At 50.7% G+C, this 57,671-nt stretch carries 56 protein-coding genes (2 of these 56 running past the window's edge); 48 read left to right on the top strand and 8 right to left on the bottom strand.

The genetic code is table 11. From position 1 onward, the window contains the following. The 4 genes in view from J4760_RS01180 to pyrE are tightly spaced (at most 7 nt apart) and all read left to right on the top strand, a layout consistent with a single transcriptional unit that may run on beyond the window. On the top strand, nt 1-612 hold the 3' portion of the coding sequence (locus J4760_RS01180) for a dihydroorotate dehydrogenase electron transfer subunit (RefSeq protein WP_237604521.1). It extends 138 nt beyond the left edge of the window; the window shows 612 of its 750 coding nt (coding positions 139-750); the start codon falls outside the window, past its left edge; its stop codon occupies nt 610-612. Further along, nucleotides 609-1,529: a dihydroorotate dehydrogenase gene (locus J4760_RS01185; protein ID WP_237604522.1), complete on the top strand. Its 921-nt coding sequence runs from the start codon at nt 609-611 to the stop codon at nt 1,527-1,529. The genes J4760_RS01180 and J4760_RS01185 overlap by 4 nt, the downstream gene beginning before the upstream one ends. A 7-nt stretch (nt 1,530-1,536) precedes the next feature. After that, nucleotides 1,537-2,238, top strand: coding sequence for an orotidine-5'-phosphate decarboxylase (gene pyrF, locus J4760_RS01190; RefSeq protein ID WP_370637537.1), 702 nt, complete (start codon nt 1,537-1,539; stop codon nt 2,236-2,238). Next, entirely contained in the window at nt 2,239-2,853 is a 615-nt protein-coding gene (gene pyrE, locus J4760_RS01195) for an orotate phosphoribosyltransferase (protein WP_304621014.1), read from the top strand. It abuts the gene before it with no gap. 44 nt (nt 2,854-2,897) lie between these two features. On the opposite strand, the gene J4760_RS01200 is transcribed toward pyrE, so the two are convergent. Together J4760_RS01200 and pulA are read right to left on the bottom strand one after the other, a co-directional pair. Beyond that, the gene (locus J4760_RS01200; RefSeq protein ID WP_237604524.1) at nt 2,898-4,541 is read right to left on the bottom strand and encodes a phospho-sugar mutase; all 1,644 of its coding nucleotides are present in this window, start codon (nt 4,539-4,541) and stop codon (nt 2,898-2,900) included. 23 nt (nt 4,542-4,564) lie between these two features. Next, nucleotides 4,565-6,634 carry a type I pullulanase gene (gene pulA / locus J4760_RS01205; protein WP_145285225.1) on the bottom strand — a complete coding sequence of 690 codons (2,070 nt, stop codon included), beginning with the start codon at nt 6,632-6,634 and terminating at the stop codon, nt 4,565-4,567. A 158-nt stretch (nt 6,635-6,792) separates the two neighbouring features. Between pulA and glgB the strand changes: the two genes are divergently transcribed. The 4 genes from glgB to glgA are packed head-to-tail and all read left to right on the top strand — an operon-like array spanning nt 6,793 to nt 12,406. Continuing rightward, the gene (gene glgB / locus J4760_RS01210; protein ID WP_237604525.1) at nt 6,793-8,727 is read left to right on the top strand and encodes a 1,4-alpha-glucan branching protein GlgB; all 1,935 of its coding nucleotides are present in this window, start codon (nt 6,793-6,795) and stop codon (nt 8,725-8,727) included. Then, the gene (locus J4760_RS01215) at nt 8,720-9,877 is read left to right on the top strand and encodes a glucose-1-phosphate adenylyltransferase (protein WP_237604526.1); all 1,158 of its coding nucleotides are present in this window, start codon (nt 8,720-8,722) and stop codon (nt 9,875-9,877) included. Before glgB ends, J4760_RS01215 begins: the two co-directional genes overlap by 8 nt. After that, nucleotides 9,870-10,973 carry a glucose-1-phosphate adenylyltransferase subunit GlgD gene (gene glgD / locus J4760_RS01220; RefSeq protein ID WP_237604527.1) on the top strand — a complete coding sequence of 368 codons (1,104 nt, stop codon included), beginning with the start codon at nt 9,870-9,872 and terminating at the stop codon, nt 10,971-10,973. Before J4760_RS01215 ends, glgD begins: the two co-directional genes overlap by 8 nt. A 26-nt stretch (nt 10,974-10,999) precedes the next feature. Then, nucleotides 11,000-12,406 carry a glycogen synthase GlgA gene (gene glgA, locus J4760_RS01225; RefSeq protein WP_237604528.1) on the top strand — a complete coding sequence of 469 codons (1,407 nt, stop codon included), beginning with the start codon at nt 11,000-11,002 and terminating at the stop codon, nt 12,404-12,406. 39 nt (nt 12,407-12,445) lie between these two features. On the opposite strand, the gene J4760_RS01230 is transcribed toward glgA, so the two are convergent. Next, a complete protein-coding gene (locus J4760_RS01230) occupies nt 12,446-14,149 on the bottom strand; it encodes an Rqc2 family fibronectin-binding protein (RefSeq protein ID WP_237604529.1) in 1,704 nt (567 codons plus the stop codon). A gap of 140 nt (nt 14,150-14,289) precedes the next feature. On the opposite strand from J4760_RS01230, the gene gmk reads away from it, so the two are divergent. The 11 genes from gmk to J4760_RS01285 all read left to right on the top strand — a co-directional run bounded on the left by gmk (nt 14,290) and on the right by J4760_RS01285 (nt 27,220). Beyond that, nucleotides 14,290-14,913 carry a guanylate kinase gene (gene gmk / locus J4760_RS01235; RefSeq protein ID WP_145285240.1) on the top strand — a complete coding sequence of 208 codons (624 nt, stop codon included), beginning with the start codon at nt 14,290-14,292 and terminating at the stop codon, nt 14,911-14,913. Further along, nucleotides 14,913-15,107 (top strand): DNA-directed RNA polymerase subunit omega, encoded by a 195-nt coding sequence (rpoZ, locus tag J4760_RS01240; protein WP_145285243.1) that lies wholly within the window; start codon nt 14,913-14,915, stop codon nt 15,105-15,107. The genes gmk and rpoZ overlap by 1 nt, the downstream gene beginning before the upstream one ends. A 38-nt stretch (nt 15,108-15,145) precedes the next feature. Further along, nucleotides 15,146-16,336 carry a bifunctional phosphopantothenoylcysteine decarboxylase/phosphopantothenate--cysteine ligase CoaBC gene (coaBC, locus tag J4760_RS01245; protein ID WP_237604530.1) on the top strand — a complete coding sequence of 397 codons (1,191 nt, stop codon included), beginning with the start codon at nt 15,146-15,148 and terminating at the stop codon, nt 16,334-16,336. Then, entirely contained in the window at nt 16,336-18,717 is a 2,382-nt protein-coding gene (gene priA, locus J4760_RS01250) for a primosomal protein N' (protein ID WP_237604531.1), read from the top strand. The genes coaBC and priA overlap by 1 nt, the downstream gene beginning before the upstream one ends. Before the next feature lie 12 nt (nt 18,718-18,729). Continuing rightward, on the top strand, nt 18,730-19,671 hold the full coding sequence (gene fmt / locus J4760_RS01255) for a methionyl-tRNA formyltransferase (protein ID WP_145285251.1): 942 nt from the start codon (nt 18,730-18,732) through the stop codon (nt 19,669-19,671). Beyond that, nucleotides 19,672-20,970: a 16S rRNA (cytosine(967)-C(5))-methyltransferase RsmB gene (gene rsmB, locus J4760_RS01260; protein WP_237604532.1), complete on the top strand. Its 1,299-nt coding sequence runs from the start codon at nt 19,672-19,674 to the stop codon at nt 20,968-20,970. It begins immediately after the preceding gene. Then, entirely contained in the window at nt 20,970-22,073 is a 1,104-nt protein-coding gene (gene rlmN / locus J4760_RS01265; protein ID WP_145285257.1) for a dual-specificity RNA methyltransferase RlmN, read from the top strand. Before rsmB ends, rlmN begins: the two co-directional genes overlap by 1 nt. A gap of 2 nt (nt 22,074-22,075) precedes the next feature. Continuing rightward, nucleotides 22,076-22,819, top strand: a complete 744-nt coding sequence (locus tag J4760_RS01270; RefSeq protein ID WP_145285260.1) for a Stp1/IreP family PP2C-type Ser/Thr phosphatase — start codon at nt 22,076-22,078, stop codon at nt 22,817-22,819. Further along, complete coding sequence (gene pknB / locus J4760_RS01275; RefSeq protein WP_237604533.1) at nt 22,816-25,125, top strand: Stk1 family PASTA domain-containing Ser/Thr kinase; 2,310 nt, start codon at nt 22,816-22,818, stop codon at nt 25,123-25,125. The genes J4760_RS01270 and pknB overlap by 4 nt, the downstream gene beginning before the upstream one ends. Nucleotides 25,126-25,190: 65 nt before the next feature. Further along, nucleotides 25,191-26,462 (top strand): cytochrome P450, encoded by a 1,272-nt coding sequence (locus J4760_RS01280; protein WP_237604534.1) that lies wholly within the window; start codon nt 25,191-25,193, stop codon nt 26,460-26,462. Nucleotides 26,463-26,530: 68 nt separating this feature from the next. Then, nucleotides 26,531-27,220: a sirohydrochlorin chelatase gene (locus J4760_RS01285; protein WP_237604535.1), complete on the top strand. Its 690-nt coding sequence runs from the start codon at nt 26,531-26,533 to the stop codon at nt 27,218-27,220. A 56-nt stretch (nt 27,221-27,276) separates the two neighbouring features. Here the strand turns inward: J4760_RS01285 and J4760_RS01290 are convergent, their stop codons facing one another. Further along, nucleotides 27,277-27,582 (bottom strand): rhodanese-like domain-containing protein, encoded by a 306-nt coding sequence (locus J4760_RS01290; protein ID WP_145285271.1) that lies wholly within the window; start codon nt 27,580-27,582, stop codon nt 27,277-27,279. Between the two features lie 88 nt (nt 27,583-27,670). Between J4760_RS01290 and rsgA the strand changes: the two genes are divergently transcribed. Genes rsgA through J4760_RS01310 form a run of 4 tightly spaced genes read left to right on the top strand, consistent with a single transcriptional unit; the run spans nt 27,671 to nt 30,528 of the window. Further along, the gene (rsgA, locus tag J4760_RS01295) at nt 27,671-28,537 is read left to right on the top strand and encodes a ribosome small subunit-dependent GTPase A (RefSeq protein ID WP_237604536.1); all 867 of its coding nucleotides are present in this window, start codon (nt 27,671-27,673) and stop codon (nt 28,535-28,537) included. A gap of 1 nt (nt 28,538) precedes the next feature. Continuing rightward, on the top strand, nt 28,539-29,183 hold the full coding sequence (gene rpe, locus J4760_RS01300) for a ribulose-phosphate 3-epimerase (protein ID WP_145285276.1): 645 nt from the start codon (nt 28,539-28,541) through the stop codon (nt 29,181-29,183). 4 nt (nt 29,184-29,187) lie between these two features. Further along, nucleotides 29,188-29,811: a thiamine diphosphokinase gene (locus J4760_RS01305; RefSeq protein WP_145285279.1), complete on the top strand. Its 624-nt coding sequence runs from the start codon at nt 29,188-29,190 to the stop codon at nt 29,809-29,811. 15 nt (nt 29,812-29,826) lie between these two features. Continuing rightward, nucleotides 29,827-30,528: a DUF554 domain-containing protein gene (locus tag J4760_RS01310; RefSeq protein WP_145285282.1), complete on the top strand. Its 702-nt coding sequence runs from the start codon at nt 29,827-29,829 to the stop codon at nt 30,526-30,528. Between the two features lie 41 nt (nt 30,529-30,569). Here the strand turns inward: J4760_RS01310 and rpmB are convergent, their stop codons facing one another. Further along, the gene (gene rpmB / locus J4760_RS01315) at nt 30,570-30,758 is read right to left on the bottom strand and encodes a 50S ribosomal protein L28 (protein WP_145285285.1); all 189 of its coding nucleotides are present in this window, start codon (nt 30,756-30,758) and stop codon (nt 30,570-30,572) included. 412 nt (nt 30,759-31,170) lie between these two features. On the opposite strand from rpmB, the gene J4760_RS01320 reads away from it, so the two are divergent. From J4760_RS01320 to rplS, 21 genes are all read left to right on the top strand, one after another. Further along, entirely contained in the window at nt 31,171-31,539 is a 369-nt protein-coding gene (locus J4760_RS01320; protein ID WP_145285288.1) for an Asp23/Gls24 family envelope stress response protein, read from the top strand. Nucleotides 31,540-31,560: 21 nt separating this feature from the next. Continuing rightward, entirely contained in the window at nt 31,561-33,198 is a 1,638-nt protein-coding gene (locus J4760_RS01325; RefSeq protein ID WP_237604537.1) for a DAK2 domain-containing protein, read from the top strand. A gap of 60 nt (nt 33,199-33,258) precedes the next feature. Continuing rightward, nucleotides 33,259-33,924, top strand: a complete 666-nt coding sequence (sdaAB, locus tag J4760_RS01330) for an L-serine ammonia-lyase, iron-sulfur-dependent subunit beta (protein ID WP_237604538.1) — start codon at nt 33,259-33,261, stop codon at nt 33,922-33,924. Between the two features lie 11 nt (nt 33,925-33,935). Next, the gene (gene sdaAA, locus J4760_RS01335; protein ID WP_145285296.1) at nt 33,936-34,808 is read left to right on the top strand and encodes an L-serine ammonia-lyase, iron-sulfur-dependent, subunit alpha; all 873 of its coding nucleotides are present in this window, start codon (nt 33,936-33,938) and stop codon (nt 34,806-34,808) included. Beyond that, nucleotides 34,808-36,781, top strand: a complete 1,974-nt coding sequence (gene recG / locus J4760_RS01340; RefSeq protein ID WP_237604539.1) for an ATP-dependent DNA helicase RecG — start codon at nt 34,808-34,810, stop codon at nt 36,779-36,781. Before sdaAA ends, recG begins: the two co-directional genes overlap by 1 nt. Next, the gene (locus J4760_RS01345; protein ID WP_237604540.1) at nt 36,778-37,446 is read left to right on the top strand and encodes a sortase; all 669 of its coding nucleotides are present in this window, start codon (nt 36,778-36,780) and stop codon (nt 37,444-37,446) included. The genes recG and J4760_RS01345 overlap by 4 nt, the downstream gene beginning before the upstream one ends. Nucleotides 37,447-37,573: 127 nt before the next feature. Then, nucleotides 37,574-38,146, top strand: coding sequence for a transcription factor FapR (gene fapR, locus J4760_RS01350; protein WP_145285305.1), 573 nt, complete (start codon nt 37,574-37,576; stop codon nt 38,144-38,146). Beyond that, nucleotides 38,139-39,122 (top strand): phosphate acyltransferase PlsX, encoded by a 984-nt coding sequence (gene plsX / locus J4760_RS01355; protein ID WP_145285307.1) that lies wholly within the window; start codon nt 38,139-38,141, stop codon nt 39,120-39,122. Before fapR ends, plsX begins: the two co-directional genes overlap by 8 nt. Further along, a complete protein-coding gene (gene fabD, locus J4760_RS01360; RefSeq protein WP_237604541.1) occupies nt 39,119-40,024 on the top strand; it encodes an ACP S-malonyltransferase in 906 nt (301 codons plus the stop codon). Before plsX ends, fabD begins: the two co-directional genes overlap by 4 nt. Next, nucleotides 40,017-40,754: a 3-oxoacyl-[acyl-carrier-protein] reductase gene (gene fabG / locus J4760_RS01365; RefSeq protein WP_145285312.1), complete on the top strand. Its 738-nt coding sequence runs from the start codon at nt 40,017-40,019 to the stop codon at nt 40,752-40,754. The genes fabD and fabG overlap by 8 nt, the downstream gene beginning before the upstream one ends. 34 nt (nt 40,755-40,788) lie before the next feature. After that, entirely contained in the window at nt 40,789-41,025 is a 237-nt protein-coding gene (locus J4760_RS01370; protein WP_145285315.1) for an acyl carrier protein, read from the top strand. 108 nt (nt 41,026-41,133) lie between these two features. After that, a complete protein-coding gene (gene rnc / locus J4760_RS01375; protein ID WP_370637538.1) occupies nt 41,134-41,901 on the top strand; it encodes a ribonuclease III in 768 nt (255 codons plus the stop codon). Then, the gene (gene smc, locus J4760_RS01380; protein ID WP_237604543.1) at nt 41,901-45,455 is read left to right on the top strand and encodes a chromosome segregation protein SMC; all 3,555 of its coding nucleotides are present in this window, start codon (nt 41,901-41,903) and stop codon (nt 45,453-45,455) included. Before rnc ends, smc begins: the two co-directional genes overlap by 1 nt. Further along, nucleotides 45,452-46,570 carry a signal recognition particle-docking protein FtsY gene (gene ftsY, locus J4760_RS01385; RefSeq protein ID WP_237604544.1) on the top strand — a complete coding sequence of 373 codons (1,119 nt, stop codon included), beginning with the start codon at nt 45,452-45,454 and terminating at the stop codon, nt 46,568-46,570. The genes smc and ftsY overlap by 4 nt, the downstream gene beginning before the upstream one ends. Nucleotides 46,571-46,590: 20 nt before the next feature. Continuing rightward, nucleotides 46,591-46,902 carry a putative DNA-binding protein gene (locus J4760_RS01390; RefSeq protein ID WP_237605029.1) on the top strand — a complete coding sequence of 104 codons (312 nt, stop codon included), beginning with the start codon at nt 46,591-46,593 and terminating at the stop codon, nt 46,900-46,902. Between the two features lie 12 nt (nt 46,903-46,914). Further along, nucleotides 46,915-48,261, top strand: coding sequence for a signal recognition particle protein (gene ffh / locus J4760_RS01395; protein WP_237604545.1), 1,347 nt, complete (start codon nt 46,915-46,917; stop codon nt 48,259-48,261). Nucleotides 48,262-48,358: 97 nt separating this feature from the next. Beyond that, nucleotides 48,359-48,634: a 30S ribosomal protein S16 gene (rpsP, locus tag J4760_RS01400; protein WP_145285326.1), complete on the top strand. Its 276-nt coding sequence runs from the start codon at nt 48,359-48,361 to the stop codon at nt 48,632-48,634. 6 nt (nt 48,635-48,640) lie between these two features. Beyond that, a complete protein-coding gene (locus tag J4760_RS01405; protein WP_145285329.1) occupies nt 48,641-48,868 on the top strand; it encodes a KH domain-containing protein in 228 nt (75 codons plus the stop codon). Between the two features lie 54 nt (nt 48,869-48,922). Then, nucleotides 48,923-49,417, top strand: coding sequence for a ribosome maturation factor RimM (gene rimM / locus J4760_RS01410; RefSeq protein WP_237604546.1), 495 nt, complete (start codon nt 48,923-48,925; stop codon nt 49,415-49,417). Next, entirely contained in the window at nt 49,414-50,085 is a 672-nt protein-coding gene (gene trmD / locus J4760_RS01415; RefSeq protein ID WP_237604547.1) for a tRNA (guanosine(37)-N1)-methyltransferase TrmD, read from the top strand. Before rimM ends, trmD begins: the two co-directional genes overlap by 4 nt. Before the next feature lie 130 nt (nt 50,086-50,215). After that, a complete protein-coding gene (gene rplS, locus J4760_RS01420; RefSeq protein WP_145285337.1) occupies nt 50,216-50,563 on the top strand; it encodes a 50S ribosomal protein L19 in 348 nt (115 codons plus the stop codon). A 40-nt stretch (nt 50,564-50,603) separates the two neighbouring features. Here rplS and J4760_RS01425 read toward each other — a convergent pair whose 3' ends face one another. From J4760_RS01425 to J4760_RS01435, 3 genes are read right to left on the bottom strand one after another with little or no spacing between them, the layout of a single operon-like run. Continuing rightward, entirely contained in the window at nt 50,604-53,222 is a 2,619-nt protein-coding gene (locus J4760_RS01425) for a YfhO family protein (protein ID WP_237604548.1), read from the bottom strand. A 4-nt stretch (nt 53,223-53,226) separates the two neighbouring features. Beyond that, nucleotides 53,227-53,610 carry a GtrA family protein gene (locus tag J4760_RS01430; RefSeq protein WP_145285343.1) on the bottom strand — a complete coding sequence of 128 codons (384 nt, stop codon included), beginning with the start codon at nt 53,608-53,610 and terminating at the stop codon, nt 53,227-53,229. Further along, on the bottom strand, nt 53,588-54,541 hold the full coding sequence (locus tag J4760_RS01435) for a glycosyltransferase family 2 protein (protein WP_145285345.1): 954 nt from the start codon (nt 54,539-54,541) through the stop codon (nt 53,588-53,590). The genes J4760_RS01430 and J4760_RS01435 overlap by 23 nt, the downstream gene beginning before the upstream one ends. A gap of 105 nt (nt 54,542-54,646) precedes the next feature. Between J4760_RS01435 and ylqF the strand changes: the two genes are divergently transcribed. The 4 genes from ylqF to sucD form a co-directional block, all read left to right on the top strand. After that, nucleotides 54,647-55,498: a ribosome biogenesis GTPase YlqF gene (gene ylqF / locus J4760_RS01440; RefSeq protein ID WP_237604549.1), complete on the top strand. Its 852-nt coding sequence runs from the start codon at nt 54,647-54,649 to the stop codon at nt 55,496-55,498. Beyond that, entirely contained in the window at nt 55,495-56,259 is a 765-nt protein-coding gene (locus tag J4760_RS01445) for a ribonuclease HII (protein ID WP_145285351.1), read from the top strand. Before ylqF ends, J4760_RS01445 begins: the two co-directional genes overlap by 4 nt. Nucleotides 56,260-56,340: 81 nt before the next feature. Then, a complete protein-coding gene (gene sucC / locus J4760_RS01450) occupies nt 56,341-57,510 on the top strand; it encodes an ADP-forming succinate--CoA ligase subunit beta (RefSeq protein WP_145285354.1) in 1,170 nt (389 codons plus the stop codon). 17 nt (nt 57,511-57,527) lie between these two features. Beyond that, nucleotides 57,528-57,671 carry the beginning of a succinate--CoA ligase subunit alpha gene (gene sucD, locus J4760_RS01455; protein WP_237604550.1) on the top strand. It continues 765 nt past the right edge of the window, so the window shows 144 of its 909 coding nt (coding positions 1-144); the start codon lies at nt 57,528-57,530; the stop codon falls past the right edge of the window.

Below are 57,671 nucleotides of genomic sequence, written 5' to 3' on the forward strand. Positions count from 1 at the left end.
CATGTGCTGAGACGTCCGATTTCGATTGCCGATATCGATCATGAACATTCACGGTTCACCATCATATACCGTGCCGAAGGCGAGGGGACAAGGAAGCTTTCGAAGCTTCGGGCAGGGGATGCTGTAGATGTCCTCACTCCCCTTGGCAACGGCTATCCACTCGAGCAGAATGACCATGTACTGATCATCGGTGGCGGCATCGGCGTGCCTCCGCTGTATGAGCTGTCAAAGCAGCTGAACCGGATGGGAGTCAGAACGACACACGTCCTCGGTTTCAACTCGAAGAAGGATGTCTTCTATGAAGACAAGTTCAGAGCACTCGGTGAAACGCATGTCGCAACAGCAGATGGCTCCTATGGTACGGAAGGGTTCGTCACGGACGTGATCCGCACGCTCGATCAGCAGTTCGACTGCTTCTATGCCTGTGGTCCTAAAGTCATGCTCAAAGTATTGAGTGAAACCATGGATATGGACGGCTACATTTCGCTTGAAGAACGCATGGGCTGCGGCTTTGGTGTATGCTACGCCTGCGTATGCGAAACGGCGGAAGGCGACTGGATCAAGCTGTGTACAGAAGGTCCTGTTTTCAGGAAGGGAGAGATTGTACTATGAACAGCAGTGCATTGAACATCACTCTTCCGGGACTTGATCTTAAAAATCCGATCATGCCCGCTTCCGGATGCTTCAGCTTCGGGGAGGAGTTCTCAAAGCTCTATGACTTGTCTGATCTCGGTGCCATCATGATCAAAGCGGCGACACATGAGGCAAGAACCGGCAACCGGACACCGCGTGTCGCGGAGACTTCAAGCGGCATGCTGAATGCCATCGGACTGCAGAATCCAGGTGTCGACCACATTTTGGAACATGAGCTCAAGTTTCTCGAACAGTTCGATGTGCCGATCATCGCCAACGTTGCCGGCAGCGAAGTCGACGACTATGTCATTGTAGCCGACAAAATATCCAAGGCTCCCAATGTTAAAGCCATCGAACTCAACATCTCCTGCCCGAACGTCAAGGAGGGCGGCATCCAGTTCGGTACCGACCCGGAGACCGCCAGACGTCTGACGTCCCGTGTCAAGGAAGTGTCTGATGTACCGGTATATGTAAAACTTTCACCCAATGTGACAAGTATTGTGGACATGGCGAGAAGCGTCGGTGATATAGCCGATGGACTGACAATGATCAATACGCTGGTCGGCATGCGGCTCGATGACCGTGGACGCCCGATCCTCTCGAATATCACCGGAGGTCTCAGCGGCCCTGCAATAAAACCGGTGAGCCTGAACATGATCTACCAGGTGCGCCAGCATCTGCCCCATATTCCGATCATCGGCATGGGCGGCATCTCGAACGTCGATGATATTCTCGACTATATTTCTGTCGGTGCGGACGCAGTGGCAGTCGGAACGATGAATTTCACAGATCCGATGATCTGTCCGACGCTCATACAGTCACTCGATGAACGGGTGGCGGAAATGAGTCTTGATCATCTTCATGATCTTAAAGGCCGCGCATATAAAACACTCTGAGGAGGATATTATGAACAGACCGATAATTGCACTCGATTTCAGTACCATGACAGAAGTGGAAGAATTCCTTGGAAAGTTTGATGAAGCCCTTTTCGTGAAAGTCGGCATGGAGCTCTATCTTCAGAATGGACCTGCGGTCATCAGGGAGATCAGAGCGATGGGGCATGACATCTTCCTCGATCTTAAGCTGCATGATATCCCGAATACTGTCGGCAAGGCGATGGCCGGACTCGGGGCGCTTGATGTGCAGATGACGAATGTCCATGCGCAGGGCGGCGTCTCCATGATGAAACGTGCTGCGGAATCCTTCAAGGATCATAACCCGGATGGCGTACTGATTGCCGTGACGCAGCTGACGTCGACGAGTGAGGAAATGATGCAGCAGGAACAGAAATCCATACTCACTCTTGATGAAAGTGTTATTCATTATGCGCAGCTTGCCAAAAAATCGGGTCTTGATGGCGTCGTCTCATCCCCACTCGAGTCTCAATTGATACATGAACATTGTGGCGATGATTTCCTTACTGTAACACCGGGCATCCGTCTGAATGAAGATTCGAAGGATGACCAGGTGAGGGTGGTTACACCTGCTAGGGCAAACGCCCTTGGCAGCGACCATATTGTTGTTGGTCGATCCATTACAAAAGCCAGTGATCCGGCCGCCCAGTACAGAAGAGTAAAAGAAGAATGGGAAAGCGGGGAAGAATAGTTGAAACAACGTGTAGCGGAAATACTCTTGAACATCAATGCGGTGGAACTGAGCCCGGACGCACCATTTACATGGGCAAGCGGCATCCAGTCCCCGATCTACTGCGACAACCGGAAAATCATCGGTGATGTCGAGGCGAGGAATGAAATTGCCGATGCATTCGCCGAGCAGATCAGAGCACAGGCACCGGACGTGGAGGTGATTGCAGGAACATCCACTGCAGGCATTCCCCATGCAGCCTACATCAGCGAAAAACTCGGACTGCCGATGTGCTATGTACGCGGCAGCAAAAAGAAGCATGGCAAGGGCAACCAGATAGAAGGTGCCGCTGTAGCGGGCAGGAAGATCGTCCTCATTGAGGATCTCATTTCAACCGGCGGCTCCTGTCTTGAAGCGGCAGAAGCACTGAAGGAAAGTGGGGCCGACCTGCTGACTGTCATCGCCATCTTTACATACGGCATCCCGTCAGCGGCACAGGCATTCGAAAGGGCGGATCTCACATTCCATGCACTGAGTGATCTGGATACTCTGATAGACGTCAGCATCAGCCGCGGTGTGATTACGGAAGCACAAAAGGACACGGTTCTCCGATTCAGGGAAGATTTGTTCAAATAAAAAAAGATCGGAATGGATACATATCCATTCCGATCTTTTTTGTTCTAGCCTTCAAATATCATTTCATTGATCGATTTTGCTTCGGCTTCGATGTCCTCGCTGTCGAGCGATACATACAGTTTGATCTTCGGTTCTGTACCGGAAGGGCGGAGGGCAATCCATCCATCTTCGAAGTGGATCTTGATGACATTTGCCTCGGGCAGATCGATGGATTCCGTATTGCCATCACTATATGATCTTTCCTGCGTCTTAAAGTCCTCGGTCATGATGACCTTGCGGCCTTCTATTTCGTCCGGCGTGTCATTGCGGAATCCGGTCATGATGTCTTCGATCTTCTCCTTGCCGCTTGCCCCTTCGAATGTGTGGCTGTACAGAACTTCCATCCGGCGTCCATACTTTTCGTAGATGGCCTCGAGGGCATCCACCAGCGTTTTCCCATCATTCTTCAGTTCGCTTGCCATTGATATGATGTATGGGACAATCTGGATGGCATCCTTGTCGCGGACGAATGGTTCGAGCAGGTAGCCATAGCTTTCTTCGTAACCGAGAATGAACTGATGCTCCTGATCATCTTCAAGGTTCTTGATCTGCTCACCGATATATTTGAAACCGGTCAGCACCTCGATCATTTGTGCGCCTCTGTCTTCGGCAATCTTGCGCCCGAGATCACTCGTTACGATGGATTTGATGACGACGGGTGTACTGCCTTCATGCTTCTTCAGACGATGATCCAGCAGCAGTACGCCGAGCTGGTTGCCGTTCAGATGGATGTATTCCCCTTCATGCAGCACCTGCAGACCGATCCTGTCAGCGTCCGGGTCTGTTGCAATCAGTACATCCGCGCCGATGTCGGTACCAAGTTTCCTTGATTCCTCGAATGCCTCGACACTTTCCGGGTTCGGCGACTTGATGGAAGGGAAGTCGCCATCCGGCTTACACTGGTCTTCGACAAGGGTGCAGCTGCTGAAACCGAGGGTATCGAGCATCTCGGGAACAATCGGTACACTTGTACCATGCAGGCTGGAGAAGACGACTTTCAGATCGGAACTTGGTATTTCAGGAATGAATGCCGTAATGCGCTTCCTGTAGCTCTCTTCCATTTCAGCCTCGATGTATTGGGCTTTGCCGGAATCAAGCGCCTCATCGAATGGTGTGCTGTCGATATTGAATATATCTTCGATTGCGTTGATCTTCTCACTCAATTCGGCAGCTGGGGCATCGATCAGCTGTGCACCGTCCGGACCATACACTTTAATACCGTTATATTCCGGCGGGTTATGGCTTGCTGTAATCATGACGCCGAAGTCTGCACCGTGCTCCCTGACATGGAAGGAGAGTTCAGGTGTCGAGATGTATCGTTCCGACAGGCGGACAGACACATCGTTATTGACGAGAACGCTTGTCATCGTCTCTGCAAATTCAGGAGAGAAGTGCCGTGTATCATATCCGATGACAACAAGCGGCTCCTCTTTTCCCTCGAGTGCATGCGCAAGGCCAAGTGCGACCTTTTCCACATTGTAGCGGTTGAGCCGGTTCGGCCCAAGACCGATCTTCCCTCTGATTCCTGCTGTACCGAATGACAGCGTACCTCGGTAGGCATCCTCCTTCTCCTCTTCGGATAATGCATCATAGGCTTCTGCTGTAATGAAACTGCCTTCGATGTTATCTTCCCACTGTTTCCTATCCATTGATGATCACACTCCTGATATTCTTATTGTTTGCTGTCTGATGCTTTTCTCAATATTGCCACTTCATAGCCCTTGATGTAGAAACTGCGATTATATACACCCTTATCATAATTCCTCTGGTTTGATAACTCAATCTCATAACTGTCCGATGCATCAAAATCGAGTTCCATGGATTTCTCGGTCGGATTGATGATGATCATGAACTCGCTGCCCTCGTATGAGATGCGTACACCAAAGCCGTTCGGCAGATTGCTGAAAGTCATGAATGACAGTGCTCTGCCAATACTTTCCCTGTCTTTCAGCCTGAAAACATCCTCCTTCTTCCTGAAGCGGATCAGCGATTTGACGAATTCGATATTATCCTGGTACTTTGCGCGCCTATTCCAGTCCATACGGTTGAGCAGATCGCTCAGGTTGTACGTATTGCCATGACCGTACTTTGTCCGGAAGAACTCCTGCCCCGCGTGGAGGAATGGTGTGCCGAAAGAAAGCAGTACGAGTGCTGTCGCAATCTGATGCTGGCTCTCCAGTATATACTGACGTTTTCCGGAAGAGTACCTCAGACGGTCGTACAGCGTATGGTTGTCGTGAACCTCGACATAGTTGATGCTCATCTGGGCAGTGAAAGGGCGCTGGTAGCCCATATACAGATCCCTGATTGTATCAATTCCCTGGCCGTCACCATTCACATACCCTTTTTCACTGAGTTCAAAATTACTTCCTTTGAGTGCATCCCTGTAGTGGTCATTGAAGAAATGAACCGATGGGACGCGGTAGCTGTGTTCCGGGAGCGTCTTCTTATTGTATTCGAGTGCGGTAGGGAGGTCCCATCCTTCACCAAGAAGAAATATATCACGGTCCTGCTTTTCCACAATGGCTTCGATTCCCTGCATCGTTTCGATATCGAGCGCGCCCATCAGGTCGAAACGGTAGCCGTCGATGCGGTAGTGGTCGAGCCAGAAGGCGGTGGTATCTGTAATGAACCGGCGTGCCATCAGCTTCTCGGTGGCGAAATCGTTGCCCACGCCGGTGCCGTTCGACAGCGACAGGTCGGCATTATGCCTGAAGTAGTATCCAGGCACCAGCTTCTCGAAACTGGATTCCTCTATCTGATAGACGTGGTTGAAGACGACATCCAGTATGACCTTCATTCCATTTTCGTGCAGTGTCCGCACCAGTGTCTGCAGCTCGATGATCCGGCTGATGGGATCGCTCGGATCTGTCGCGTAGCTGCCTTCCGGTACCATGAAGAAGTGGGGGTCGTACCCCCAGTTGTATTTCGTTTCGCGGTTGAGTTCATCTACAGTGGCAAAGTCGTTCACCGGCATCAGCTCGACATGCGTCACCCCGAGTTCCTTCATATAGGTGAGCCCGCTTGTCAGCCGGTGCTTGGTGGTGGTCGACTGGGTCATGCCGAGGTAGAGTCCGCGCCACTCTTTTCTTACGCCACTGTTCGGATGGGATGTGACGTCCCTGACATGTGTTTCATAGATGATGGCGGAATCATTCGGAATATCCGGGACAGGATGGTTGCCAAACCCGGGCATCAGGCGCTCGAAGTCAACGACCATGGCTTCCTTGGCATTGGCGGATACCGCTTTGATATAGGGGTCGATGATGTTATGCGTCACATGATTATGACTGGCTTCATAGTGATAGTATCTACCATGACAGTCCTTGTTGATGGTCTTTTCGAAATAGCCATCGATCTTTTCCATCTGGTGAGGCTCCCCATCCAGAATCAGACGGCATTCGATGACTGTTGGTGCAAACACTCTGAAGATTGTACGAGACCGTTCGTAGCTTGCACCCATCTGCTGTTCCGTTGCATAATCCAGATCGAATTCGATGGACATAGGGTAGCGCCCCATCATGAGAGGGTACATTCTGCTATCATATTGGATGCAAGTGAAATAGTCGAGACTGACAGGCCGGGTGAGCCACACCGTCAGATAGCCTTCATATTTTTCAATGGTGCTGATCGGCAGCGCATCATCATTCTGGATGACTGATAGATCTTTTTTCTGTATATGCTGTGCATCATTGCTCAGTATCGTGATCTGATATGGTGCATCTAGGTATGCATCAATCATAAATAGCCTCCGTTTGCTTGAAGTAAATGTTACTTACATATAAAATGAATTCAAGGAAATATATTCAGATTATTATAACTTTTTTATACATCTGATTTTTTGAATTGTAGAATTGATTTAAGGGTATGTCATCAGTATAACGTAAAGGGGGAAAAATTTTGAGTGGAGAAAACTTGGAAATGGATAAATATCTATTTCATCAGGGCACCCATTACACAGCATATGATTTTCTAGGCGCTCATATACATGGAGATGAAGTCAGATTTATAACATGGGCACCGAATGCGAAACATGTACAGCTGGCCTGTGACGTGAACGACTACACAGGAGAGGGATTCGATTTTGAAAGACTGGGCGACCAGGGGCTGTGGATATTGACTACCCCTCGGCTGCAGGCCGGCGACAGATACAAGTATAAAATATATTTTGGAGATACTTATCATCTCAAATCGGATCCATATGGTTTCTATCATGAAAAGCGGCCCGCGACAGCAAGCATCATCGATGAGGACGATTTCAAGTTTACAGATTCCGAATGGATGGATAGGCGCAGAAGGCTCAATGTCTATGAATCGCCGATCAGCATATATGAGATGCACCTCGGCACATGGATGAAGCACCCGGTCGGGAATACTGAAAACAAGACAGTAGATGAAATTACGGATGAGGCGCACTACAGCTACAGGGAAGTGGCAGATGCCTTGATTCCATACTTGAAGGAGATGGGATATACACATGTGGAGTTCCTGCCTCTGACCGAGCATCCATTCGATCTGTCATGGGGCTATCAGGTCACCGGTTATTTCTCTGCAACAAGCCGCTACGGCCGGCCCGAGGAGCTGAAAGACCTTATCAACAAACTGCACAATGCTAATATCGGGGTCATCATGGACTTTGTACCGGCGCACTTCTGCAAGGATGCGCATGGGCTGCGTCTGTTCGACGGTACTCCGACTTATGAGCATCCGGATGAGGAAATTGCAGAGAAGCGGGAGTGGGGCACACTGACATTCGACTATGCCCGGCCCGAAGTGCAATCCTTCCTTATTTCGGCAGCGATGTACTGGATCAGGGAGTTCCATATAGATGGGCTTAGAATCGATGCGGTGCACAGCATGATCGACCTCAATTTTGAAAAGCGCGATGAAAATAGAAAAATTTTCAACGAAGAGGGTACAGAAGATAACATTGCGGGTATTGAACTATTGAAAAAATTGAATACTGTCGCTTTTGAATATGATGAAACACTCCTCATGATGGCTGAAGATTCATCCGACACACCGATGGTGACCAGTCCCGTCCATACCGGCGGACTCGGCTTCAACTTCAAGTGGGATCTCGGCTGGATGCATGACCGGCTGGATTTCATGGAAGAGGAATTTCACACACGGGAATATAATCACAACAAGCTCACATTCTCGATGGCCTACAAGTATAATGAAAATTATCTGCTGCCGCTATCGCATGATGAAGTGGTCCATGGCAAGAAATCCATTGTGGATAAGATGGCCGGCGACCAGTGGCAGCAGTTCGCCCAGACAAGGCTGCTCTATGGCAACCAGATGAGTGAACCAGGCAAGCAGCTGCTGTTCATGGGCCAGGAATTCGGAATGTACCATGAATGGAAAGACAAGGAGCAGCTGGATTGGCATCTGCTCGACTATCCGTTGCATTACGATCTTAAAAGGTATGTAGCGGATCTGAACCGGCTTTATCAGGAATATCCGGAGTTCCATCGCTCCGACTACCAGCCCGAAGGATTCAGGTGGCTGCTCGTTGACGACAGCAGCCATTCAATACTGAGCTACGCGCGAAAATCCGGAGATTCCTTCAAGGTCTGCGTCTTCAACTATCGTCCGGAAGTGTATCATGATTTCAAAATCCCTGTGCCGGAACCGGGCGTCTATCGTGAAATATTCAATAGTGACAGCGAAGACTACTCCGGTTCCGGTGTAGTCAGCAGTGGACGCCATTTCACCACTGATGAAGGCTATATCAGGGAGTCACAGTATATCCAGATCAGTGTGGCACCGTTGGCATTCCAAGTATTCGATTTGGAAGATAACAAAAATGGGAGGAAGAAATATGACTAACAAAACAGTAGCAATGTTATTGGCAGGCGGACAGGGTACCCGTCTTGGAGAACTGACAAAAGACCTGGCAAAACCGGCGGTACCGTTCGGAGGAAAGTACAGGATCATCGATTTTACAATGAGCAATCTTGCCAACTCCGGCATATCGACTGTCGGCCTGCTCGTACAGTATTCTCCCCTTGTTCTGAACAAGCACATCGGTATCGGGAAACCGTGGGGGCTCGATCGCCAGTATGGCGGTGTCAGCGTACTATCACCCTATTCCAGCCGGGAGGGCAGCGCATGGTTCAGCGGGACAGCAGATGCGATCGTCAAGAACCTGCACTTCGTAGAGCAGTATGATCCGGATGAACTGATCATATTGAGTGGCGATCACATCTACCAGATGGACTACACGAAGATGCTTGATTTCCACCGTAAAAATAATGCCGATGCGACCATTTCCGCTATCGAAGTGCCTTATGAAGATGCAAACCGCTTCGGTATACTTAATACGAACGAGGATTTCAGCATCTATGAATTTGATGAGAAGCCCGAGCATCCTAAAAATAATCTGGCTTCGATGGGTGTCTATATCTTCAACTGGCGTCAGATCAGACCCTACCTTCTGGAAGATGAGAAGGATGAAGAAAGTGACCATGACTTCGGCAAGGATATCATCCCGAAACTTCTGGCAGATGAAAAGCGGTTGTATGCCTACAGGTTTGATGGCTATTGGAAGGATGTCGGTACCATCCAGAGCTACTGGGAAGCTAATATGGATCTTTTGAAAGAGGATCTGCAGACACTGCTCATGTCCCAGGAGTGGCCTACCTATCCGAATGAGGAGAACCGTCCGCCTGAATATATCGGTGAAACTGCAGAAATCAACAATTCACTCATATCTCCAGGAGCATTCATAGAAGGCGCAATCGACAATTCCGTCCTGTTCGTCGGTGTGGAGACCAAGGAAGGTGCAAACATCAGGGATTCCATCATCTTCCCGGACGTTGTTGTGGGAAGCAATGTAACACTTGAGCGCGTCATCGTCATGGCGGAAGTCAAAATACCTGATGGTGCAAGCATCATCGCATCGGATGATGACCCCATTGTCATCAGCGCGAATAATCTGAACGATTATATCTCAGAAGGAGGCAGTCAAAATGAATAATGAACTGCTTGGAATTATCAACCTCGAGCCGGAACAGGATTATCTGGATGAACTGACCTACTTCAGAAGCAGCGGTTCAGTCCCGTTCATGGGCCGCTATCGTCTGATCGATTTTACAATTACAAACATGGTGAACTCGGGTGTCAACGTTGTCGGTGTATATGCGGGCAATAAGTTCAGATCTCTTCTTGACCATCTGAACCGCAAGGAGGAATTCGGGTTTGAAGGCAAGCATACGAGAATATTCGTGCTGCCTCCCGACTGGAACGATCCGTCCGATATCTCCCAGGGAGATCTGAAGTATTTCCACAACCATGCGGACCTACTCAGACGGACGAAAGCCGAGCATGTCATCGTTTCAGGTACCCAGTTCGTGGCAAATGACAACTATGCAAAAGCTGTGGAATCCCATAGGGAATCTGGACGTGACATTACTTTTGTAGGGGAAAAGGTAACGGATAATATACCAGAAAGTCCCGTGCTCAGAATGGTGACAGAAGGGGAGGATCTGAAAGGATTCACTCATGACCAGAGCAACGGTCACCTCTATACAGGAGTCTATATCATCAAAAAAAGTGTGCTTGAGAACATCGTGCAGTTCTGTATCGACAACTATAAGCAGAATCTCTTCCATCACGGCATACGTGAACAGCTTGAAAACTACAATACCGGTTTCCATAACATCGATGGCAACACACTGTACTTCTATTCCGTCCAGTCCTATTTCAACAACAGCATGAAACTGCTTGACAAGGCGCGCTACCGTGACTTCTTCTATGGCCAGAAAAAGGTCAAGACGAAGATAAGCACGAATCCGCCGACGCTGTATAAGAATGGAAGCAGTGCCAGACGGTCTGTTGTAGCAAACGGCGTTACACTGGAAGGCTCAGTCGAAAACTCTGTCCTCTCGAGGAATGTATGGGTCGGCAAGGGAGCGACAGTCAAAAACTCGATCATTTTTGCCAACTGCTGCATCGAACCCGGCGCACATCTTGAAAATGTCATTCTGGACAAGGATGTCCGAATTACTGAAGGCCGACAGCTCATGGGCTCAGAAGAGAAGCCTTATGTCGTCGCCAAGCGGTCCACAATCTAACTATGATACGGGAAAGAAGTGACAGTATGAAACATGTATTATTTGCTGCAAGTGAATGTACGCCTTTCATCAAGTCCGGAGGACTTGCAGACGTGATCGGCAGCCTGCCGCAGGCACTTGTAAAGGAAGGGGCAGAAGTATCGGTCATACTGCCCCTCTATAAGGAAATCATCCATTCCGAATACCGTCAGGATATGGAGGAAGTGATGATCTTCAATACGCCTGTCGGCTGGCGTAACCAGTATACGCGTATTCTGAAGTATGAAACGCGCGGCATCACCTATTATTTCGTCGACAATGAATACTATTTCAATCGCGATGGACTATACGGCTATATAGATGATGGCGAACGCTTCGTCTATTTCTCCAATGCCATCATCGAGTTCATGTACAGGGTGGAAGCGCACTTTGATGTACTTCACTGCCATGACTGGCAGACGGGTGCAGCAGTGGCGATCGGCAGCATCAAACGTCCGCACCCTGGCATGAAGACGGTCTATACGATCCACAACATCCAATATCAGGGCTGGATTGAAGAATCCGCGTTCAGCGAACTGTTCAATCTTGAGAGGGAGCACTATGCCGGCTTCGAATGGCAGGGCATGCTCAATATGATGAAGGCAGCCATCCATCATGCCGATGACATCACCACAGTTTCAGAAACATATGCAGAAGAGATCATGACACCATTTTTTGGCGAAGGTCTGGAATCAGTTCTGGAATACCGCAGGGAAGATCTGCATGGCATCATCAATGGTCTTGATGTCACCGACTATAATCCGGTCAGGGACGAAGCGCTGTACTACCGCTACCGCTCCTCACGCAGGACCAAGCTCAAAAACAAAACGGCCCTGCAGCAGGATCTTGGGCTGAAAGTGGATGAGAACATTCCACTGTATAGCATTGTCACTCGACTTGTCGGCCAGAAGGGCATTGATCTGATTGAACATATCATGCATGAATTTCTGGCTGAAGATGTCCAGCTTGTTGTTCTCGGTTCCGGCGAAGCTGTCTATGAGGACTATTTCAGATCACTTGTCCACAACTTCCCGGACAAGGTCCATGTCACGCTCGGATTCAGTGAATCCTACGCGAGGAAACTCTATGCTTCAAGCGACTTCTTCATCATGCCGAGCCTGTTCGAACCGTGCGGTCTCGGTCAGCTGATCGCCATCCGCTACTTGACGGCACCGATTGTCAGGGAGACAGGTGGACTGAAGGATACGGTCATTCCATACAATGAATATGAGCAGACGGGTAATGGCTTTTCATTTGAAAACTATAATGCCCACGAACTGCTCAACGCGATGAAATACAGCCTCTACATCTTCCATCAGAAGTCCCATATGGAAGCGCTGTGCAAAAACATGACCGCGTCGGACTACAGCTGGGCCAAGTCGGCCGAGCAGTATCTGAACCTATATGACGCATAATAAAAATCATCGTACGGTTGTCCACCGTACGATGATTTTTTAATCTGTTCTGCCACTTTCCATAGCTGCGGCTTTCTGCCTGTCCGGTGTGACAAAGACCGTTTTCTGGTCGGTGTACGTGACGAATCCGGGCTTCGCGCCGCTGACCTTGTGGACGTGTCTGATCTCCGTATAGTCGACAGGTACCGATTCGGAATCCTGGGCTTTTGAATGGTATGCAGCGAGCATTGCCGCTTCCAGTATATCCTGCTCTTTGATTTCAGCAGCAGGGCGCGTAATGACGACGTGGGATCCCGGGATGTCTTTCGTATGGAACCATAGATGGTTGTTCTGTGCTTTTCTTGTCGTCAGGTAGTCGTTCTGCTTGTTGTTCTTGCCGACAAGTACGTCAAGGCCGTTTGATGTCGTGTAGGCGTGGAGCTGTATTTTCTGCTTCTTCTTTTTGGACTGCTTGCGGTTATTCTTGATGATGCCCTGCTCGATGAGCTCCTCACGTATTTCATCGACTTCCTCTTCCGTTGTGATGCTGTCCATCTGGTGGAGCAGATTGGATAGGTACTCCATATCCTCCCGGGCGCGATCGAGCTGGATGCCCGCACTGTTTTCCCGCGCTTTCAGCTTGCTGTAGCGCTTATAGTACTTCTGGGCATTATCACTTGCAGAAAGGTGCTTATCAAGCGGAATTGTGACCGGTTCATTCGTGTAGTAGTCGATCACTTCGAGCGTTGCATCATAGGGCTTCACCTGGTGCATATAGGCTGTGAGCAGTTCGCCATACTTCTGATACTTGTCCTTCTCTTCGGCTTCTTTGAGATCGTCCTTCAGCTTGTCCATCTTTCTTGCGACCTTGTCGTATTCACGCTCGATGAGCTGGAGATAGTCCTGCGCCTTCTGTCTGATGAGTGATTTCCTGTATCTGTCATGATAGTAGTCATCCAGCAGCCCGGATAACGAGTCGTAGGTCTCATCCGCCTCACCAAGATGCGAGAGGGGGGTGAAGTAGAATATCTCCTTGTCATTCCTGTTGTAGAGTACCGGTCTGATATCTTCAGCCTGGCTGAGCGTCTGCTGTATGGCAGGCACGATATTCTTTATCGTGAAGTAGCCGGCGTTGTGTTCGACTTCCTTGAGGAAGAGCGGACTGAAGCCTTCCGTATTGTTAAGGATCTGCCTATTGACCCTGCCGCTGTTGAAATCGATCAGCCCGGGCAGTGACCGGATCTCTTCCGTTCTCGGATTGAGTTTCGGCTCCGTCGGTGGTGCCGTATAGCCGACTCCCGGCATGATTGTCCGGCTGTTGTTGTTCGGGGTCAGGTGCTTGATGCCGTCAAGTATTCTATAATCCTGGTCGGTGATGATGATATTGGAATGGCGCCCCATGATTTCAAGAATCAGTATCCTTCTGATCTCATCACCGATCTCATTCCTTGACTGGATATGGATTTCCACCCTCCGGTCATTTCCAAGCTGCCGGATCTCCTGGATGATGCCGCCTTCGAGGTGCTTTCTTGCAACACGAAGGAACATTGGCGGCTCGAAGGGGAACTCATACTTCTGGCCGGTCAGATGAAAACGCGCATACATCGGGTGTGCACTGATGAGCAGATGGTGGTTGCTGCCTGCAGAACGCACCTTGAAAATCAACGATGTTTCATCGATCTGCTGTATTCTATTGATCTTGCCCCGGCGGAGCACTTCCAGTTCCGAAAGAAGTGCATGGACAAAGTTGCCGTCGAATGCCATGGTTTCGTCCTCCTAGTTTAGACTACCCAGTATTTTAACATGAAACCGGATGTCTTTGTTCACGCCAGCGATTTAATGATGAATTTTTCTTTCGGATATGGTACATTAAGAGATAATTACAAATAGAAAGGTAACGTGTTATGACTTCAGACAAGGGACTGCTGATTGTTCTGTCCGGTCCATCCGGCGTAGGCAAAGGGACTGTCAGAAAGGCGATTTTCGACCATCCGGATACGGATTTCAAATACTCAATCTCCATGACGACGAGACAAAAGCGCGCAGGCGAAGTGGATGGCGTGGATTACTTCTTCAAATCCAAGGAGGAGTTTGAAGCACTGATCGAGCAGGATAAATTTATCGAGTATGCTCAATATGTAGGCAACTATTATGGTACCCCGGTCGATTACGTGGACCAGACGATGGCTTCCGGCCATGATGTCTTTCTTGAGATTGAAGTGGAAGGTGCGAAGCAGGTCAGGGAGAAGTTTCCTGAAGCACTGTTCATTTTCCTGGCACCACCTGATCTTACCCAGCTTGAAGAGAGACTGGTCAATCGTGGCACCGACTCTCCGGAAATCATCAGGCACCGTATAGATGAGGCCAAGCGTGAACTCAGACTGATGAACCTGTATGATTATGTTGTAATCAACGATGATGTGGATCATGCGCGGCAACGGGTGCAGTGCATCGTTGAAGCTTCCCACATGAAGCGGGCACGTGTTGAATCCAAATTAAGAAAAATGCTACTGGAGGTTAATCAATAATGCTATACCCAGCGATTCATGAATTGAAAAAGAACGTCGACTCCAAATATCTCATGGTGACCATGGCAGCCAAGCGTGCACGCCAGCTGCAGGACCACCCGGAGGATCTTGCGATGGATGACTATGAAACACTGAAGACGGTAAGCCGGGCACTTGAAGAGATCGCTCTGAACAAAGTTAAGGAAAAACACTAGCTGACAAATTTTTGTCAGCTTTTTTATGAGGTGAAGACATGGCAAATATTGTAATCGGAGTTACCGGTGGTATTGCCGCATACAAAGCTGTAGACCTGACAAGCAAGCTGATCCAGGCAGGCCACGCTGTCCGTGTCGTACTGACAGGAAATGCCCTGGAGTTTGTAACACCGCTCGCCTTTCAGGCGATCAGCCGCAATCACGTCTATACAGATACGTTCAAAGAAGAGGATCCGTCAGTCATTTCCCATATCAGCATCGGGGAATGGGCGGATATTATTGTTGTTGCACCCATAACCGCCAACACGATCAGCAGACTGGCAAACGGCATCTATGACAATATGCTGCTCAATGTACTTGCTGCAAATACCAAGCCGGTCATTCTGGCACCTGCCATGAACGTCCATATGTACCATCAGCCGGCCGTCCAGCGGAATATGCAGACATTGATGAATGAGGGCTATCATTTCATCGATTCCGAATCCGGTTTTCTGGCCTGCGGCTACAACGCCAAAGGACGCATGGCGAATGTACCTGAAATAAAAGCCTATGTGGAGGAGCTTCTTGAAACCGGTGAAAAGTTCAAAGGGAAGAAAGTCCTGATCACAGCAGGACCCACGCAGGAAGCAATCGATCCGATCCGCTATATCACCAATCACTCGAGCGGCAGGATGGGATATGCACTGGCTGAAGCTGCACACCGCCAGGGTGCAGAAGTGGTGCTCGTGAGCGGACCTGTAAACCTGCCTCCTGTGCCTTATGGTGTCACAGTCGTCGATGTCGTATCGACGGATGATATGTTCCAAGCTGTCAAATCCCATATGGATGCAGATCTCGGCATTTTCACTGCAGCCGTCAGTGATTTTACACCGGTGTCCCGGATGGACAGCAAGATGAAGAAGCAGGGCAGTGGAAACATCTCGATCGATATGAAGCAGACCGAGGATATTCTGCAGTACGCGGGTGAAAATAAAGGAGATATGTATGTTGTCGGCTTTGCTGCCGAAACGGATGATGTGGAACAGTATGCGCTTGGTAAACTGAAGCGCAAAAATGCCGACTGCATCGTCATGAACGATGTTTCGGATCCATCAATCGGCATGAACAGTGTGGACAACGAAGTCGTCATGCTCTTCAAGGAAGGGGACCGCATCCCTTTTGAAAAAATGGACAAGATGGTGCTTGCCGACCGCATCATCGATGCACTTGCAAAGAGGTGGCCCGAGTAATGTTTGCTTCAGTCATAGTTGATATACCGAGCAAAAGCGTCAACCAGGTGTTCGACTACAGGATCCCTTCCGGCATGGAAGGACTGATCCGGATCGGTCACCGGGTACTCGTGCCATTCGGCCCGAGAACGATACAGGGCTATGTCATGTCGCTCAACGAAACAACCGATTTCGATCCGACGAGAATCAAGGAGATTGCACGCACCCTGGACATCGAACCGGTGCTGACGGAGGAGATGATTACGATTGCCATGTATCTGGCAGACTACTATGTCGACCAGTACATCAGTGTCATAGAGACGATTCTGCCGGCTGCTCTGAAGGCGAACTACAAGAAGGTGCTCAGGCTCGCCAATTCCCATACTGCTGAAGCAGAGCAGGTACTTTCAAGCATTTCGGGCGGGGCGGAAGCCGAAACGAAGCGTCTTGAACCAGATGCGCTTGAAGCTCTGTCCCCCTACTTGAAATCCGGAGATATCCAGGAAGAGACGGTCATTACACAGCACACGAAAAGAAAGATGGCACTTGCCGTCTATTCATTGAAGCAGGCCGATGTCGATCTTTCCCGTGCAAAGAAGCAGCAGGAACTGTACGATGTCATCAGTGCCGCTTCCGACCCGATTTTCGTAAGGGACCTCGTCAATGACGGCTTTTCCAATGCACTGATCAATGCACTTCATAAGAAGGGCCTGATTGCCAAAGTGGAGGCTGAGATGGAACGGGATCCATACAGCGACCGCGTGTTTACAAGCGATTCTCCGAAAGTGCTCAATTCCGAGCAGCAGCATGCATACGGCAGAATCACATCAGCCATGGACGAACATGAAGCGAAGACGTTTCTGCTTCACGGCATTACAGGCAGCGGAAAGACCGAAGTCTACCTCCAGGTTATCCAGAAGGCACTGGACGAAGGGAAGACGGCCATCATGCTGGTGCCTGAAATCGCACTGACCCCCCAGATGGTCAACCGCTTCAAGCGACGCTTCGGCGATGATGTTGCCGTACTGCACTCGGGCCTGTCCCATGGTGAGAAGTATGATGAATGGCGCAAGATCAAGGAGGGCCGTGCCCGCGTGTCGGTCGGAGCCAGAAGCAGCATCTTCGCGCCATTTGAAAATGTCGGTGCCATCATCGTCGATGAAGAGCATGAAACAACATACAAGCAGAGCGACCGCCCGATGTATCATGCGACGGAAGTGGCCAAGTTCAGAAGCAGATACCACAACTGCCCGCTGATTCTCGGAACCGCCACACCAAGTCTTGAAACGTATGCAAGAAGCGAGCGCGGTGTCTACGAACGTCTGGAACTGACGATGCGGGCCGGCACGAAAGTGCTGCCTGAAATCAGCATCGTCGACATGTCGGAAGAACACCGGATGGGCAACACTTCCATCATTTCCGGTACACTCGAAGCAGGCATCCGCGAAAGGATCGAAAAGGGGGAGCAGACCGTGCTCCTGCTGAACCGCCGCGGCTACTCCAACTTCCAGATCTGTCAGAGCTGCGGGTACGTTCCGATGTGTCCGAACTGCGACATTTCGCTGACCTACCACAAGACGAACCAGAGCCTCATGTGCCACTACTGCGGTTATGAAAGTGCCGTGCACAGGACATGTGACAACTGTCAGAGCGATGAAGTGACGTTCCGCGGTACAGGAACGGAGAAAGTGGAGGAGATACTCCGGGATATGTTCGACACGGAAGTCGTCAGGATGGATAATGATACGACGAGAAGAAAAGGCATGCATGAAAAGCTGCTGGATCATTTTGAGCAGGAGGAGATTCCGATACTGCTCGGCACGCAGATGATCGCCAAAGGTCTCGACTATCCGAAAGTGACGCTTGTCGGTGTACTGAATGCCGACACCATGCTGAACCTGCCCGACTTCAGAGCAAATGAAAAAACGTATCAGCTGCTGACCCAGGTGTCGGGGCGTGCTGGCCGTCACGAGCTGTCCGGGGAAGTGATCTTCCAGACATACAATCCGACACACTATGCAATACAGCTGGCCAAGGAAAATGACTATAGAAGCTTCTATGACAAGGAAATGGCTTTCAGACGGCTGGCGCGCTACTCGCCATACTATTTCCACGTACTGTTTACAGTATCAAGTGAGGACATCAGAAAATGCCTGAAGGCGACGACCCACATCCATGATACACTGGTCCAGGAAGTTTCGGACCAGTCCATCATTGTCGGGCCATCCCCGAGTCCGCTTGAGCGTATCAACCGCCAGTACCGTTTCCAAATCATGCTCAAATATAAAAGAGAGCCCGAGCTGCTCAAAATGCTCAATACATTGGACGAACACTACCATGAGGCATATAGGACGGAGGGCATTTCCTTAAGAATCGATGTCGATCCGCTAGTGATCATGTAGGAGGAATACATTATGACAGAAACCATCATATTCATGGGCACACCGGATTTTTCCGTGCCGATACTAAAAGAACTTCATGAGAAATATCATGTCGCAATGGTCGTAAGCCAGCCGGATAAGCCGGTGGGCAGAAAACGGATACTGACATCGCCCCCTGTAGCAGAGACGGCAAAGGCACTCGATATCCCGCTGTTCCAGCCCGACCGCATCCGCAATGAGGATGCCCTCGACAGAATCAGGGAAATCGAGCCGGATCTGATCATTACGGCAGCCTATGGACAGATATTGCCGAAGGCACTGCTTGATATTCCGCGTCTCGGCGCCATCAACGTCCATGCATCGCTGCTGCCGAGGCATAGGGGCGGCGCGCCGATCCACCGCGCCATCATGGAAGGGGACAGCGAGACGGGTGTGACCCTCATGTACATGGCCGAAGGCCTGGACAGTGGAAACATCATCAGCAGTCGTTCCACACCGATTACAGACCAGGATGATACCGGTACGCTGCATGACAGACTTTCCGGAATCGGCGCCGATCTTCTGATGGACACGCTGCCGGACATTTTGCAGAAAAAGAACGACAGCATTCCGCAGGATGACGATCTTGTGACAGTCAGCCCGAACATCTCTAAATCGGATGAGCGGATCGACTGGTCGAAAGGCGCACGCGAAGTGTTCAATCATATACGCGGCCTGTCACCCTGGCCCGGCGCATATACGGAATATGACGGCAAGCGGCTTAAGATATACGAAGCAAGACCGTCTGAAGGTGCATCCGGATCCACGCCGGGTACAATTGTCGATACGACACCGGACGGCATCAGAGTCGCCTGCGGTGATGGTGGGACAGTCGAAATCACTGCCGTACAGCTTGCCGGCAAGAAGCGCACGAAGGCTGTGGAATTTGCAGCAGGCAGACAGATTAATGGCATCGTGCTCGGGCAGGTGGAATAGATGCAATTACGGGAAATGGCGCTTGATGCCTACAGCCGCGTAGTAGATGAGGGCGGCTTCAGCAACATCGTACTGAACGACATGATCAGAAGCAGCGACCTTGCTTCCAATGACCGGGGACTGCTGACGGAGATCGTCTATGGTACAATTTCAAAAAAGCTCACCATCCAATTCCACATCAGACCGTTCATCCGTACAAAATTGAAACGCTGGCAGAGAAATCTGCTGGATATCACCGTCTACCAGATCGTCTGGCTCGACCGTGTGCCGAACTACGCCGCCATCAATGAAGCGGTGGAGATTGCCAAGAAACGGGGCGGGCCGCTGGCCGGCAAGGCGATCAATGGCATACTTCGAAGCTTTGAGCGTGAACCACTGCAGGACGTCGCACATATAAGAAGTGAGACGGGACGCCTGTCCATCGAAACGAGCATTCCGGAGTGGATCATCTCGCACTGGAAGACCCACCACGGCATCGATGGGGCAAGGGGGATCGCCCATGCTCTGAACAATCGTCCGAAATTGTATGTCCGTACCAATACCGCACGCATCACCCGAAAAGAACTCGTATCACGTCTGCTTGATGAAGGCCTTGGTGCCATCCCTTCCGACATACAGAAGGATGCCATTGAAGTCAAAGGGGAGGTGCTCCAGTCTGCCCTCTATGAGCAAGGACTCTTCAGCATACAGGATGTCAGCTCGATGCTCGTCAACGATGCCCTGTCGCCACAACCGGATGATATCATTCTTGACGCCTGCAGTGCACCGGGCGGCAAGGGGCTCCATGCACTTGAGAAGGTGCCGCACGGCCACGTCGACCTGAGTGATATCCACGAACATAAGATTCCGCTGATCGAACAGCAGGCCGAACGCCTCGAGCTGACCGGATACGACGTATTCCAGGGAGATGCCACGCGCACAGTCTACCCGCGCCAGTATGACCGCATCATCGTAGACGCACCCTGCTCCGGGCTTGGTGTCATCCGCAGAAAACCGGAAATCAGATATGAACGGAAGGCAGAGGATATCGACACGCTGGTCGACCTTCAGCTTGAAATCCTATCCAATATAAAAAATTACTTGAAGCCTGGCGGAGTCCTCATATACTCCACCTGCACCATCCATCAGATGGAGAACGAAAATGTCGCCTATACATTCATGAAACAGAATGATGACATCGAATTCGATCCATTTGTGCTCGAGGCATTTGATTTTGAAGGTCCATACCGACAGATACTGCCCCAGGAGGCAGGCACTGACGGGTTCTTCATTGCCAGGTTCAGAAAGAAGGAAAAATAATGATACAGAGACCACCAAAAAAACCGATAAAAAATAACAGACAGCCCGATTTCGACCAGCCCTCCATCTATTCCCTGTCCCTTTCAGATCTTGAAGACCTGGCCATCCAGTGGGGCGAGGACAAGTACCGTGGCGCACAGATATTCGAATGGCTCTATACGCACCGTGTGGACAGCTTCCAGGATATGATGAACCTGCCGAAAAGCATGCGTGAAGCGCTTGATGCAAGCTACAGCATCGACCCGCTCGAGACGGTCGTCAAGCAGGAGAGCAAGGACGGAACGATGAAGTTCCTTTTCCGTCTGCGCGATGGCTATACGATCGAAACGGTACTGATGCGCCATGACTACGGCAATTCCGTCTGTGTCACAACACAGGTCGGCTGCCAGATCGGCTGCAGCTTCTGTGCTTCCACACTCGGTGGACTGAAGCGCAACCTTGAAGCGGGGGAGATCGTCTCACAGATCGTCCAGATCCAGAAGGTTCTGGATGATCGTGACGAGCGTGTCAGCAGCGTCGTCATCATGGGCATCGGCGAGCCGTTCGAGAACTATGTGCAGATGATGCAGTTCCTCCGCATCATCAATCATGATGATGGACTGAATATCGGTGCCCGCCACATTACCGTTTCGACAAGCGGCATCGTGCCGAGAATCTATGATTTTGCAGACGAGGATATCCAGATCAACTTCGCTGTCAGCCTGCATGCAGCAGACAATGACATCAGAACAAGGCTGATGCCGATCAACCGCGCCTATGATATCGATAAGCTGATGGAATCTTTGAAGTACTATCAGCAGCAGACAAACCGCAGAATCACTTTCGAGTACGGCCTGTTCGGCGGCGTCAACGACCAGCCGGAGCACGCACGGGAACTGAGCGAGCTGATCAAGGATCTGAAGTGCCACGTCAATCTGATCCCGGTCAACCACGTACCGGAACGCAACTACGTACGTACGAGCCGTGATGATATTTTCTCGTTTCTTGAAACATTGAACGAGTGTGGTGTAAATGCGACGTTGAGAAGAGAGCAGGGCACGGACATCGATGCTGCCTGCGGACAGCTGAGAGCGAAAGAATCAAAACAGGAGACGGGGGAGTAGCCTTGAAAGCGATCGATCGGAGCATTCGTGGAGATTACAGGGATCTCAACGAGGACGTTACAGGTATTTTTGAAAATGGCACCGGCCAGATGCTGATGCTTGTAGCCGATGGCATGGGCGGCCATCGGTATGGGGACGTCGCAAGCCAGTTCGTACACGACGAAATCAAAGCTGCCTGGCAGGAGCAGAATCTGCTGAATGTCGAAGAAGGTGTGGAGTTCTTGCGGCGGCTGGTGATGGACGTCAACAGGCGGATGTATGACTATCAGCAGGAGCATCCCGAATATCAGGGTATGGGTACGACGCTTGTACTATGCGCTGTCATCGAAGAGACACTCATCATTCTGAATGTCGGTGACTCCAGAGCCTATGTCATGAACAGCCGGGGCATCGACCAGGTGACGAATGATCATTCATTCGTCAATCTGCTGGTGGATGCAGGAGAAATTACAGCAGAGGAAGCAAAACGTCATCCGAAGCGCAATATCATTACGAAGGCGATGGGGACGGACCGCCTGATCCAGGCGGATGTATTCAGGCTGAGGAACAGGCAGTACGACTATCTGCTGCTTGCCTCCGACGGACTGACGGACAATCTTGACGACAGTGAACTCCATGCCATCATCCGCGCTGAGGCTGCGATGACGGATAAGGCAGCACAATTGACGGAACGTGCGATAAAAGAAGGATCCACAGATAATATCAGCCTTGTTCTTGCCGATCTGAAAGCGAGTGGATCGGTTTGATCGGCCGCATCGTTTCCGATCGATACCGGGTAATGGAATACCTCGGGGGCGGTATGAGTTCGGTCTACCTCGCACATGACATCATCCTGGACCGTGAAGTTGTCCTGAAGATGATCAAGGTCGATCACCACAACAGGGAAAAGTCGAAGGCGCGTTTCCAGCGGGAAGTCGAGAGTACCATCCATCTTGCACACCCGAACATCGTCAGTGTGCTCGATGTTGATGAATCTGAAGAGTACCATCTGCTTGTGACGGAAGTTGTTCATGGACCCACATTGAAGTCCTTCATTGATGAAAACCATCCCATTTCAATCGACGAAGTGATCCGCATCAGTGAAATGATTCTAAGAGGCATTCGGCATGCCCATAGCGCCGGCATCATCCATCGCGATATCAAACCTCAGAACTTGCTGATGGATGAAACACAGCAGATCAAAATAACGGATTTCGGTATTGCCAAGGCGCTGAGTGAAACCCGCCTCACGGAGACCAACCAGGTGATGGGGTCGGTGCAGTACATCTCACCCGAGCAGGCCAAAGGCCATATGACCGATGAACGGACGGATATCTATTCATTCGGCATTGTGCTCTATGAGCTGATCACAGGTGAGCTGCCGTTTGACGGGGAGACACCAGTGTCTGTGGCACTGAAACATATTTCAGAACCGTTCCCGAACATTTCCAGACATCGTGACATCCACGAGGATCTCGCCTATATCGTCTACAAGTGCACCGAAAAGGATCCGCACCGTCGCTACAGGCAGGTCGATGATGTCGTGAAGGATCTGAACAGCTTCAAGGAAGGGCGTCCGATCAGTGCGGCCGCAGTGCCTGCTGATATTGACAGGACGGTCGAATCCGCACCTGTCAAGCCGCCGGTATCAAAAGAGCCGGAAGAACAGCAGGAAACACCTGCGCCACCGAAAAAACGGCGGTGGATGCTGTGGCTGCTCCCGGTACTGCTGATACTTGGTGCCCTGGCGATTCTATTCTATCTGTTCTTGTCCGGAGATGACCCGATCACCCTGCCCGATATGCAGGATATGACAATGGACGACGCAGAGGCGGTCCTTTCGGACAATGGGCTGGTGATGGGGGAAGTTTCAGAGGAGTACAACAGTACGTTTGCTGAAGGCAGAATAGTCGAGACGACCCCTGTCTCCGGTACTGAAGTGGAAAAAGGTGCGACAGTGGACTTCATCATCAGCAGAGGAGAAGAACCCTATGTAATGGAAGATTTTACCGGTGAAAGTTACGACAGTGTGCTTGGTTCAATCAATGACCTCGGGTTTGATTCGCTGGAGGTGGAGGAAGCCTACGATGATTCAGAGCCGGGCACCATCATTTCCCAATCCATAGAACCCGGCACGGAAGTCGACCCGAGCGAGTCATCCCTCTCACTCACCATCTCCCAGGGCATCGAACCTGTCGAGATGCGGAACTATACAGGACAGCTGTATAACAGCGTGGAAGCGGAACTTGCCGAGCAGGGATTCGCTGTTGAACTGGAGCAGGTATACGACAGCAGTGAATCCGGCACCATCCTCACCCAGTCCATAGAAGCGGGGACTGAAGTTGTACCGACGGATGAGACGCTCGTACTCACCATCTCACGGGGACCTGAAACAGTCCTGATGGAAGATTATACGGGCCAGTCCTATGACTCGGTGAGTGAAGCGCTTGAAACACTTGGATTCGAGCTGCAGGTGGAAGAGGAGAATGATTCCGCAGATGAAGGCACCATCCTTTCACAGTCCATAGAAGCAGGCACTGAAGTCGTCCCATCTGAAGAGACGCTCACACTCACTGTTTCACAAGGGCCGGCGCAGATTGAAATCACTGACTATACCGGTGAGCCTTTCGACACTGCAAAGGCGGCGCTTGAAGAGCAGGGCTTCACTGTGGAAATGATCCAGGAAGCCTACAGCAGCGAAGTCGAGGAAGGCAGTGTGATCAGCCAGACTCCGGATGAAGGTGAGCTGGTGCCGGAAGATACAAATGTCCGCATGGTCGTTTCACTCGGAGCGGAGCCGGCACGAGAAAAAGAATTCGTCAAGGAGATCACCATCCCCTACGCTTCCGAGGAGGATGAGGCACCCGACGAAGAAGATGGCTCCGAACCGAAGAATGTGGAGATTTATATAGAAGACAGCGAACATTCCATTGAGAATCCTGCAGATACAATTGAAATTACCGAGGATACCGAATATACGATCAGCCTCATCATCCAGGAAGGCGAGATGGCCTCCTACCGTATCGAACGGGAAGGGGAAGTCATCGCAGAGGAAGAAATTCCCTACGAGTAATTGTTGGCATATATGGCATGATTTATATATAATGAGGTAGGAATACTGAAATTGGAGGAGAACTTATGAGCACAATCAAGAGGGACAAAGGTCTCGATAACACTCTGAAAGTCATGAAAGAAGGATATCTCTATACAACGAACCAGCGCAATCGACTGGGCGCAGATAACATTTTCGAAACACGTGGACTGGGTGGCAAGCGCGTCCTCGTTCTCAGTGGAAAGAAAGCAGCGGAAACTTTCTATGACAACGATAAGATCGAGCGTAAAGGTACGCTGCCTAAACGTGTCGTGAATACACTGTTCGGTAAAGGTGCGATCCACACGACTACAGGCAAGAAGCACATCGATAGAAAAGCCCTTTTCATGTCCTTGATGACAGAAGGCAACCTGAAGCACCTTAGGGAACTGACACGCAACCACTGGTACATGAACACCCACAGAATGGAACAGATGGACCAGATCAACATCTACAGGGAATCCATCATCCTCCTGACAAAAGTCGGTACCAAATGGGCAGGTGTACAGGCGCCTGAAGAGAAGATTGAAGAAATCGCTACGGACATGGACATCATGATCGATTCCTTCAAAGGTCTCGGAACAGCGTTCAAAGGCTACCGCTCCTCTGTAAAGGCACGCCGTCGCGTGGAGGACTGGCTTGAAGACCAGATCATCCAGACACGTAAAGGCAAGATCTTCCCTCCTGAAGGTACAGCGCTCTATGAGTTTGCACACTGGGAAGATTATCTCGGCAATCCGATGGATTCCAGACTCTGTGCGATTGATCTGATGAATACGTTCCGTCCTCTGATTGCGATCAACCGCTTCGTTTCATTCGGTCTGCTTGCGATGCATGAGTTCCCAGTTTCAAGAGAAAAGATCAATAATGAAGATGACTATGCCTACATGTTCTCCCAGGAAGTCAGACGCTTCTATCCATTCGTTCCTTTCCTGCCGGCCAAAGCGAAAACCGATTTTCATTTTGATGGCCATAAAGTGGACAAGGATACGATGCTTCTGCTTGACATCTATGGCACAATGCACCGGGAAGATGTATTCGAGAATCCGAACGAATTCCGTCCTGAGCGTTTCCTCGACTGGGATGGCAGCCCGTTCGACCTGATTCCGCAAGGCGGCGGCGACTACTACACGAACCACCGTTGTGCAGGCGAGTGGATGACAGTCATCATCATGGAAGAGACGATGAAGTACTTTGCAGGCAGAATCACATACGATGTGCCTGAACAGGATCTGAGAGTGGATCTCAACAGTATTCCAGGATACGTCAAGAGTGGCTTTGTCATCGAGAATGTCAAAGAGAATCTCGACCGTAGATAAGCTTGCGATCAAAAGGCTGCAGACAGTGTCTGCAGCCTTTTATTATATTGGATCAGGGGGATCTTGATATGGAACAGATCATCGTTTTGCACGGCTCGAAAGATGAATCCCGCAATGATGCACTGGCCGGCAGGCTTCGCAGCCTGATGGGGGAAACCGGAAACTATCATGCTGCTTTCATCGAGAGCCATGAGCGCAGTGTCGACCAGGTGATGGAACGATGCGTCCGGCAAGGGCACCGGAACTTCAATGTCGTGCCGGTACTTTTCTTTTCCGCTTCCCACTACTGCCGGGACATTCCACGCGCAATCGGGCGGGTGAGGGAAAGCCATGATGACATCGAATGCAGCATTGCACCTGTACTGAGCCATCATCCGCTGATGCAGCGCTTTATTGAAAAGCGTCTATCCGAGCTGCCGGAAGACGGTGTGGCCCTCGTAATGGCCCATGGCAACGCGGACTATGCCGCGGCGGACCGGGAGCTTTTCGACCTGCTGTCAAAAGTGGAGACCAGGCGTCCGCTTCATCCATGCATGCTCCAGGGGAAATTGTCGGTGGCGCACGTCATTCCCGGATTGGAAGCGCAGTATGACACCTTCCACGTCATTCCGATTGCTCTCGAGGATGGGTTCCTTACATCGAAAATGAAAGAAGCGGTGATGGATGAAACAGGGAGTACCTCGGTCAATTTCACTCCATCCGTCAATTTTGATTCCATGTTGAAGGAGATCATCATGGATCATATGTATGACAAGTAGAGTTGCTGGGCATGAATAAAGGTGCCCCCCGGCAAGGGAGGCACCTTCAATTGCGGCTATAGATGGTTGACCGGACCGTCATAGGCCATGATACCGCCTTCAACATTAACTGCTTCGTAGCCGTTGTCCATCAGGTAGTTCTGCACCTGCGCGCTGCGCTGGCCGGAGCGGCACATGACATAGTACTTCTTGTCCTTGTCGAGGGTCGGAAGCGCACTGTCGAAGTTCGACATCGGGTAGTGCTGTGCACCTGGAACAAAACCGGTCTCTTCAAGCTCATCCCTTTCCCTGACATCGATCAGCACATTGTCCGGATCCTGTGTTACATGCTGCACTTCGCTTGCGTGGATTGCATCTGCCATACTGTCTCCTCCTTATATAAGTTCTCCTCACATTTTATCATAAACTGCGGAACTGTTATAATGAAGGAAAATGAGTTCGGGGTGAAGTATGCAAAAAGGAAGAATTATAAAAGCATTGAGTGGATTCTATTATGTGGAATCCGAAGGCAGTCTGTATGAAACACGTGCGCGCGGACTGTTCAGAAAAACGAAGGAGTCACCGCTTGTCGGTGATATGGTGACTTTCCAGATTGAAAATGAAAATCAGGGATATATCGGAGAGATACATGCGCGCAGGAATGCCCTGGTACGCCCACCGGTCGCAAATATCGACCAGGTGCTCGTAACGATGAGCATGAAGTCCCCTGAATTCAGCTATTATCTGCTGGACCGCTTCCTCGCCTATGCCGAGGCGCATGATATAGAGCCGGTCATCGTGATTACGAAGACGGATCTCGTCCAGGATGATGAATACATGGCGCAGATCGCATCAGTATACCGTTCGACGTATGACATCCATTTTACAGACCGTGATCATATCAATGAAGCGCTGAAAGATATTTTCAAAGATAAGATCAGTGTGCTGGCCGGCCAGTCAGGTGTCGGCAAGTCGACGCTTCTGAATACACTCGTACCGGAGCTCGAGCTCGACACGAATGAGATCTCCAATGCGCTCAATCGTGGCAAGCATACGACACGTCATGTGGAGCTGGTTGAAATCGGCGGCGGACTGATTGCCGACACGCCAGGATTCAGTACAATCGAATTCAGTGAGCTCGACAAGCATAATCTGAAATTCTGTTTCCCGGATTTCAACCATTACAGCGAGTCCTGCAAATTCCGGGAATGCCAGCATATGAATGAACCGAAATGCGGTGTCAAGAATGCTGTGGCAGCAGGTGAGCTGCAGGAGAGCCGCTACAGAAGCTATACAGCCATCTATCAGGAAATTGAAAACAGAAAGGCGAGATACTAATATGGTCAAAATACTTCCGTCACTGCTGGCCAGTGACTTTGCAAAGCTTGGGGAAGATATAAGGAAAATGGAGGAGGCGGGCGCTGATATATTTCATCTGGATATCATGGACGGCCAGTTTGTGCCGAACATCTCCTATGGTCTGCCGGTTGTTGAAGCCATCAGCAGGACAGCCTCCATCCCTCTCGATGTCCATCTGATGACGCATGAGCCGGAACAGTTCATAGATGAATTCAGCAGAATGGACATCAGCATGGTGTCCTTCCATATCGAGGCGACGAATCATCCGCACAGGCTGATGCAGCGCATACAGGAAAGTGGGATGAAAGCGGGCATCGTACTGAATCCGCACACACCGGTATCCTTGATCGAGCATCTGCTTCCTGAGATCGACTTCATTCTCATCATGACGGTTAATCCAGGTTTTGGTGGACAGAAGTTCATCGGCAGCGGCGTCCTGAAGATCGAACAGCTCGATGCGCTGAGACAGGAGAATGACTATGGTTATGAAATTGAAGTGGATGGCGGCATCAACGATGAAACTGCCGGGATCTGCAGAGCGGCTGGTGCGGACCTGCTTGTCAGCGGCTCCCATCTGTTCAAATCGGAGGATTGGAAGGCTGCAGTCAGCAGAATGAAGGGGTGATTGGATGCATATGAATGTTCTGATCCGTGAGGATCAATCGGGTGCATTGAAAGAGAGGCAAGGCGAAGCCTGGACCGGCGTCGACCGGGGCGTCTATCTGCTGCTTCTTGAGGACATCACGCCGCATTATACGTATGGGGACTTCGATTCCGTCAGCAGTGCGGAATGGAAGTATATCGAGGAACGCCTGGCAGTCACCCCTGTCCCCTCGAGAAAAGATGATACAGATCTTGAGATGTGTCTCCGTGACCTGGTGTTGCGCGGCTACAGCTCGATAGATGTATACGGGGCGACCGGGGGCAGGCTCGATCATATGATCGGCAATATCTTCATGCTCATGCATGGAGATTTCAGGGAGGCGGACATCAGAATAATCGATCGGCAGAATGTCATGCAGCGGCTTGAAGCAGGGAGTCACCATGTCGAGAAGGCAGCAGGAATGAAATATGTCTCCTTCATTCCTTATGTCGAAGGCACTGAACTGACTCTCTCAGGGTTCGAGTACAATCTTGAGAGGCGCAGGCTTTCCCTCGGTGCCACACTTACGATCAGCAACGAATTTGTGGCGCACCATGCAGAAGTCCATACAGATGAACCGATAATTATGATACAATCCAAGGATGACTAGAAAAGGAGGGGTGCAGTGATTCTTACAGGTGCATTTGTCAATGGACTGGCGATTGTTGTCGGTGGTTTTCTCGGACTGGTATTTACATTCATTCCGGAATACATAAAGGACTCGATCATGAAGATACAGGCGCTGGTCATCATCACCCTCGGCATCCAGATGGTCGTACAGGCGGAAGATATCATCCTGACTCTGCTCAGCCTGATTGTCGGTGTGGTCATCGGTGAGGTCATCCGGCTCGAGGAGCTGCTCAACCGCTTCGGCCACTGGCTGGAGTTCAAGCTTGGGGATAAGCATGCGGGAACGCTATCCCAGGGGCTTGTATCCGGTACGCTCGTATTCATTGTGGGAGCCATGGCGATCGTCGGTGGTCTCGATGCCGGACTCAGAGGGTCGAATGAAGTGCTTTTCACCAAATCGATCATGGACTTCTTCATTGCCATTGTGATGACGACAACCTATGGCATGGGGGTCATCATCTCCGGTATACCGACATTTCTGTATGAGTCGGGCATCATCCTTTCCGCCCAGCAGATTGCAAGATTTGTTCCAGATCCGGTGATGGATGCAATGATCCAGCAGGTGACCGCTACCGGCGGTGTCATCCTGCTTGCCATCGGTCTCAATATGCTCAATGTCACGCATATGCGTGTCGGCAACATGATTCCTGCCATTTTTACAGCAATGTTCATGGTCTATCTGATCAACATCATCTAATAAAAAAACCATCCGACACTGTCGGATGGTTTTTTTAGATATTAAACGCGTTCAACTTTACCGGATTTAAGCGCACGAGCTGAAACCCATACTTTTTTCGGCTTGCCGTCAACCATGACTCTTACTTTCTGCAGGTTGGCGCCAAAACGTCTTTTGTTAGCGTTCATCGCGTGTGAACGGTTGTTTCCTGAAGTCGCTTTACGACCAGTGAAATAGCATTCTTTAGCCATATTTTCATCTCCTTTTATAGAAATTACCATAAACATTGATTGTTGGTTTAATTGCATACTCTAATATAATACATTATTTTATGCTTCACGTCTACATCAAAAGTTGCAGGAGTGATAGTCGGACGCAGTGCAGCAATGATTCCGATCTGTCCGAAACAGTGCAGAACAGCTGATTAGACTGGTGGATGGAAGGGAAGGTATATAGTGCACAGCAGACCTTTCAGACAACAGACGCTGTACCAGGTTTCACCTCCAATGGTTTGCGCTTACAATGGAAGTCAAATATAATACAGTAAACAGCAGATATATGGATTGCATGTATTTTTATAGGATCTTTATTTGAGGTGACGGCTCACTTGTAATCATATGTCATTTCTGCTTATAATAAAATGATGCAACAGGGGGTAGAGCAATGACTCTGGAAATAAAAAATGAACTGGGCAGCATAGATATCGCGATGGATGTCATCTCCAATATTGCCGGTGGGGCAGTAGTGGAAAGCTATGGCGTAGTCGGTATGGCTTCAAAGCATCAGGTAAGGGATGGCTTTGCGGAACTGCTCGGTAAAGAGAACTATGCACGGGGTGTCATCGTCGACAACAAGGATGGCGACATCAGCATCGACCTGTATATCATCGTAGGCTATGGAGTCAAAATCTCGGAAGTGGCGACGAATGTACAATCAACTGTAAAATATAAACTTGAAAAGACGCTTGGGCTTGATATCAAATCGGTGAATATCTACGTTCAGGGTGTCAGAATCATCAATACCGAGGACTGACCAGGGAGGATTTATTAAGTAATGGATAAGATAGATGGCAGAATGTTCAGGAATATGATTTTAAGCGGGGCCGAAAATCTTCGGCGGCATGCTGAATATGTGGATTCTTTAAACGTCTTCCCTGTACCGGACGGTGACACGGGGACGAATATGAATCTTTCCATGACCTCGGGTGCAGATGAAGTCGAGGATAAGGAAGATGTCCATATCGGTACTGTGGGGAAGCACTTCTCCAAAGGGCTGCTCATGGGCGCACGCGGCAATTCGGGTGTCATCCTTTCCCAGCTTTTCCGCGGATTTTCCAAAGCGATCGAGGAAAAGAAGGAAATAGAAGCAGCGGACTTCACAGCGGCTTTCGGAGCAGGGGTCAAGACTGCCTATAAGGCGGTCATGAAACCTGTGGAAGGGACAATTCTTACAGTTGCCAAAGACTCTGCAAACAAGGTCGAGGAGATTTCAGCAACCGAGTCTTCCATCATCACCATTATGGAAGCGGTCATCAAGGAGGCGAAGGCATCCCTTGAAAGAACGCCGGAACTGCTCCCTGTACTGAAGGAGGTCGGTGTGGTGGATTCCGGTGGACAGGGTCTTGTATACGTCTACGAAGGATTCCTTTCTGCGCTGCGAGGCGAACCGATAGAAGTGTCCGGGAAGCCGGATACGGAGACATTTGTCAATGATGAGCATGATTTTGATGAGTTCATGTCTGTTGAAGACATCGAATATGGTTTCTGTACAGAATTCATGGTACGGTTCGACTCCGGCAAGCGTGAATTCAATGAAGACGATTTCCGGCAGGATATGAGCGAGTTCGGCGATTCCCTGCTGGTCATTTCGGATGAGGAGATCGTCAAGGTCCACGTCCACACGGAAACGCCTGGCGAAGCCATGACCTACGGTGCGACATATGGTGAACTGATCAAGATGAAGATCGAGAACATGCGCGAGCAGTTCAGAGCGGTGCACCACAAGAAGGAAGCGGCACCAGCAAGAAAAGAAGGATATGATACCGCCATCATCACTGTGTCATCCGGGGAAGGTGTCAATGAGCTGTTCAGAAGCATCGGTGCCACGCATGTCATCAATGGTGGACAGACGATGAACCCTTCAACGGAAGATATATTGAGAACCATCGAGGATGAAGCGGTCAAATCCGCCATCATACTGCCGAACAATAAGAATATCATCATGGCAGCGGAGCAGGCGCGGGATATGCTGGAGATTCCGGCAGTCGTCATCCCGACACGCTCCATTCCGGAAGGGCTCTCGAGTCTCCTGGTGTATTCACCCGAAGCAGAACTTGAAGAGAACAAGGATGCGATGGTCGCTTCTCTTGAGCATGTCAAGACCGGACAGGTCACCTATGCGGTCAGGGACACGAAGATCGACGGCATCGAAATCAGGAAGGATCAGCATATGGGCATCAAGGACGGCAAGATCACCGGTGCGCATGATTCCCGTGAAGCTTCGCTGAAGCAGCTGATCGAATCCATGCTTGACGAAGAGTCGGAAATCGTCACTGTACTGATCGGTGATGAAGGGAATCCGGAAGAAGTGGACCGCATCATAGAGGCGCTTGAATCCGAATACGATGAAGTGGAATTCGAGGTTCATGATGGACAGCAGCCGGTATACAGCTATCTGCTATCTGTAGAATAGTCATAAGAATCTCATCGGTTCCAGGGAGCTGATGGGATTTTTTTGAACGGAGGGGTTTATATGAAGTATAAGAGTGTTTTTGATATCATCGGCCCGGTGATGGTCGGGCCATCGTCGTCCCATACGGCAGGCGCCGCGAGAATCGGGCTGCTGGCACGGAATCTGTTCGGCGGACAGCCGGATCATGTGGACATCTATCTATACGGATCCTTCAAGGATACGTACAAGGGGCACGGTACGGATGTGGCGCTGATCGGGGGTCTGCTCGGATTCGATACGGATGATGACCGCATCATTTCAGCATACGCGCTTGCTGAAGCGTCATCGATGCAGGTGCAGTTCATCGAGATGGACGAGGAGCGCTCGCACCCGAACACTGCGCTTCTGCACCTTGTAAAGGGAACAGAACGTCTGACGGTGGAAGGCATTTCCATCGGTGGGGGCAAGATCGAGGTGGTCAGCATCAACGACTATCCGATAAACATCTCGGGCAACTACCCGGCATTGCTGGTCTTTCATAAGGATACGTTCGGCACGATTGCACGGGTGACGACCATACTGGGGAACAACCGTATCAATGTCAGCCAGATGAATGTGGCCCGCAAGGAAAAAGGGGACATTGCGCTGATGACCATTGAACTGGACGACACGATAGAGAGCGCCATCATTGAAGAAGTGCGACAGGCGTCCGGTGTCGACAGAGTAATTGAAATGAAAGAAAGCTGAGGTGGGTCATTATGTTTAAAAGTATTCAGGAAATGATAGAGAAGGCAACGGCCGAAAACAAATCGATTGCGGATATCATGATCGCCCAGGAGATGGAAGTGACGGGCCGCTCATACTTGGATATCCATAAGGACATGGAGCGTAATCTCGAAGTGATGGAGTCGGCTGTCGAAGAAGGCTTCGGTGGTGTGGAAAGTACTACCGGACTGACCGGCATGGATGCCGTGAAAATGAAAAAGTACATCGATAGTGGAAGAGGGCTCAGCGGAGAACTCACGCTCTATGCCATTGCACATGCAGTGAGTACGAATGAAGTGAACGCAGCCATGGGCAAGATCTGTGCCACCCCTACGGCCGGTTCTGCCGGTGTTGTACCCGGTGTGCTTTTTGCCATGCGTGAAAAGCACGATATAAGTCGGGAGGACATGGTGAAGTTCCTCTTCACTTCCGGTGCCTTCGGTTTTGTTGTGGCCAATAATGCAAGCATCTCTGGTGCCGCGGGCGGCTGCCAGGCGGAAGTCGGCAGCGCGAGCGCAATGGCGGCGGCAGCCCTTGTGGAAATGGCCGGGGGAACTCCTGAGATGAGTGCCCACGGTTTTGCGATTGCGCTTAAGAACATGCTTGGACTCGTATGCGATCCGGTCGCCGGTCTGGTTGAAGTGCCCTGTGTCAAAAGGAATGCGGCCGGTGCGAGCAATGCACTGACTGCAGCGGATATGGCGCTTGCGGGCATCGAATCCAGAATCCCGGCCGATGAAGTGGTCGAAGCGATGTACAAGATCGGCCTGACCATGCCGTCGGCACTGCGAGAAACCGGCCGCGGCGGCCTGGCTGCGACGCCGACAGGGGAGCGTATAAAAGCAGAGCTTTTCGGTGAGCAGTAATGCTTTCCATGTACCATGTCATCACGCCACCGCCACCTGTGGAAGATATGAAGGGTGTCGGGCCGAAACTCCGTGACAAGCTGCTCGAGCTCGACATCAGAAATGCCAATGATGTCCTGTTCCAGCTTCCAAGCGGCTATGAAAACCTGAGTGTCATGGATCTGACCGAAGCCAGGCATAATGATAAGGTCACAGTGGCCGGTGACATCAAGACCGAACCGGCACTCGCCTTCTTCAGGGGCGGCAAGAGCCGTCTGACCGTATTCATGGAAGTCAACGGCATGTATGTCAAAGTCGTCTTCTTCAATCAGCCCTATCTGAAGGATAAGCTGAAGGTCGGTGGTTCAGCCAGAATATCCGGGAAGTTCAATCTCCATAAGCTTGAAATCAACGCGCAAAGGCTCATCTTCGATGCTTCCGGCGGCTTCCATGTGAAATACCATCTTGGTGGTGTAATGCACTCGAAGACCTTCAGCAAGATAGTAGCTGAAGTGTTTGAAAAGTGCATCTTCAACTATGATCTGCCGGAAGATCTGAAGCAGAAATACCGTCTGCTCTCCATAAGGGAAGCATTATGGCATCTTCATTTTCCGAAAAACCCGCATGATATCAATGAGGCGCGCCGGACAATCAAGTTCTATGAGCTTTTCATCTTCCAGCTGCAGCTGATGGAGAGGCGCAGGCAGGAGCGTGTCAGGAATGAGCGGTATATCGTCGACTATGACGTCGAAGCGCTCCGTGAATTCATCGACACGCTGCCATTTGAGCTCACTTCCGACCAGAAGCGGAGCGCCAATGAGATCTGCCGCGATCTGAAACAGAACATTTCGATGCACCGCCTGCTGCAGGGGGATGTCGGGAGCGGCAAGACGATTGTTGCCGGACTGGCGAGCTATGCGATCAGGACGATCGGCGAGCAGACAGCGCTGATGGTGCCGACAGAAGTGCTCGCAAACCAGCATTACCAGTCATTCATGGAAATATTCGATGGCCGTCTCAATATCGCCAAGCTGACAGGTACGACGTCGCGCAAGGAAAAGATGTACATACAGGAAGCACTGCGTGAAGGGGAAATAGATCTCATCATCGGCACCCATGCGCTGATAGAGGATGATGTCGTCTTCAAGAGGCTCTCCCTCATCATTACGGATGAACAGCACCGTTTCGGTGTCAACCAGAGGAAGCGGCTGAACGACAAGTCCTATCGCAAGAATGTCCTCTATATGACAGCCACGCCGATTCCAAGAACACTTTCCATCACCACTTTCGGTGATATGGACATCTCGATCATCAAGGAGATGCCGAAAGGCCGAAAGTCCGTCATGACATACTGGCGGCGGTTCGATGAAACGGATGAAGTGCTTGATGACCTGGCTGGTGAGATAAGTAAAGGGCATAGCGCCTACATCGTTGCGCCGCTGATTGAAGAATCGGAAACACTCGACCTTAAAAATGTGCAGGAGATCTTCCAGCTGTTCACAGACCGTTTCGGCAGTGAGAACGTCGAACTTGTCCATGGCCGTATGAAGCCTGAGGAGAAAGCTGCCGGTATGAAGCGTTTTGAAGCGTATGAAAAGCCGGTGCTTGTATCGACTACGGTAATAGAAGTCGGCATCAATGTACCAAATGCCACTTTTATGGTAATATTTAACGCAGAACGGTTCGGTCTGTCGACACTCCATCAGCTGAGGGGGCGGGTCGGGCGCAGTAACAAGCAGAGCTACTGCGTTCTGATCAGCGACCCGAAGACGGAGAATGCCAAACTCAGGATGGACATCATGACGAGTACGACGGATGGATTCGAACTGAGTGAACGGGATCTTGAAATGCGCGGGCCGGGGGACTATTTCGGTGTCCGCCAGAGCGGACTGCCCCAGTTCAAGGTGGCTGACCTTGCGGAAGATTACCGGGTACTCGAGCACGCGCGGATGAGCGCAATCGATTATGCTGCGAAAATGGAGGCGGATGGATGAGGTATGTCGTTAGGATCTTCGGTGTCGCATTGATACTTTCAGGTGTCGTGCTTTTCTTCTGGCAGGACATCCGTGAACTATTTACAGACCGTGTGAATGATCGGGTCATCGAAGCCTACCAGCAGGGGGACCGTGATGTGGAGGTGAACCCGCTCGAGTCATTCGTTACAGGAATCGACGACAGTGGGGAAGCGTCAAGTGCCGAAGGAACTTCCGATACGGCAGGTGACGGAAGCCAGACGGAATTCAACATGGATAATGTGGCCGGCATCCTTTCGATAGCTTCAGCAGACATCAGAGAACCGGTTTTCAGAGGGCCGGTGACGGAAAGCAACCTGAGGAGGGGTCTGTCCTTTGTTGATGCAGGTGACCATGTCGGCATGCAGAACATCCCGATAGCAGGCCATCGTGTGGAAGGCATCGGCATCCGGTTCAATCATTTGGATCGTGCTTCTGTCGGGGATGTGGTTACCTTCGACACTGCCGAAGGTACACGGACATACGAAATCACCGATATATTCGAGGTCGATCCTTCCCAGGTCGAGGTGCTGGACCAGAAGGCAGGGGAGCCCCAGCAGCTTACGCTGATCACATGTGAGGACTATAATCCCGAAACGCTGCTCTTCGAGAAGCGGCTCATCGTCAGAGCGGCAATAGTGGAGTGATGGAATGGTGCATGCCCCGAAACCGGGCCGTGCACCTTTTTTATTTTCCCATGCCAGAAATTGTTTGAAATCGCCAAAGCAGTTATATATACTGATGTTAGTACCAACTACTAAATGAGGTTGACTTATGGCGAAATATAAGAAAAGAGAACGCCAGGAACTTCTGATCGAAAAAGTATCGACAGATCCCTTCCTGACTGATGAGCGGTTATCTGAAATGTTTGAGGTCAGTATACAGACGATCCGGCTGGACCGTCTGGAATTGAATATCCCCGAGCTTCGGGAACGCATCAAGCATGTGGCCAGGGAGGAGACGGACAAGATCCGGAGCCTTTCACTGCAGGAAGTGGTCGGCGAGATCATTGATATCGAACTCAACCATCATGCACTGTCACTCTTTATTGTAGAGGAGGGCCATGTGTTCAGGAAGAATCAGATTGCCCGTGGGCATTATCTGTTTGCTCAGGCCAATTCCCTATGTGTCGCCGTCATCGATGAGCCGCTGGCGCTGACGAAATCGGCGCAGATAGAGTTCATCAAGCCGGCAAAGCTTGGCGACAAGGTGATATCAAAGGCAGTAGTCGAGAAGATGGAAGGCAGGATTGCCGCCATTACAGTCGAATCGAAAATTGAACAGCGTCTCGTATTCAAAGGGCGTTTTGAAATGTACTATACAGGTGAAGGTGAAAAAAATGGTTAAAATTGCAGTCGATCTAATGGGTGGAGACAATGCACCTCACGAAATTGAGAAGGGCGTACTACAGGCTGTCGAAGCGGACCAGTCGATTGAAATACTGCTCTTCGGTCTCGAAGGCGCCTATACGGGCGACCATCCCCGCATACAGTTCATCGAAGTCAGTGAAAAGATCGAATCGGAAGATGACCCTGTCCGTTCAGTGAGAAGGAAGAAGGACAGCTCACTTGTCAGGGCTTGCCAGGCGGTCAAGGATAAGGAGGCGGACGCCTGCATCTCAGCCGGCAACACGGGCGCGCTGATGAGTGCCGGGCTGTTTGTGGTCGGCCGCATCAAAGGCATCGAACGTCCGGCCATCGGAACACTGCTGCCTACGACGCATGCAAGCGGCAAAGGCATGATGCTGCTTGATATGGGTGCCAATGTCGACAATAAGCCGAAGCATCTCTACCAGTTTGCGGTCATGGCGGATCTATACATGCGGGACAACGAGGGCCGCAGCAATCCGACCATCGGGCTTGTCAATAATGGCAGCGAAGAGAACAAGGGCAGCGAAATGACGAAAGAGACGTTCAGGATGCTGAAGGAGAGCGATCTGAATTTCACCGGCAACTTCGAAACACGAGATATCCTCTCCGGCAAGGTGGATATTGCAGTGACGGATGGATTCACCGGCAATATCATACTTAAAACAATCGAAGGCACTGCCATGGCACTCATGGGGGAAGTGAAGCATGCTTTTCTCAAGAACGCCAAAAACAAGATTGCAGCACTGATACTGAAAAAGGATGTACAGGGCATCAGGGACCTGCTCGACTACCGTCATTACGGTGGCGCGCCTCTGCTCGGACTGGATGGCAATGTTCTGAAGGCCCATGGATCGAGCGACAGTACGGCGATTGTATCGGCCATCAGGCAGGCGAAGAGAATGGCCCGGTCTGATGCCATAAACAAGATCAAGGAAAGTGTGGGAGAGGAATGAATAAACTGATTCTATTTCCAGGCCAGGGCGCACAGTACAGCGGAATGGCCAAGGATATATATGAGAATTCCCCGGAGGGACGGACGCTGCTTGATGAAGTGTTCATGAATGTGGACTTCGATCTGAAATCGATCATGTTCGAGGACGATGCACGTCTGAACCAGACGGAATATACACAGCCCGCCCTGTTTGCGCACAGCCTTGCAGTGCTTGCAGCAACAGGCATCAAGGGCGATATCGTGCTTGGGCACAGCCTCGGCGAACTGCCGGCGCTTGTTCATGCCGGTGTCCTGAGTGTCAGGGATGGTGTAAGGATTGTTGCAAAGCGCGGCGAACTGATGGCCGGGAGCGAAGGCGGCGGCATGGCGGCTGTCATCGGCATGGAGCGCGAGGCGCTTGAAGCACTGTGTGCATCCCTTTCTGACGACACACGCAGAATACAGCCTGCCAATATCAACGCACCGGACCAGATTGTCGTTTCCGGCGATCGTGGACTGATCGAGTCTTTTACAGCTGAAGCGAAATCGCATGGCGCGCGGAAAGTGATGCCGCTGAACGTATCAGGCGCATTCCATTCCTACCTGATGGAACCGGCCCAGCAGGCGTTCAGGGATTTTGTCAGTGGCATCGAATTCAATGCACCGGCCATCCCGGTCATCCAGAATGTCTCGGCAAAGCCGGAGACGGACCCGGAAACAATCAGAGCACAGCTCATCGATCAGCTGACACATCCGGTGCGCTTCGTCGAATGTGTCGAAGCAGCAGTGGAACAGGGTGTGACGGAAGCGGTCGAAGTCGGACCGAAGAAAGTACTGAACGGACTGGTAAGAAAAATAGATCGTTCCATCAAAACATCCAATATTGATACAATGGAACAGGTAAAGGAGTTCAACAATGGGTAATATCGCACTCGTAACAGGCGCATCAAGAGGCATCGGCAGAAGCATCGCACTGAAGCTTGCAGAAAACGGCTACACGGTCATCGTCAACTATTCCGGTTCAAAGGATAAGGCAGAAGCTGTCGTATCCGAAATTGAAGCATCAGGGGGCACGGCGGAAGCGGTGCAGTGCCATGTCCAGAACTTCGATGACGTAAAAGCAATGGTCAAGCATATTACGGATACGCATGGTTCCATCGACGTTGTCGTCAATAATGCCGGAGTGACTAAAGACAACCTGCTGATGAGAATGAAAGAGGCCGAATGGGATCAGGTCGTAGACGTCAATCTCAAAGGGACATTCAATGTCATACAGAACGTCGCCCGCCCGATGATCCGCCAGAAGGGCGGCCGGATCATCAACGTATCGAGCATCGTCGGTTCACTCGGCAATGCCGGCCAGACGAACTATGTCGCTTCAAAGGCAGGCATCGACGGCATGACGAAATCGGTTGCCAGAGAACTTGCGCCGAAAGGCATCACGGTCAATGCCGTGGCACCGGGATTCATCGAAAGCGACATGACGGATGTACTGTCCGATGAGATCAAATCGCAGATGCTGTCCCAGATACCATTGAACCATTTCGGCAGTACGGATGATATTTCCGAGACGATTGCGTTTCTGGCATCCGGTTCCGCCCGCTATATTACCGGTCAGACCATTCATGTAAATGGTGGTATGTACATGGGCTAGACCCTGTGGTACCATTGGAGGGAGGTGAAGAATAATGGCAAACTTTGATAAAGTAAAAGACATCATCGTGGACAAACTTGGAATCGATGAGGAAAAAGTAACAAGAGATGCATCTTTCAAGGATGACCTTGGTGCAGACTCTCTAGATATCGCTGAGCTTGTTATGGAACTTGAAGATGAGTTCGAAATGGAAATTCCGGATGAGGAAGCTGAAAAGATCAACACAGTAGGCGACGCTCTGGATTACATCGACAAACTGGACGCGAAGTAATGATAAAATCCACTTTTCGAAGTGGATTTTATTTTTATGCTAAAACTTTTATTCATCATGACAATCATTTAAAATAGTGGAATGGAGGCGAATATGATGACCAGCAGAATGACTTTCAAAGCAATTGAACAGCGTATCGACAAGGACAGGCATGCAAAGCGTGGACTCGCAAAATTCCGTCAGGAATTCAAGGCATTCATCAGTCGGACGGGCATAGAGATCCGGGATGAGGCACAGTATGTACAGGCATTCATGCACAGCTCCTACATCAATGATCTGCAGATGGACAAGATATACAACAACGAGCGTCTGGAATTTCTCGGGGACGCTGTACTAGAATTGATGGTTTCAGATTATATATATGAGCGATTCAAAGAATTGCCGGAAGGCGACCTGACCAAACTCAGAGCCAATATAGTATGTGAACCCTCACTTGTAGTATTCGCAGAAAAACTTCAGATGCAGCCTTTGATTCTGCTCGGCAGAGGTGAGGAGAAGACGGGCGGACGTGAGCGCCCATCCATCGTCTCCGACACATTCGAGGCATTTCTCGGTGCACTCTACCTGGATCAGGGTGCGGATGCAGCAAGAGGCTTCCTTGAACGCCATGTATTCCCTGAAGTGAAGGACAGAGACTATAATGCGGTCGTCGACTATAAGACCGCCCTTCAGGAGAGGATGCACAGGACGCATGGGCAGAGTGTTGCATACCAGCTGCTCGAATCCACGGGTCCGAGCCACGACAAGACGTTCGTGACAGGTGTATTCACTGATGGAGCCATGATCGGCAAAGGTTCCGGACGCTCCAAGAAGGAGTCGGAACAGAAGGCCGCACGGCATGCTCTCGGAGAAATGGACGATAGGGAGAAACAATAATGGTATATTTGAAAGCAATAGAAGCACATGGCTTCAAGTCATTCGCCGACAAGGTGGACATACGATTTGATGCCGGGGTCACCGCGGTGGTCGGCCCGAATGGTAGTGGAAAAAGCAACATCACCGATGCCATCCGCTGGGTGCTCGGTGAACAGTCAGCGCGCTCCATACGCGGCGTCAAGATGGAGGATGTCATATTCAACGGTACAACAGACCGCAAGCCGATGAATCATGCCTACGTCAGACTGTCACTCGACAACACGGCACGCACGCTGCAGATGGATGCGGACGTGGTGCACATCACGAGGAAGCTCTACCGCAATGGAGACAGCGAGTATTTCATCAACAATGACAGAAGCCGACTGAAGGAGATCAATGAACTGTTCCTCGATTCCGGACTTGGCCGCAATGCATTCAACATCATTTCGCAGGGCGAAGTGGATGAAGTATTGAACGCCAAGCCCGACCAGAGGCGCGGGCTGATCGAAGAGGCCGCCGGCGTAATGAAATACAAGCTCCGCAAGAAGGAGTCGGAAAGACGGCTTGAGGATACTGCCGGCAACCTGGACCGTGTCCATGACATCATCCACGAACTGGAGTCGCGGGTCCATCGTCTGGAGCGGGAAAGTGCCAACGCCAAGGAGTATCTTGCGTTGAAGGATGAGATGCGCCAGAGCGATATCGAAGTGACGGTCCACGATGTGGATGCGCTACTCGCCATGCTCGAAACAGAGACGCAGTCGCTTTCATCAGTGGAGCAGTCCATCGCAGCCGACCGTGAGTCACTCGCGGACATCGAAGCACGCATGACCGGACTCGCAGAGAAAAGGGATGAACACGACCGTAGAAACCGTACACTCAATGCCAGGCTGGTCGAACTGTCCAAGAAGCTCGAGCAGACCAATGGACAGATTGCGCTCTACAAGGAACGGAAGGACAACAAGGGCCAGGCGAGCGAAGATCTGAAAGTACGGCTCGAGAATTCAAAGGAACGGCATGATGATCTCCGTCAGCAGCAGGCGGAAGTCCTCGAGACGCTCGGCGCGCTCGAACGGACGGCTCAGAATCTGGAGCAGGCCATCAAGGACACACGGAAAGAACGCCAGGAACTGATGAAGGACCAGAGTGGCGAGATCGAGCAGCTGAAGGACCAGTACTACGATCTGATGGTTCGGAAGACGACGCTCGAAAATGAACACCGCCGTGCAGAAGACGAGAAATCACGGCTTGGAGACAGCATCCGCCAGAAGCAGGAACGGCTCGCATCTCTCACGTCGGGCCTGAAGGAAGAAAAGGCGTGTCTTCAGACTTTGCAGCAGCAGTATGATGAAACACGCAGTACGCTGTCCGGAAAGCGGGAGGCATTCCAGGAAGCAGACGGCAGAGTGGCCAAGCTCAAGTCCCAGTATGACAAGGAGCGGGAAAAGCTCGATACTGCGAAACGCTATATCGAGCAGCAGTCATCAAAACTCGAAATGCTGACCACCATGCAGAATGAATACCGTGGATACTATCCCGGTGCACGCTTCATTCTGAAAAACCGCAAGCCGTCGGACGGCATCGTCGGATCGGTCGGCGAGCTGCTGTCGACAGACGGTGAATATGTCAGAGCGCTCGATACTGCGCTTGGTGCACAAGCCCAGAATATCGTGGCAGCAGACGAGCATAGTGCCAAGCAGGCCATCAGACGGCTGAAGGATGCCAAGGCAGGGTTTGCAACGTTCCTGCCGATGGATATCATCCGCCACAAGCATATCCATTCCGATATCCAAAGTACGATCAGCCGTACGTCCATCGATGTACAGATCATGTCGGATATTGTCCAGTATGAAGTGGACATTCCGAATATTGTATCCCATCTGCTCGGCACGACCCTTGTTACACAGTCGATGGATGATGCGACACAGCTTGCCCGTGAAATCGGCCATAAGCTGCGCATTGTGACTGTCGATGGTGAAACCATCATGCCGGGTGGTGCAATGTCGGGCGGCTCCAGAAATTCCAAAAGCTCCATCATCGAAAGCCAGCGTGAACATCAGGAAACGAAAGAGAAGCTTGAAGCATACCAGGAAAAAACACGGCACATGTCACAGTCCGTCACCCGGCTCGGGGAAGCGCTGGCGGATCAGATGCTTCAGAAGGACAAGCTTGAATCGGAAGGCAGGGAGATTGCCGAGCAGAATGAGACCTGTCATGCCGAGATCGGCCGCCTCACTTACCAGATAGAGGCAAAAGAAGAGAATGCGGCCATCCTTGAAGCAGAACTGAAGGCGATTGATGCGCCGCTTGATACCGGTGATCATGCTGAACAGATCAAGGCTGTCACAGCTGATCTTGAAGCACTGGATGCACGGATCAGAAGAATGAGTGCTTCCGATAAGGATAAGAAGGAGACACTGCGGCAGCTTACAGATGAAGGCCATGCAATGGAACGGGAGCTTGCGACGGTCAAAGAACGTCTTAATCATTCGAGGAACGAAGCAGAACGTCTCGCAGCGGAACTGGCAGATGCACTATCGGCAGTCCAGGATATCACCGACCGCCAGAAGATGCTCGAGCAGGATATCGGCACGCTTGATATCGAAGCGCTTGAAGCACAGCGCGCCACATTGGAGCAGCAGGTTGCGGAGCTCTATGAAGCAACCGAAGAGGCGGCAGCCCTGCAGCACGGTTTGAAGCAGGAGTACGCCGGGCTGCAGGAAGCAAAGGACGACCATCTGAAGCGTCTGGATGCTCTGCAGGATGCTCGCAGGAAGCACAGCGGCACGAAGGAAAAGTTGGATGTACAGATTGAACAGAAGATCGAATATTTATCGGAAACATATAAAATGACGTATGATAGAGCGAGAGAGGAATATCAGGACTTCTCGAACATCGACCAGAAGCGGATGAAGATATCGCTGAACAGGAAGAGCATCGAAGAACTGGGACCGGTGAACCTCGGAGCAATCGAGGAGTTTGAGCGTGTCAATGAGCGCTACCAGTTCCTGAAGGCGCAGGAGAGCGATCTGTATGAAGCCAGGCAGACACTGCTTGAAGTCATCGAAGAGATGGACGAAGCAGTGGCTGTAAGGTTCCAGTCTGCGTATGACCAGGTCAACCAGCATTTCGGTGAAGTGTTCAGACGGATGTTCGGCGGGGGCCAGGCGGAACTCAGACTGACAGACCCCGGCAACTATCTGGAATCGGGTGTCGAAATATACGCGCAGCCACCCGGGAAGAAGCTGTCCACACTTTCACTCCTGTCCGGAGGAGAGCGCGCACTGACAGCCATCAGTCTGCTGTTCGGTATTCTGAAAGTGCGTGTCAGCCCGTTCATCATTCTGGATGAGGTGGAAGCGGCCCTTGACGAAGCGAATGTACTGCGCTATGCGCAATATTTGAAGCAGCTTTCACAGGACACCCAGTTCATCGTGATCACCCACCGCAAGGGAACGATGGAGGAGAGTGACCGCCTGTTCGGCGTGACGATGCAGGAGCGTGGGGTCAGTCAGCTGATCAGCGTCGATCTCAAGGGTTATGAAGAAAATATCAGAGAGGAAGAGACAGTGTGAGCTTTCTAAAAAGATTAAAAGATAAGTTTCAGCCGAAAAGCGACCAGCCTGAGCTGCAGGAACAGGAATCGCTCGAATCCCAGAGCGAGGCGCTCGATGATGGCCTGATCAGCATAGAGGAGTTCGAGGAGTGGGAACAGGAGCAGATCGGCTACAAGTTCAAGGCCGGCCTTGAGAAAAGCCGCGAGAAGTTCCAGAACGAGATCAATGAACTCATGGCACGCTACCGCACAGTGGATGAGGACTTCTTCGAAGCACTTGAAGAAGTACTGATCTCAGCAGACGTCGGCTTCAATACAGTGATGGAGCTGACTGATGAACTGCGTCATGAAGCGAAAGTGAAGAATATTACGGAAACAGCCGATCTCAGGGAGACGATCGTTGAGAAGATGGTCGAAATCTATGAGCGCAACGACGACCTTCCTGAAACGGTGAATATTCAGCAGGACGATCTCACCGTCATCCTCGTGGTCGGCGTCAACGGTGTCGGCAAGACGACAAGCATCGGCAAGCTTGCCCACAAGTACAAGCAGGAAGGCAGAAATGTAATGCTTGCTGCCGGAGATACTTTCCGTGCGGGCGCAATCAACCAGCTGAAGATATGGGGAGAGCGTGTCGATGTCGATGTCATATCACAGGCTGAAGGCAGTGACCCTGCTGCTGTAATGTATGACGCCGTGAGCGCAGCAAAGAAACGCGGCGCCGACGTCCTGATCTGTGATACAGCCGGCCGTCTGCAGAACAAGGGCAATCTGATGAATGAACTGTCCAAGATCAAGAAGGTCATCCAGAAGGTTGTACCTGAAGCGCCCCATGAATCCCTGCTCGTGCTTGATGCCACAACCGGCCAGAATGCACTGAGCCAGGCAAAGGCCTTCAAGGAAGTGACTGATGTCTCAGGAATTGTCCTCACTAAACTTGACGGTACCGCGAAGGGCGGCATTGTGCTGGCGATCAAAAATGAACTCGGCATTCCGGTCAAGTTTGTCGGTCTTGGCGAGCAGCTGGATGATCTGCAGGAATTCAGTGCAGAAAACTATGTCTATGGCCTGTTCGCCGACATGATCTCCGACGCCGAGGAGATTGCGGAAGATGAAGAAGGTGACAGGGTGTGATCGAAGGTCTTGAGCGCACGATGCGCATGAACTACCTCTATGACTTCTATCACACACTGCTGACAGACAAGCAGCGCAAATATATCGAACTGTACTATCTGGAGGACTTTGCCTTCAGTGAAATTGCCGAAGAGCTTGAAGTGACAAGGCAGGCGGTATATGATAATTTAAAGCGGTCGAAAGATCTGCTCGAGCATTATGAAGGCAACCTTGGCATGTACAGGAATTTTGTAACGAGACAGTCTCTCCTCAGACGTTTGAGGGAAAGGCTTGAACATAACGAAGACAAGGAAATCGCAACAATTTTAGATGAGCTTGAAGCGCTCGATTAGGAGGAGAAAATTATGGCATTCGAAGGTTTAGGAGAACGCCTCCAGGCGACGATGGATCGCATCAAGAGCAAGGGGAAGGTCACAGAGTCGGATGTAAAGGTGATGATGCGTGAAGTACGTCTGGCGCTGCTTGAAGCCGACGTCAATTTCAAAGTCGTCAAACAGTTCGTCAACCAGGTCAAGGAACGCGCCCTCGGATCCGACGTCATGCAGTCCCTGACACCGGGACAGCAGGTCATCAAGATCGTCAGGGAAGAGCTGACGGATCTAATGGGTGGAGAGAATCAGAGGATCAACCTCGGTACGAAGCCGCCGACAGTCATCATGATGGTCGGCCTGCAGGGTGCAGGTAAGACGACGACCGCAGGCAAGCTTGCTCTGCATCTCAGAAAGAATTTCAACAAAAAGCCGATGCTTGTTGCCGGCGATATATATCGTCCGGCGGCCATCGACCAGCTGGAGACGGTCGGCAGGCAGATCGACGTGCCCGTATTCTCGCTCGGTGACCAGGTCAAACCGCAGCAGATCGTGACCGAGGCACTGGCTCATGCCAAAGCAGAGCACCTGGATACGGTCATCATCGATACCGCGGGCCGCCTGCATATTGATGAGAACCTGATGAACGAGCTGAAGGATATCAAGGAGATCGCCAATCCGCATGAAATCATGCTCGTTGTCGATGCAATGACCGGCCAGGACGCGGTCAATGTCGCAGAGTCATTCAATGACCTGCTCGACATCACAGGTGTGACACTGACCAAGCTTGATGGGGACACACGAGGCGGTGCAGCACTATCCATCCGTACTGTGACCGAAAAACCGATCAAGTTCGTCGGTATGTCCGAGAAGATGGACGGGCTTGAAGCCTTCCACCCGGACCGCATGGCCCAGCGCATACTCGGCATGGGAGATGTACTTTCCATCATCGAAAAGGCCCAGGCCAATGTGGATGAGACGGACCAGAAAGCACTTGAGAAGAAGATCAAGGACCAGAGCTTTACACTGGATGACTTCCTTGCACAGATGGATCAGGTCAAGAACCTCGGTCCACTGGATGAACTGCTGAAGATGATGCCTGGTGCCAACAAGATCAAGGGGCTCGACCAGATGCAGATGAGCGGCAAGGAGATCGACCACGTCCAGGCCATCATCCGTTCGATGACCATGGCTGAACGTGAAAATCCCGGCATCATCAATGCCAGCCGCAAGAAGCGGATTGCCAGAGGCTCAGGCCGCAGTCTGCAGGAGGTCAACCGTCTTCTCAAGCAGTTCGGCGATATGAAGAAGATGATGAAGCAGATGACAAGCCAGAAGGGCAAGAAGAAGAATCCATTCGGCAATATGGGCCTGCCATTCTAAAACTGCTACCCTGTAAAGGAAAAAGTCTTTACAGGGTGTTCTATTTCTGTTATAGTAGTAAAAGTGAAATTGAGAAATCGAAAGGAGTTAATAAAAAATGGCAGTTAAACTTAGATTGACACGCATGGGTTCCAAAAAGAAACCTTACTACCGTATCGTTGTTGCAGATTCCCGCAGCCCAAGAGACGGTCGTATCATCGAACAGATCGGTTCATACAACCCGGTTATAAAAAGTGATGACAATGTAACACTTGATGAGGAAAAAGCACTTGCATGGTTGCAGAATGGTGCAAAACCAAGTGATACAGTACGTAACATCCTGAGCAGCAAAGGTGTTATGGAACGTTACCACAATGCTAAACTCGGGAAATAATCCCGTATGAAACAACTGCTTCAAACAATTCTTGAACCGATGCTCGAACATCCCGAAGCGCTTGAGATCGAAGTGGAGGAGACGGAATATGACGTCTCTGCGAGGATCAGAGTCCACGAGGACGATGTCGGCCGTGTAATCGGCAGGCGCGGCCGCATGATAAAAGCGGTGCGCACCATCCTGTCGAATGCAAATCACGGCAGTTCAAAGAAAGTGTTTGTTGATGTCGACTAGGCACACCGGGCGGTGTGCCTTTTTTATATCATTACCAATTTGAGGAGGCAAATAATGAAAATCAGTATCGGCCGCCTGGTCAATTTTCACGGCATCCGTGGAGAAGTGAAAGTGCTGAGCGATTCGGACTTTGCAGAAGACCGCTTTTCACCCGGCAGCAGTGTGGAAGTAAAAGGGACTTCCTATACCATCGACAGCTACCGCAAGCATAAGAACTTCCATATGCTTAAATTCAAAGGTGTGGGCAATATCAATGAAGTGGAGCATCTGAAAGGATCGGATGTGCTTCAGGAAGCAGAGGCAGTGGACGTTCCGCTTGAGGAAGGGGAATACCACTACAGGGACATCATCGGTCTTGATGTATTGCTTGAAGAGACGCTGGAACCGATCGGTACGGTTTCCGACATATTCGAGACCGGTGCAAATGATGTCTGGGTGGTCGATGGTGACAGGCAGTATATGATTCCCTATATTGAAGATGTGGTGAAGGATATCGATCTCGAACGGGGTCATATCATCATCCATCCGATGGAGGGGCTGCTGGATTGAATATTCATTATTTGACACTGTTCCCGGAAATGTATGAAGGTGTACTCAATACGTCCATCCTCGGGCGCGCAAAGGAGAAGGGCATCGTCAGCTACAATGCAGTCAATTTCCGCGACTATTCCGGAAACAAGCACAATAAGGTCGATGACTATCCGTATGGCGGCGGTGCCGGCATGGTACTGAAGCCTGAACCTGTATTCAACGCGATGGAAGCAATGGATCTCAAGTCGCCGCGTGTCATACTGATGTGCCCGCAGGGCCGTCCATTCGATCAGAAGATGGCGGAGGAACTCAGCGAAGAGGAGGATATCGTCTTCATCTGCGGACATTACGAAGGATATGATGAACGCATCCGTACACTCGTGACGGATGAAGTATCGATCGGCGACTATGTGCTGACCGGGGGAGAGCTTGCGAGCATGACCATAACGGATGCCATCGTCAGGCTCATTCCCGGTGTGCTGAGCCGCGAGGAGAGCCACCAGGAGGATTCCTTCAGCACCGGACTGCTCGAGCATCCGCACTATACGAGACCCAGGGAATACCGTGGCATGGAAGTGCCTGAAGTACTGCTCAATGGCAACCATAAGCTGATCGAGGAATGGCGCCGTGAGGAGAGCCTGAAACGCACAAGGGAAAGAAGGCCCGATCTGCTTTCCGGCAAGTAGCACAGATATGCATTTTACCCGTTGAAAGCGGGGGATGATTATGGTAATATTATACGAGTGTCAAAGCACACATATACACAATCATCCGCTGCTATGTTCGGCAAGATAATTGGAAGAAGGAGAAGATAATATGTCACAGCAACTAATCAATGAGCTGACAAAAGAACAGCTTAAATCAGATCTGCCACAGTTCAAGGCCGGAGACACTGTACGTGTTCACGTACGTATCGTCGAGGGTTCACGCGAGCGTGTCCAGATCTTCGAAGGTGTAGTAATCAAACGTCGCGGAGGCGGAATCTCCGAAACATTCACAGTCCGCAAGATTTCCTACGGTGTTGGTGTTGAGCGTACATTCCCTGTACACACTCCAAAAATCGAGAAGATCGAAGTGACACGCCGTGGTCGTGTACGTCGTGCGAAACTGTACTACCTGCGCAACCTGCGTGGTAAAGCTGCACGTATCAGAGAAATCCGATAGAACCACAAAAATGCCTGACAGTTCACCTGTCAGGCATTTTTTATTTGAACCGGCGTTTCAGTCTGCTTCTGATCCCGAACAGATCCAGATAGATGAAGCTGATCAGCAGGGACAGGATGCTTATCATGAGTGTCACCAGGAAGTATGGCGGTGAGTAGGAGATTGTGATGACCCGGTCGTCTGCACCAGGTTCAAAACCGGTCATCAGATAGTTTGCACGGAATGCATCAAGGTCCCCGGAAGCATCACCTGCAACCTTCATGCCGTCGCGATGGACGATCGGCACACTGGCTATGCCTGCTCTCGGTTCTGCCAAAGTAATCTCGTAGGTATTGCCTTTTTCGGATACGGTGTACCCTGGATCTGCTTTTTCACTTTCCTGTTCAAGTGTCTGGTAGTCTTCAATGCGGATGGACTGCAGTTCCACTGCATACTTCCCGCTTGAGAAGGTGATCGGCACTTCTTCCTGCAGTTCGACACGATATAGAAGATCATCTGCATATGTCCGGTATTTGCTTGTGGCGAAAAGCCTTTCATTCGGATAGCCGTCGACATTGATGGTGAACCGTTTGTTGGGTTCGATCATTTCGACGTGCATTTCAATATAGACATCTGCATTGTCATACTGGTCGACCAGCGAACTGAAATTCAAATTCAGACCGCCACCGTCTTCAGGCACATCAAGTACGCCATCGGAAAGGGTGGCATTCTGTGCCTCCACCGGAACTTCGTCGATCAGATTTTCTGTCGGTTCTGCCTGAGCGGTCGGTTCGAGCGCATCTGTCACAATTCCGTTGATCATCGCATGCTCGCGTGCGAGCGGGTGATCGAGCGCATCCGGATTGTAGACATCCGTGGCATATCTGATGAAGGGCAATGGGGCGTCATTCTCATAGATCGTATATGTGCCGTCATCCATGATCGGACTGAACTTCAGTGGAATGCCGTAAGTATCTTCATCCCGCATCATGTAGTCCACATTGAACAGCGAGAAAAGGTTGCTGCGCGACTGGAAGGTGGAGTAGCGGCTGATGGTCTCATAGCGGATATTCACTTTCAGGTCATTATAGTAGAAGTCGATGATTTCCCCATCGATGATGCTCGAATAGATGCTTGTGCCGTTGAAGCCCATGTACATCGGTGTATTATCCTGATCCCTCACCTTATAGTCGAGCTTCTGTTCAGGGGCTTTCATATCCTGGATCCGTTCGATGTTATATTTCTGGCGGTCACTGGCATAGTGGTTGCTGTTGATATAGAAAAGATGGTTGCGGTCGGTGATGCCGTCATGGTAGATCTGTGTATTGGTGTGGGAGGCACTCACCACTGCTGTAAACAGGACGAGCAGCACGGCATTCACACCTTGCAGTACAGGCTGTCTGCCTTTCAGATAGACGAGCAGGAAGCCTACCAGATGGATGACGGGCACCATGTATACCCAGATGACGACATCCTCCTTGAAGTATATCGATAGGGCCAGAATGATGTAGACCGGTATCAGACTGACTGCGTACTGCCTGATGCCTACTTCCCTGAAACGGGTGAGATACTGTGCAATGAGCACGGCATGGAAGAATACAAGCATGTAGTGCCAGCGCTTCTGCGGCTGCTGGAATCCATTGAACAGCATGTCGATATAGGGTGACAGTGTAAACAGCATGAAGATGATGGTCAGTACGGCGAATACTCTATAGAAGTAGCGTGTATACAGTTTCGGCGTGAACAGGGCCTGGATCGCAATGAACAGGATGATGACAAGATAGTTCTCATAGAAGATATTATCCTGCCAGTCCAGTTCTGAAAACATCGGCACATCCACTTCATACTCGCGGTCGTCGTTGTTCAGGAAGCCCCGTACGGCATGGAAGAACGCAACGACGGATATGCCGGCCCCGATCAGGGCGGAAGGCACGGCAAGCTTCAGTGTCTGGATGCGGGGCAGGTCACTCTGCCGCCTGAAGATGAGACGGACCGCCAGATAGACGACGGCGATGATGAGCTGGTAGTAGCCGAAGTAGAAATTGTTGATCAGTGTGGCGGCCGTTGCAAATATGAACAGGCCGGGTTTCTTTTTGCGGATGACGAGTTCGAGTGCCCAGAGTGTAAGCGGCAGCCATATGAAGACGTCGCTGAAAAAGGACCAGAAGATCGTAAACCTGAAATAGGTCGGAGAAGCAGCGAATATGAAGCCGCCGATGATGCCATGAAGCGGTCTGACGCCGATGATCAAAAGGAACCGGTATGTAAAGTAGATGATGAGGAACGCTTTCAGGATTGATATGAAAAATGCATTGAATGCCCAGAAATCCACCGTCGACGTGTCGAAACCGGTCAGTATCTCACCGGCTCTGACGAAGATGATGTTGATATAATAGATGATATTCGTCGAATAGTAGTAGGCGAGGTCCGTATAGAAGTCTCCGCCGAGTCCGAAATCGGTATCGTAGAACCATGTGCCTTCCTTGAACTTTTCATAGAGATAGAGCTGCATGGGCAGCATCTGCTCGAGCCCATCATTGGCACCTGTCATGAATACCTGTTTTTTTGTGTCATCAGGTGCAACCAGGCGCCACAGTACGTAGACATGGGAGATGACCGCGAGAAGTGCGATGATCATGATGTTTCTCATCCCTTGCAGCCTCGATTTCATTGTATCCATCCAATCAACCTTCCTTATCTTTCAGTACCCACCGTGTAATGCCGTAGGTGATCGGTACAGTGATGATGAGCACCGGCAGGGGTGCGATGATTTCATTCCATCCCAGCTGGTCGACCAGTACATAGAGAAGCAGCGTCTGCATGCCCATGTTGATGACCTGAGTGAGGGGGAACTTGAGAAACTTCAACAGTGTCGGTCTGACGCCATATACGAAGTGGCAGTTCAGAAAATAGGAGATGATGAATGCCGTGATGAATCCTCCGAAATGCGCTGCAATATAAAACAAGCCGGCGTATACCAGGATGGTGTACACACCGTAGTAGACGGCCGTATTGATCAGGCCGACAAGGACGAAACGGATGAATTCACTGGTGATACTGCTTCTCATGGCGTCCTCCCTGCTTTGTTTCATTCCCTGACGATTCCCTGACGATATATTTCGGCCGGTTCTTGGTCTCGATATAGATGCGGCCGACATACTCGCCGATGATGCCGAGTGAAAAGAGCTGGATGCTGCCGAGCAGCAGCAGGCTGGCAATGATGGTGAAGTAGCCGGGCACTTCCACACCATGAACGGCAATATTCACGAACATATAGAGAATGTAGGCAAGGGAAGCCATGAGGACGACGAGCCCCAGATAGAAGCATACTCTGAGCGGCCGGTGGTTGAAAGCGCTGATGCCATCTATCGCATAATCGAGAAGTTTCAGCGGATTGAATGTTGAACTGCCGGACTCGCGCTCGATATGATCGAATTCTATGACTGTCTTATTGAACCCGACCCATTCGAAAATGCCTTTTGAGAAGCGGTTGTTTTCGCTCAGTGTCAGAATGGCCTCGACCACTTTTCTTGAAATCAGCCTGAAATCTCCTTCGCCGTCCTCAAGATGCACAGTACTGGTGAAATTCATCAATTGATAGAAGAGCTTCGATGGCAGACGGCGGGAGAGCGGTTCCTTGGCCTTATTCCTTTTCGCGACCACCTGGTCGAAGCCTGCTTCATACTGCTCTATGAGTTCCGCAATCAGTGACGGGGGGTGCTGCATATCCCCATCCATGATGATGACGGCGTCTCCCGACGCCTTTTCGAGGCCGGCAATGATGGCAGCTTCCTTGCCGAAATTTCTGGAAAATGAAAGATAGCTGATTTTCGGACCGGCTATTTCCCTGAGCTCGGTCAGTGTCCCATCAGTCGACCCGTCATCGATGAAGATGACCTCATACGGCCGGCCGAGTACTTTCATCACCGAGACGATCTCTGTGTGCAGTGCGGGTATATTTTCCGCTTCATTGAGTACAGGAACAACGATCGAAATCATTTTCCCACCTCCTGTCATTTTATTAAACATTGGTATTATTATATAATATAGAAATAAAATAATGAAACAAAACAAAAAGATATATATAAGTAGAGGTGCACTATAATGAGTATCAACTGGTTTCCAGGCCATATGGCCAAAGCAAGAAGAGAAGTGGAAGAGAATCTGAAGAAGGTGGATGTGGTGATCGAGATACTGGATGCAAGAATCCCGCATTCAAGCCATAACCCGATGCTGGATGAAATCACCCAGCATAAGCCGAGAGTTGTTGTACTGAACAAAGTAGATATGGCAGACAGAAAAGAGACGGACGCATGGATGGCGCGATTCAAAAGCGAGGGCAAGTACCCTGTGGCCCTTGATGGCAGAAATAATCAGATCATAAAAAAGATAGAGCCGTTGGCAGTCCGGGCAACAGCCGAAATTTTTGAACGGATGGAGAAGAAGGGGATCGGCCGCCGCGCAATCCGCGCGATGATCATCGGCATACCGAATGTCGGCAAGTCGACCGTCATCAATAATATCGCCAAAAAGAAAATCGCAAAGACCGGCAACACTCCGGGTGTAACGAAACAGCAGCAGTGGATCAAGGCAGGGGAGCAGATGGAGCTGCTCGACACGCCGGGTATTCTATGGCCGAAGTTCGAAGATGAAATTACGGGGAGGAAGCTGTCTTTGACAGGTGCGATCAAGGATGCGGTCGTCCCCCTTGATGAAGTGGCCATCTACGGCATCGAGTTCCTCCTGGCGCATGATCCGGAGCGTTTCAACCAGTTCTACAACATCAATGTATCGCCATCCGATGAAATCGTCGATGTCTTCGACGCCATCGGCAAGTCGCGCGGCCTGAAAGCCGGCGGCAACGAGATCAACTATGAAGCGGTCACTAACCGCATCATCTACGATATACGCAACGGCAAGATCGGCGGCTATACGTTTGATAAGGCAGATGCATGAAGACGATAAAAGAGATCGAAACGGAAGTGTCGGCCTATACTTCAATGGATGAAATCAGTACATCCATCCATGCCGGCGATGACCGCAAAGGGGTCATCAGACTGCTTGAAAAGCATCGCAGGCGCCTCCGGAGCGAACAGGCGCAAAAGGACAAGTACAGCGCAATGAGCCGCTATGAGAACAGTCTCCGGGGCGAGGTCCGCCATATCGCAGGCATCGATGAAGCAGGACGCGGCCCGATTGCCGGTGAAGTGGTGGCTGCCGCTGTCATACTGCCGGAAGGTTTCTACCTGCCGGGCCTCGATGACTCGAAGAAGCTGTCACTGAAAAAGCGGCTGGCTTTCCGGGAAATCATCATGGAACAGGCGGACTACGGCATCGGCATCGCCAGCGTCCGGGAGATCGATGAACTGAACATCTATCAGGCCAGCCGTCTGGCCATGAAGCGGGCGGTCGAGAACCTGGATGCTGTTCCGGGTCATCTGCTGGTCGATGCCATGACACTGGACACAGGGATTCCCGAAACTTCGATCATCAGAGGAGATGCCAATTCCGTGTCGATAGCAGCAGCCAGCGTCATCGCCAAAACGGAACGTGACATGATGATGGCGGCCTATGATTCATCTTATCCGGGATACGGATTCGGGGGCCACAAGGGGTATGGAACAAAGGATCACCTGGAAGCGCTTCATACCCTTGGCGCAAGCGAGATCCACAGGCAGACATTCGAGCCTGTAAAAAGTATTCTTTTCTCTAGATAATTTTGTGAATTCAGTTTACTTATATGAATACCTTTTCTATAATTGGGTGGTAAGGTTTAAAAAAGTCTTAGGAGGATGAACATGAATATCCATGAGTATCAAGGGAAAGAAATTTTTCGCTCCATGGGCGTAGCCGTGCCTAACGGTAGTGTGGCGTATACACCTGAGGAAGCTGTGGAAGCAGCAAAAACTCTAGATTCCAGTGTATATGTTGTCAAAGCACAGATCCACGCCGGTGGCCGCGGTAAAGCAGGCGGTGTCAAAATCGCCAAATCACTTGATGAAGTGAGAGAATACGCCAAAGAACTTCTCGGTAAAGTCCTCGTAACACATCAGACGGGCCCTGAAGGCAAGGAAGTGAAACGTCTCCTTGTCGAAGAAGGCTGTGATATCCAGAATGAATTCTACATCGGCTTCGTCATCGACCGTGCAACTGACCGTGTCGTACTGATGGGCTCTGAAGAGGGCGGTACGGAAATCGAGGAAGTGGCGGCAGAAACGCCTGAAAAGATTTTCAAGGAAGTCATTGATCCTGTAGTCGGACTCATGCCGTACCAGGCAAGAAGACTGGCGTTCAATATCAATATTCCGAAGGAATCCGTAGGCAAGGCAGCCAAACTCATGCTTTCCCTATACAATGTGTTTACTGAAAAAGACTGTTCCATTGTAGAGATCAATCCACTTGTTACTACTGGAGAAGGCAGCGTGCTCGCATTGGACGCCAAAGTCAACTTTGATGCCAATGCGCTCTTCAGAAACAAGGATATTGTTGAACTCCGTGACAAGGATGAAGAAGATCCGAAGGAGATCCAGGCATCCAAATACGATCTTTCCTACGTTGCACTTGATGGCAACATCGGCTGCATGGTCAATGGTGCAGGTCTTGCCATGGCAACCATGGATACGATCAACCACTTTGGCGGCAGACCCGCGAACTTCCTCGATGTAGGGGGCGGCGCAACGACGGAGAAAGTGACGGAAGCCTTCAAGATCATCCTCGGTGATGAAGGGGTCGAAGGCATATTCGTCAATATTTTCGGTGGAATCATGAAGTGTGATGTTATTGCCGAAGGTGTCGTCGAAGCCGTCAAAAACGTCGGTCTGGAAATTCCGCTTGTTGTCCGTCTGGAAGGTACGAATGTCGACCGCGGCAAGGAGATCCTCGAGCAGTCCGATTTCGACATCATTCCGGCAAGCACAATGGCGGAAGGTGCCAAGAAGATCATCGAAGCAGTCAATCAAAATAAATAATAACGGAGGAATCTACTGTGGGTGTATTTATCGATAAGGATACAAAAGTCCTAGTTCAAGGTATTACTGGATCAACAGCACTGTTCCATACGCAGCAGATGCTTGAATATGGCACGAAGATCGTTGCTGGTGTCACACCAGGCAAAGGCGGCCAGGAAGTC

It is taken from the genome of Salinicoccus sp. ID82-1 (genome assembly GCF_021991715.1).
GTDB lineage: Bacteria > Bacillota > Bacilli > Staphylococcales > Salinicoccaceae > Salinicoccus > Salinicoccus cyprini.

Coding starts and splice junctions, on each gene's coding strand:
- rlmN (WP_145285257.1), top strand. CDS start 20,970: ATGATACAGAGACCACCAAAAAAACCGATAAAAAATAACAGACAGCCC.
- priA (WP_237604531.1), top strand. CDS start 16,336: ATGTTTGCTTCAGTCATAGTTGATATACCGAGCAAAAGCGTCAACCAG.
- J4760_RS01325 (WP_237604537.1), top strand. CDS start 31,561: ATGGATAAGATAGATGGCAGAATGTTCAGGAATATGATTTTAAGCGGG.
- J4760_RS01390 (WP_237605029.1), top strand. CDS start 46,591: ATGCGCATGAACTACCTCTATGACTTCTATCACACACTGCTGACAGAC.
- J4760_RS01215 (WP_237604526.1), top strand. CDS start 8,720: ATGACTAACAAAACAGTAGCAATGTTATTGGCAGGCGGACAGGGTACC.
- gmk (WP_145285240.1), top strand. CDS start 14,290: ATGACTTCAGACAAGGGACTGCTGATTGTTCTGTCCGGTCCATCCGGC.
- J4760_RS01445 (WP_145285351.1), top strand. CDS start 55,495: ATGAAGACGATAAAAGAGATCGAAACGGAAGTGTCGGCCTATACTTCA.
- J4760_RS01285 (WP_237604535.1), top strand. CDS start 26,531: ATGGAACAGATCATCGTTTTGCACGGCTCGAAAGATGAATCCCGCAAT.
- J4760_RS01320 (WP_145285288.1), top strand. CDS start 31,171: ATGACTCTGGAAATAAAAAATGAACTGGGCAGCATAGATATCGCGATG.
- rpoZ (WP_145285243.1), top strand. CDS start 14,913: ATGCTATACCCAGCGATTCATGAATTGAAAAAGAACGTCGACTCCAAA.
- ylqF (WP_237604549.1), top strand. CDS start 54,647: ATGAGTATCAACTGGTTTCCAGGCCATATGGCCAAAGCAAGAAGAGAA.
- J4760_RS01290 (WP_145285271.1), bottom strand. CDS start 27,582: ATGGCAGATGCAATCCACGCAAGCGAAGTGCAGCATGTAACACAGGAT.
- ffh (WP_237604545.1), top strand. CDS start 46,915: ATGGCATTCGAAGGTTTAGGAGAACGCCTCCAGGCGACGATGGATCGC.
- fapR (WP_145285305.1), top strand. CDS start 37,574: ATGGCGAAATATAAGAAAAGAGAACGCCAGGAACTTCTGATCGAAAAA.
- J4760_RS01185 (WP_237604522.1), top strand. CDS start 609: ATGAACAGCAGTGCATTGAACATCACTCTTCCGGGACTTGATCTTAAA.
- coaBC (WP_237604530.1), top strand. CDS start 15,146: ATGGCAAATATTGTAATCGGAGTTACCGGTGGTATTGCCGCATACAAA.
- rsgA (WP_237604536.1), top strand. CDS start 27,671: ATGCAAAAAGGAAGAATTATAAAAGCATTGAGTGGATTCTATTATGTG.
- rplS (WP_145285337.1), top strand. CDS start 50,216: ATGTCACAGCAACTAATCAATGAGCTGACAAAAGAACAGCTTAAATCA.
- J4760_RS01405 (WP_145285329.1), top strand. CDS start 48,641: ATGAAACAACTGCTTCAAACAATTCTTGAACCGATGCTCGAACATCCC.
- plsX (WP_145285307.1), top strand. CDS start 38,139: ATGGTTAAAATTGCAGTCGATCTAATGGGTGGAGACAATGCACCTCAC.
- J4760_RS01430 (WP_145285343.1), bottom strand. CDS start 53,610: ATGAGAAGCAGTATCACCAGTGAATTCATCCGTTTCGTCCTTGTCGGC.
- J4760_RS01305 (WP_145285279.1), top strand. CDS start 29,188: ATGCATATGAATGTTCTGATCCGTGAGGATCAATCGGGTGCATTGAAA.
- J4760_RS01280 (WP_237604534.1), top strand. CDS start 25,191: ATGAGCACAATCAAGAGGGACAAAGGTCTCGATAACACTCTGAAAGTC.
- rpe (WP_145285276.1), top strand. CDS start 28,539: ATGGTCAAAATACTTCCGTCACTGCTGGCCAGTGACTTTGCAAAGCTT.
- fabD (WP_237604541.1), top strand. CDS start 39,119: ATGAATAAACTGATTCTATTTCCAGGCCAGGGCGCACAGTACAGCGGA.
- glgD (WP_237604527.1), top strand. CDS start 9,870: ATGAATAATGAACTGCTTGGAATTATCAACCTCGAGCCGGAACAGGAT.
- rpmB (WP_145285285.1), bottom strand. CDS start 30,758: ATGGCTAAAGAATGCTATTTCACTGGTCGTAAAGCGACTTCAGGAAAC.
- J4760_RS01200 (WP_237604524.1), bottom strand. CDS start 4,541: ATGGATAGGAAACAGTGGGAAGATAACATCGAAGGCAGTTTCATTACA.
- J4760_RS01425 (WP_237604548.1), bottom strand. CDS start 53,222: ATGGATACAATGAAATCGAGGCTGCAAGGGATGAGAAACATCATGATC.
- J4760_RS01345 (WP_237604540.1), top strand. CDS start 36,778: ATGAGGTATGTCGTTAGGATCTTCGGTGTCGCATTGATACTTTCAGGT.
- sdaAA (WP_145285296.1), top strand. CDS start 33,936: ATGTTTAAAAGTATTCAGGAAATGATAGAGAAGGCAACGGCCGAAAAC.
- recG (WP_237604539.1), top strand. CDS start 34,808: ATGCTTTCCATGTACCATGTCATCACGCCACCGCCACCTGTGGAAGAT.
- rnc (WP_370637538.1), top strand. CDS start 41,134: ATGACTTTCAAAGCAATTGAACAGCGTATCGACAAGGACAGGCATGCA.
- pulA (WP_145285225.1), bottom strand. CDS start 6,634: ATGATTGATGCATACCTAGATGCACCATATCAGATCACGATACTGAGC.
- J4760_RS01370 (WP_145285315.1), top strand. CDS start 40,789: ATGGCAAACTTTGATAAAGTAAAAGACATCATCGTGGACAAACTTGGA.
- fmt (WP_145285251.1), top strand. CDS start 18,730: ATGACAGAAACCATCATATTCATGGGCACACCGGATTTTTCCGTGCCG.
- rimM (WP_237604546.1), top strand. CDS start 48,923: ATGAAAATCAGTATCGGCCGCCTGGTCAATTTTCACGGCATCCGTGGA.
- sdaAB (WP_237604538.1), top strand. CDS start 33,259: ATGAAGTATAAGAGTGTTTTTGATATCATCGGCCCGGTGATGGTCGGG.
- J4760_RS01435 (WP_145285345.1), bottom strand. CDS start 54,541: ATGATTTCGATCGTTGTTCCTGTACTCAATGAAGCGGAAAATATACCC.
- fabG (WP_145285312.1), top strand. CDS start 40,017: ATGGGTAATATCGCACTCGTAACAGGCGCATCAAGAGGCATCGGCAGA.
- J4760_RS01230 (WP_237604529.1), bottom strand. CDS start 14,149: ATGGCATTCGACGGCAACTTTGTCCATGCACTTCTTTCGGAACTGGAA.
- rsmB (WP_237604532.1), top strand. CDS start 19,672: ATGCAATTACGGGAAATGGCGCTTGATGCCTACAGCCGCGTAGTAGAT.
- rpsP (WP_145285326.1), top strand. CDS start 48,359: ATGGCAGTTAAACTTAGATTGACACGCATGGGTTCCAAAAAGAAACCT.
- glgA (WP_237604528.1), top strand. CDS start 11,000: ATGAAACATGTATTATTTGCTGCAAGTGAATGTACGCCTTTCATCAAG.
- smc (WP_237604543.1), top strand. CDS start 41,901: ATGGTATATTTGAAAGCAATAGAAGCACATGGCTTCAAGTCATTCGCC.
- sucC (WP_145285354.1), top strand. CDS start 56,341: ATGAATATCCATGAGTATCAAGGGAAAGAAATTTTTCGCTCCATGGGC.